The 54270-nt window shown below is 66.5% G+C and carries 50 protein-coding genes and 5 pseudogenes; 33 read left to right on the forward strand and 22 right to left on the reverse strand.

What is annotated here, in order from left to right:
* From BST40_RS11450 to BST40_RS11480, 6 genes and pseudogenes are all read left to right on the forward strand, one after another.
* Positions 1-691 (forward strand): annotated as a pseudogene (locus tag BST40_RS11450) (type VII secretion protein EccE); the annotation flags it as partial.
* A gap of 66 nt (positions 692-757) precedes the next feature.
* Entirely contained in the window at positions 758-2617 is a 1860-nt protein-coding gene (eccA, locus tag BST40_RS11455) for a type VII secretion AAA-ATPase EccA (RefSeq protein WP_089025101.1), read from the forward strand.
* Positions 2618-2760: 143 nt separating this feature from the next.
* Entirely contained in the window at positions 2761-4083 is a 1323-nt protein-coding gene (mycP, locus tag BST40_RS11460; RefSeq protein WP_371686639.1) for a type VII secretion-associated serine protease mycosin, read from the forward strand.
* Entirely contained in the window at positions 4080-5477 is a 1398-nt protein-coding gene (gene eccE / locus BST40_RS11465) for a type VII secretion protein EccE (RefSeq protein ID WP_075549687.1), read from the forward strand. Before mycP ends, eccE begins: the two co-directional genes overlap by 4 nt.
* A 99-nt stretch (positions 5478-5576) precedes the next feature.
* Positions 5577-8096 (forward strand): EspB family ESX-1 secretion system-associated protein, encoded by a 2520-nt coding sequence (gene espB / locus BST40_RS32510; protein ID WP_158084010.1) that lies wholly within the window; start codon positions 5577-5579, stop codon positions 8094-8096.
* Positions 8097-8120: 24 nt separating this feature from the next.
* Positions 8121-8924, forward strand: a complete 804-nt coding sequence (locus tag BST40_RS11480; RefSeq protein ID WP_083154294.1) for an IclR family transcriptional regulator — start codon at positions 8121-8123, stop codon at positions 8922-8924.
* Here BST40_RS11480 and phtC read toward each other — a convergent pair.
* The 5 genes from phtC to BST40_RS11505 are packed head-to-tail and all read right to left on the reverse strand — an operon-like array spanning position 8912 to position 12535.
* Positions 8912-9634, reverse strand: coding sequence for a 3,4-dihydroxyphthalate decarboxylase (gene phtC, locus BST40_RS11485; RefSeq protein WP_075547605.1), 723 nt, complete (start codon positions 9632-9634; stop codon positions 8912-8914). The genes BST40_RS11480 and phtC overlap by 13 nt on opposite strands.
* Positions 9627-10424 (reverse strand): 3-(cis-5,6-dihydroxycyclohexa-1,3-dien-1-yl)propanoate dehydrogenase, encoded by a 798-nt coding sequence (gene hcaB / locus BST40_RS11490; protein ID WP_083154296.1) that lies wholly within the window; start codon positions 10422-10424, stop codon positions 9627-9629. Before hcaB ends, phtC begins: the two co-directional genes overlap by 8 nt.
* A complete protein-coding gene (locus BST40_RS11495; protein ID WP_075547599.1) occupies positions 10408-10659 on the reverse strand; it encodes a dihydrodiol dehydrogenase in 252 nt (83 codons plus the stop codon). Before BST40_RS11495 ends, hcaB begins: the two co-directional genes overlap by 17 nt.
* Positions 10656-11183, reverse strand: coding sequence for a 3-phenylpropionate/cinnamic acid dioxygenase subunit beta (locus tag BST40_RS11500; RefSeq protein WP_075547598.1), 528 nt, complete (start codon positions 11181-11183; stop codon positions 10656-10658). Before BST40_RS11500 ends, BST40_RS11495 begins: the two co-directional genes overlap by 4 nt.
* On the reverse strand, positions 11180-12535 hold the full coding sequence (locus BST40_RS11505) for an aromatic ring-hydroxylating dioxygenase subunit alpha (RefSeq protein WP_083154298.1): 1356 nt from the start codon (positions 12533-12535) through the stop codon (positions 11180-11182). The genes BST40_RS11500 and BST40_RS11505 overlap by 4 nt, the downstream gene beginning before the upstream one ends.
* 263 nt (positions 12536-12798) lie before the next feature.
* Here BST40_RS11505 and BST40_RS11510 point away from each other — a divergent pair, with 263 nt between their 5' ends.
* A complete protein-coding gene (locus BST40_RS11510) occupies positions 12799-13758 on the forward strand; it encodes a Rieske (2Fe-2S) protein (protein WP_083154300.1) in 960 nt (319 codons plus the stop codon).
* A complete protein-coding gene (locus BST40_RS11515) occupies positions 13755-14240 on the forward strand; it encodes a hemerythrin domain-containing protein (RefSeq protein WP_075547595.1) in 486 nt (161 codons plus the stop codon). Before BST40_RS11510 ends, BST40_RS11515 begins: the two co-directional genes overlap by 4 nt.
* 12 nt (positions 14241-14252) lie before the next feature.
* On the opposite strand, the gene BST40_RS11520 is transcribed toward BST40_RS11515, so the two are convergent.
* The gene (locus BST40_RS11520) at positions 14253-15014 is read right to left on the reverse strand and encodes a class I SAM-dependent methyltransferase (RefSeq protein ID WP_083154302.1); all 762 of its coding nucleotides are present in this window, start codon (positions 15012-15014) and stop codon (positions 14253-14255) included.
* A 51-nt stretch (positions 15015-15065) separates the two neighbouring features.
* Between BST40_RS11520 and pcaH the strand changes: the two genes are divergently transcribed.
* From pcaH to BST40_RS11535, 3 genes are read left to right on the forward strand one after another with little or no spacing between them, the layout of a single operon-like run.
* Entirely contained in the window at positions 15066-15830 is a 765-nt protein-coding gene (pcaH, locus tag BST40_RS11525; RefSeq protein WP_075547593.1) for a protocatechuate 3,4-dioxygenase subunit beta, read from the forward strand.
* A 2-nt stretch (positions 15831-15832) separates the two neighbouring features.
* Positions 15833-16408, forward strand: a complete 576-nt coding sequence (gene pcaG / locus BST40_RS11530) for a protocatechuate 3,4-dioxygenase subunit alpha (RefSeq protein WP_075547592.1) — start codon at positions 15833-15835, stop codon at positions 16406-16408.
* Positions 16405-17634, forward strand: a complete 1230-nt coding sequence (locus tag BST40_RS11535) for a lyase family protein (RefSeq protein ID WP_075547591.1) — start codon at positions 16405-16407, stop codon at positions 17632-17634. Before pcaG ends, BST40_RS11535 begins: the two co-directional genes overlap by 4 nt.
* A 367-nt stretch (positions 17635-18001) precedes the next feature.
* Here BST40_RS11535 and BST40_RS33215 read toward each other — a convergent pair whose 3' ends face one another.
* A complete protein-coding gene (locus BST40_RS33215; protein ID WP_082275454.1) occupies positions 18002-18295 on the reverse strand; it encodes a colicin immunity domain-containing protein in 294 nt (97 codons plus the stop codon).
* On the reverse strand, positions 18295-18576 hold the full coding sequence (locus tag BST40_RS11545; RefSeq protein ID WP_158084011.1) for a colicin D domain-containing protein: 282 nt from the start codon (positions 18574-18576) through the stop codon (positions 18295-18297). Before BST40_RS11545 ends, BST40_RS33215 begins: the two co-directional genes overlap by 1 nt.
* Before the next feature lie 148 nt (positions 18577-18724).
* Between BST40_RS11545 and BST40_RS11550 the strand changes: the two genes are divergently transcribed.
* From BST40_RS11550 to BST40_RS11560, 3 genes and pseudogenes are all read left to right on the forward strand, one after another.
* Positions 18725-18952 carry a type II toxin-antitoxin system VapB family antitoxin gene (locus BST40_RS11550; RefSeq protein WP_075542359.1) on the forward strand — a complete coding sequence of 76 codons (228 nt, stop codon included), beginning with the start codon at positions 18725-18727 and terminating at the stop codon, positions 18950-18952.
* Positions 18943-19345 (forward strand): annotated as a pseudogene (locus BST40_RS11555) (PIN domain-containing protein). The gene BST40_RS11550 and the pseudogene BST40_RS11555 overlap by 10 nt, the downstream one beginning before the upstream one ends.
* Positions 19346-19495: 150 nt before the next feature.
* The gene (locus BST40_RS11560) at positions 19496-19777 is read left to right on the forward strand and encodes a DUF1876 domain-containing protein (RefSeq protein WP_075547589.1); all 282 of its coding nucleotides are present in this window, start codon (positions 19496-19498) and stop codon (positions 19775-19777) included.
* Positions 19778-19810: 33 nt separating this feature from the next.
* Here BST40_RS11560 and BST40_RS11565 read toward each other — a convergent pair whose 3' ends face one another.
* Complete coding sequence (locus tag BST40_RS11565; protein ID WP_083154305.1) at positions 19811-21127, reverse strand: phosphoribosyltransferase; 1317 nt, start codon at positions 21125-21127, stop codon at positions 19811-19813.
* 204 nt (positions 21128-21331) lie between these two features.
* Between BST40_RS11565 and BST40_RS11570 the strand changes: the two are divergent.
* A pseudogene (locus tag BST40_RS11570) lies at positions 21332-23943 on the forward strand (flavin-containing monooxygenase).
* Here the strand turns inward: BST40_RS11570 and BST40_RS11575 are convergent.
* The 4 genes from BST40_RS11575 to BST40_RS11590 all read right to left on the reverse strand — a co-directional run bounded on the left by BST40_RS11575 (position 23944) and on the right by BST40_RS11590 (position 28616).
* Positions 23944-25044, reverse strand: a complete 1101-nt coding sequence (locus BST40_RS11575) for a ferritin-like domain-containing protein (RefSeq protein ID WP_075547587.1) — start codon at positions 25042-25044, stop codon at positions 23944-23946.
* A gap of 120 nt (positions 25045-25164) precedes the next feature.
* Positions 25165-26289: an Rv2629 family ribosome hibernation factor gene (locus tag BST40_RS11580; protein ID WP_075547586.1), complete on the reverse strand. Its 1125-nt coding sequence runs from the start codon at positions 26287-26289 to the stop codon at positions 25165-25167.
* 57 nt (positions 26290-26346) lie between these two features.
* Positions 26347-28188: an AMP-dependent synthetase/ligase gene (locus BST40_RS11585; RefSeq protein WP_083154307.1), complete on the reverse strand. Its 1842-nt coding sequence runs from the start codon at positions 28186-28188 to the stop codon at positions 26347-26349.
* A 179-nt stretch (positions 28189-28367) separates the two neighbouring features.
* Positions 28368-28616, reverse strand: a complete 249-nt coding sequence (locus BST40_RS11590; protein ID WP_240316627.1) for a hypothetical protein — start codon at positions 28614-28616, stop codon at positions 28368-28370.
* A gap of 313 nt (positions 28617-28929) precedes the next feature.
* On the opposite strand from BST40_RS11590, the gene BST40_RS11595 reads away from it, so the two are divergent.
* The 5 genes from BST40_RS11595 (at position 28930) to BST40_RS11615 (ending at position 36286) form a co-directional block, all read left to right on the forward strand.
* Complete coding sequence (locus BST40_RS11595; RefSeq protein WP_075547583.1) at positions 28930-29916, forward strand: GNAT family N-acetyltransferase; 987 nt, start codon at positions 28930-28932, stop codon at positions 29914-29916.
* A gap of 106 nt (positions 29917-30022) precedes the next feature.
* Positions 30023-30505 carry a flavodoxin family protein gene (locus tag BST40_RS11600; RefSeq protein ID WP_075547604.1) on the forward strand — a complete coding sequence of 161 codons (483 nt, stop codon included), beginning with the start codon at positions 30023-30025 and terminating at the stop codon, positions 30503-30505.
* Positions 30506-30508: 3 nt separating this feature from the next.
* Positions 30509-33295 (forward strand): AMP-binding protein, encoded by a 2787-nt coding sequence (locus BST40_RS11605; protein ID WP_083154309.1) that lies wholly within the window; start codon positions 30509-30511, stop codon positions 33293-33295.
* A 316-nt stretch (positions 33296-33611) separates the two neighbouring features.
* Complete coding sequence (locus BST40_RS11610; RefSeq protein ID WP_083154310.1) at positions 33612-34865, forward strand: alpha/beta hydrolase family protein; 1254 nt, start codon at positions 33612-33614, stop codon at positions 34863-34865.
* 14 nt (positions 34866-34879) lie between these two features.
* Positions 34880-36286: a wax ester/triacylglycerol synthase family O-acyltransferase gene (locus BST40_RS11615; protein WP_075547580.1), complete on the forward strand. Its 1407-nt coding sequence runs from the start codon at positions 34880-34882 to the stop codon at positions 36284-36286.
* Positions 36287-36720: 434 nt separating this feature from the next.
* Here BST40_RS11615 and BST40_RS11620 read toward each other — a convergent pair whose 3' ends face one another.
* From BST40_RS11620 to BST40_RS11630, 3 genes are all read right to left on the reverse strand, one after another.
* Positions 36721-38112, reverse strand: coding sequence for a YhgE/Pip domain-containing protein (locus tag BST40_RS11620; protein ID WP_373420108.1), 1392 nt, complete (start codon positions 38110-38112; stop codon positions 36721-36723).
* Between the two features lie 100 nt (positions 38113-38212).
* A complete protein-coding gene (locus BST40_RS11625; protein ID WP_176357807.1) occupies positions 38213-39628 on the reverse strand; it encodes a WS/DGAT/MGAT family O-acyltransferase in 1416 nt (471 codons plus the stop codon).
* A gap of 144 nt (positions 39629-39772) precedes the next feature.
* Entirely contained in the window at positions 39773-40039 is a 267-nt protein-coding gene (locus tag BST40_RS11630; protein ID WP_075547577.1) for a hypothetical protein, read from the reverse strand.
* Between the two features lie 176 nt (positions 40040-40215).
* On the opposite strand from BST40_RS11630, the gene BST40_RS11635 reads away from it, so the two are divergent.
* The gene (locus tag BST40_RS11635; protein ID WP_075547576.1) at positions 40216-40878 is read left to right on the forward strand and encodes a hypothetical protein; all 663 of its coding nucleotides are present in this window, start codon (positions 40216-40218) and stop codon (positions 40876-40878) included.
* Positions 40879-40953: 75 nt separating this feature from the next.
* Here BST40_RS11635 and BST40_RS11640 read toward each other — a convergent pair.
* Positions 40954-41118: pseudogene (locus BST40_RS11640) on the reverse strand (Hsp20 family protein); the annotation flags it as partial.
* Between the two features lie 153 nt (positions 41119-41271).
* Here BST40_RS11640 and BST40_RS11645 point away from each other — a divergent pair.
* The 4 genes and pseudogenes from BST40_RS11645 (at position 41272) to BST40_RS32520 (ending at position 45067) form a co-directional block, all read left to right on the forward strand.
* Positions 41272-41703: a CBS domain-containing protein gene (locus BST40_RS11645; protein ID WP_083154316.1), complete on the forward strand. Its 432-nt coding sequence runs from the start codon at positions 41272-41274 to the stop codon at positions 41701-41703.
* 48 nt (positions 41704-41751) lie between these two features.
* A complete protein-coding gene (locus BST40_RS11650) occupies positions 41752-42906 on the forward strand; it encodes a site-2 protease family protein (RefSeq protein WP_083154318.1) in 1155 nt (384 codons plus the stop codon).
* Positions 42907-42970: 64 nt separating this feature from the next.
* Entirely contained in the window at positions 42971-43765 is a 795-nt protein-coding gene (locus tag BST40_RS11655; protein WP_083154320.1) for a universal stress protein, read from the forward strand.
* A gap of 19 nt (positions 43766-43784) precedes the next feature.
* Positions 43785-45067, forward strand: a pseudogene (locus tag BST40_RS32520) (PE family protein).
* Between the two features lie 14 nt (positions 45068-45081).
* Here BST40_RS32520 and BST40_RS11665 read toward each other — a convergent pair.
* The 3 genes from BST40_RS11665 to BST40_RS11675 form a co-directional block, all read right to left on the reverse strand.
* Positions 45082-45975 (reverse strand): universal stress protein, encoded by an 894-nt coding sequence (locus BST40_RS11665; RefSeq protein ID WP_075547571.1) that lies wholly within the window; start codon positions 45973-45975, stop codon positions 45082-45084.
* Between the two features lie 83 nt (positions 45976-46058).
* Positions 46059-46892, reverse strand: a complete 834-nt coding sequence (locus tag BST40_RS11670) for a class I SAM-dependent methyltransferase (protein WP_083154322.1) — start codon at positions 46890-46892, stop codon at positions 46059-46061.
* Entirely contained in the window at positions 46892-47488 is a 597-nt protein-coding gene (locus BST40_RS11675; protein ID WP_083154324.1) for a DUF2249 domain-containing protein, read from the reverse strand. Before BST40_RS11675 ends, BST40_RS11670 begins: the two co-directional genes overlap by 1 nt.
* A gap of 53 nt (positions 47489-47541) precedes the next feature.
* Between BST40_RS11675 and fdxA the strand changes: the two genes are divergently transcribed.
* Genes fdxA through BST40_RS11700 form a run of 5 tightly spaced genes read left to right on the forward strand, consistent with a single transcriptional unit; the run spans position 47542 to position 50285 of the window.
* Positions 47542-47898: a ferredoxin gene (gene fdxA, locus BST40_RS11680; protein ID WP_083154326.1), complete on the forward strand. Its 357-nt coding sequence runs from the start codon at positions 47542-47544 to the stop codon at positions 47896-47898.
* On the forward strand, positions 47891-48556 hold the full coding sequence (locus BST40_RS11685) for a helix-turn-helix transcriptional regulator (protein ID WP_083154328.1): 666 nt from the start codon (positions 47891-47893) through the stop codon (positions 48554-48556). Before fdxA ends, BST40_RS11685 begins: the two co-directional genes overlap by 8 nt.
* Positions 48553-48978, forward strand: coding sequence for a hypothetical protein (locus BST40_RS11690; protein WP_075547566.1), 426 nt, complete (start codon positions 48553-48555; stop codon positions 48976-48978). The genes BST40_RS11685 and BST40_RS11690 overlap by 4 nt, the downstream gene beginning before the upstream one ends.
* A gap of 12 nt (positions 48979-48990) precedes the next feature.
* Positions 48991-49335, forward strand: a complete 345-nt coding sequence (locus BST40_RS11695) for a cupin domain-containing protein (RefSeq protein ID WP_075547565.1) — start codon at positions 48991-48993, stop codon at positions 49333-49335.
* A 2-nt stretch (positions 49336-49337) separates the two neighbouring features.
* Entirely contained in the window at positions 49338-50285 is a 948-nt protein-coding gene (locus BST40_RS11700) for an NAD(P)H-dependent flavin oxidoreductase (protein WP_083154330.1), read from the forward strand.
* Here BST40_RS11700 and BST40_RS11705 read toward each other — a convergent pair.
* Positions 50280-50975, reverse strand: a complete 696-nt coding sequence (locus tag BST40_RS11705) for a helix-turn-helix transcriptional regulator (RefSeq protein ID WP_075547563.1) — start codon at positions 50973-50975, stop codon at positions 50280-50282. The genes BST40_RS11700 and BST40_RS11705 overlap by 6 nt on opposite strands.
* A gap of 87 nt (positions 50976-51062) precedes the next feature.
* On the opposite strand from BST40_RS11705, the gene BST40_RS11710 reads away from it, so the two are divergent.
* Positions 51063-51518 carry an Rv2617c family stress response/phage resistance protein gene (locus tag BST40_RS11710; protein WP_075547562.1) on the forward strand — a complete coding sequence of 152 codons (456 nt, stop codon included), beginning with the start codon at positions 51063-51065 and terminating at the stop codon, positions 51516-51518.
* Positions 51519-51526: 8 nt separating this feature from the next.
* Here BST40_RS11710 and BST40_RS11715 read toward each other — a convergent pair whose 3' ends face one another.
* The gene (locus BST40_RS11715) at positions 51527-52030 is read right to left on the reverse strand and encodes a DUF1990 family protein (protein ID WP_083154332.1); all 504 of its coding nucleotides are present in this window, start codon (positions 52028-52030) and stop codon (positions 51527-51529) included.
* Between the two features lie 54 nt (positions 52031-52084).
* On the opposite strand from BST40_RS11715, the gene BST40_RS11720 reads away from it, so the two are divergent.
* Together BST40_RS11720 and BST40_RS11725 are read left to right on the forward strand one after the other, a co-directional pair.
* Complete coding sequence (locus BST40_RS11720; protein ID WP_083154334.1) at positions 52085-52969, forward strand: aldo/keto reductase; 885 nt, start codon at positions 52085-52087, stop codon at positions 52967-52969.
* 164 nt (positions 52970-53133) lie between these two features.
* Positions 53134-54270: PE family protein (locus tag BST40_RS11725; RefSeq protein ID WP_142276726.1), on the forward strand; the 1137-nt coding region annotated here is incomplete at its 3' end.

Consider the following 54270-nt stretch of genomic DNA (forward strand, 5'->3'; position numbering starts at 1 on the left):
CAGCGTGATCCTGCGCCGCCTCAACGGAGAACAGGCCGCGGCCGCGGCAGCCAACATGTGCGGCCCGCGCCCGTACCTGCGCGGGCTGCGTCACAGCGCGTTGCCCGCGCAGCTGGTCAGCGAGATCGGCCCGTCTGGTGTGCTGGTGGGCAAGTTGCCCAACGGCGACCGGCTGATGATCCCGGTTACCGATGCCGGTGAGCTGTCGCGGGTGTTCGTGGCCGCTGACGACTCCATCGCCAAGCGGATCGTGATTCGTACGGCCGGTGCCGGCGAGCGGGTCTGTGTACACACGCGCGACCACGAGCGGTGGGCCAGCGTTCGGATGCCAGAAGTCAGCATCGTCGGAACGTCACGGCCGGCGCCGCGCACCACAGTCAGCGTCGTGGAATACGTGGGACGGCGGAAGAGGTACGGCGACAGCACATCCGAAGTCGCTGGCAACGATATCGGCGATGTCGCAATTGCGCCCACACCGCGGCCGGCCAGTGTGATCACCGTCGCGCCGGCCGGGACCGCGCTGCCCGAGGGGCATCGACACGGATTCGAGGTCACCATCGAGCAAGTCGACCGCGCCATGGTCAAAGTCACTGCGGCAGATCAGAATTGGCTGGTGGAGATGGAGATGTTCCGCGCCGAAAATCGTTACGTCAGTCTCGAGCCGGTCACCATGTCGATTGCTACGAAGTGACTCGATCAACGTTGCGCCACAACGTGATGAGGCAGACTTCCCCGTTGCGGAACGATTACCGCCACGCTGTCCAGGATGGTGGATACAATGGCTGATTTGCTCACTGCCCGTAGGCATTTCGATCGAGCGATGGCGATCAAGAGCAGCCAGGGACCAGAACCCGCGTTACCCGAGTTCGTCGCCGCCACCGACGCCGACCCGTCGATGGCTGACGCATGGCTGGGCCGCATCGCCTGTGGCGACCATGACCTGACGTCGCTCAGACAGCTCCACGCCAACAGCGAATGGCTGCACCGCGAAACCACGCGGATCGGCCGGACGCTTTCGGCCGACATCCAGCTGGGTCCCTACGTAGGGATCACGGTGACCGACGCGTCGCAGGTGGGGCTTGCCCTGTCGTCCGCACTGACCATCGCCGGGGAGTACGCCGAGGCCGACGCGCTGTTGGCCAACCGCGAGCTCTTGGATTCGTGGCGCAACTATCAGTGGCATCAGCTGGCCCGCGCGTTCCTGATGTTCGTCACGCAGCGTTGGCCCGATGTGTTGTTGACCGCCGCCGAGGATTTGCCCCCGCAGGCGATCGTCATGTCGGCGGTAACGGCATCGATTTGTGCGCTGGCCGCTCACGCCGCAGCCCACTTGGGGCAGGGCCACGTCGCCCTGGACTGGTTGGACCGTGTCGATGTGATCGGGCACAACAAGTCGTCGGCCCGCTTCGATTCCCATGTGCTGACCGCTTCGATTGGCCCGGCCGACATTCCGCTGCTGGTCGCGGATCTGGCCTATGTGCGCGGAATGGTGTACCGCCAGCTGCACGAGGACGAAAAAGCGCGGATCTGGCTGTCCAAAGCGACCATCAACGGTGTGCTGACCGAACCAGCCAAGGAAGCGCTGGCGGACCCGAAGCTCCGCCTGGTCGTCACCGACGAGCAGACCATCGCCAGCCGCACCGACAAGTGGGATCCGGCTACGGCGAAAAGCCGCGACCAACTCGACGACGACGACGCGGCCGAGCGTAGGGCCGAGTTGCTGGCCGAGGGCCGCGAACTGCTGGCCAGGCAGGTCGGTCTGGCCGCGGTGAAGCAGGCGGTGGCGGCGCTGGAAGACCAGCTTGAAGTGCGCACGATGCGGCTGGAACACGGCCTGCCCGTCGAGGGGCAGACCAACCATATGTTGCTGGTCGGGCCGCCGGGCACCGGTAAGACCACCACCGCTGAAGCGTTGGGAAAGATTTATGCCGGCATGGGAATCGTGCGGCACCCCGAAATTCGGGAGGTCCGCCGCTCGGACTTCTGTGGCCACTACATCGGTGAGTCCGGGCCGAAAACCAACGAACTGATCGAAAAGTCGCTTGGCCGAATAATTTTCATGGACGAGTTTTACTCCTTGGTGGAACGCCACCAGGACGGCACCCCGGACATGATCGGCATGGAGGCCGTCAACCAACTGCTGGTGGCGTTGGAAGCGCACCGTTTCGACTTCTGTTTCATCGGGGCCGGCTACGAGGACCAAGTCGACGAATTCCTGTCCGTCAACCCGGGTTTGGCCGGCCGGTTCAACCGCAAGCTGCGGTTCGAGTCCTATTCGCCGGCCGAGATCGTCGAGATCGGGCAGCGCTACGCCACACCGCGGGCCAGCCTGCTCGACGACGCCGCGCGCCAGACATTTCTGGACGCGGCCACCACCATCCGCAACTACACCACTCCCGGTGGACAGCAGGGTATCGACGCCATGCAAAACGGCCGGTTTGCCCGCAACGTCATCGAACGGGCCGAAGGGCTCCGCGACACTCGAGTGGTCGCCCAAAAACGGGCTGGCCAACCGGTGTCGGTTGAGGATCTGCAGGTCATCACCGCCGCCGACATCCAGGCCGCGGTGCGCAGCGTGTGTTCGGACAACCGCGACATGTCCGCCATCGTCTGGTAGCAAACCGTGACCCGGCCCCGGCGGGAAAAGCGTTGTTTACGCAGCCGTTACGTCTAAAATGCACGCAGACCTGACACGCAGATGCCAGGTCGGCAACGCGGCTCAATGAACGGAGTGATTCCGGGGTGCACCGGATCTTGCTGATGGCGATGGTGCTGGCGTTGCTCAACGCGCCGCCCGCGTTGGCAATCAATCCACCGTCGATCGACCCGGGCGCAGTACCGCCCGACGTGACCGGTCCCGACCAGCCCACCGAACAGCGCGTCCTGTGTTCGAGTCCTACCACCTTGCCGGATTCGAGCTTCCACGATCCACCGTGGAGCAACGCCTATCTCGGCGTCTCGGAGGCGCACAAGTTCGCAACCGGAGCCGGGGTGACGGTGGCCGTGATCGACACCGGTGTCGACGCCTCGCCACGAGTGCCGGCGGAACCGGGCGGCGACTTCGTCGACCAGGCCGGCGACGGCCTGTCCGACTGCGACGCGCACGGGACGCTGACCGCCTCCATCATCGCCGGCCGGCCGGCGCCGACCGACGGGTTCGTCGGCGTCGCACCCGATGCCCGGCTGCTTTCGTTGCGCCAGACGTCCGAGGCCTTCGAACCAGTTGGCACCCAACCCAATCCCAATGATCCCAACGCCACCCCGGCGGCGGGGTCCATCCGCAGCCTGGCTCGCGCGGTAGTGCACGCGGCCAATCTGGGCGCCGGTGTGATCAACATCAGTGAGGCGGCCTGTTACAAGGTGACCCGGCCCATCGACGAGATCAGCCTGGGCGCGGCAATCAATTACGCGGTCAACGTCAAGAACGCCGTGGTGGTCGTCGCGGCCGGCAACACCGGTGGCGACTGCGCGCAGAACCCGCTGCCGGACGCGTCGACCCCCGGCGACGCACGGGGCTGGAGCAAGGTGCAGACGGTCGTCACGCCCGCGTGGTACGCGCCCTTGGTGCTGACCGTCGGCGGTATCGGCGAAAGCGGTGTGCCCAGCTCCTTCTCGATGCATGGACCGTGGGTGGGCGTGGCGGCCCCAGCGGAGAACATCGTCGCCCTCGGCGACCGTGGCGAGCCGGTGAATGCCCTACCGGGCCGGGAGGGGCCGGTCCCGATCGCCGGCACCTCGTTTGCCGCGGCGTACGTCTCGGGTCTGGCGGCGCTGGTGCGGCAGCGGTTCCCGGAGCTCACCCCGGTACAGGTGATCAACCGGATCACCGCCACCGCGCGACATCCGGGAGGCGGAGTCGACAACCTCGTCGGCGCCGGCGTGATCAACGCGGTGGCGGCGTTGACGTGGGACATCCCGCCGGGACCCGCATCGGCCCCTTTCAATGTCAGACGAATTCCGCCGCCCGTGGTGGAACCCGGCCCCGATCGCCGGCCGATCACCATCGTGGCGCTGTCGGTTCTGGGCCTGACGCTGGCGCTGGCACTCGGCGGACTGAGCGCGCGGGCGCTGAGGCGCCGATGAGGAATCCATTCAGTCCGATACGGTTACGATTCAGCACCGGTCACACCTTGGTCGTCGCGGTGCTGGGCCCGCCCTGCATCATGCTGTTCCTGCATACGCGCTACTGGTGGGCGGGCATAGCGATAGTCGCGGTGGCCACCATCGTGGCCACGGTCACCTTCTTCGGGCGTCGGGTAACCGGTTGGGTAGCAACGGTCTTCGCGTGGCTGCGCCGGCGCCGCAAGCCGCCGGACGTTCCTTCCGAGCCGGTCGTCGGTGCGACCGTCAAGCCCGGGGACCACGTCGCGGTGCGGTGGCGACGTGAGTGCTTGATCGCGGTCATCGAACTCAAGCCGCGACCGTTCACCCCAACGGTGATCGTCGACGGGCAAGCCCACACCGACGACGTCTTGGACACCCGACTGTTGGAGGAGCTGCTATCGGTGCACTGCCCCGACTTGGAAGCAGACGTCGTGTCGGCAGGTTACCGCGTCGGCAACACCGCCTCGCCGGATGTGGTGAACCTCTACCAGCAGGTGATCGGCGCCGACCCGGCGCCGGCGAACCGCCGGACGTGGATCATGTTGCGCGCCAACCCCGAACGTACCCACAAGTCGGCGCAGCGGCGTGACACCGGGGTCGCCGGACTGGCCCGGTATCTGGTGGCATCGGCCACTCGCATCGCCGACAGCCTGGCCAGCAATGGTGTCGACGCGGTGTGCGGACGCAGTTTCGACGATTACGACCACGCCATCGACATCGGCTATGTCCGGGAGAAGTGGTCGATGATCAAAGGCCGCGACGCCTACACCGCCGCCTACACCGCACCGGGTGGCCCGGACCTATGGTGGTCGGCACGCGCCGACCACACCGTCACCCGGGTCCGCATCGCTCCGGGGATGCCGCCGCAGTCCACGGTGCTGCTGACTACGGTGGGCAAGCCGAAGACGCCGCGCGGCTTCTCCCGCCTCTACGGCGGCCAGCGGCCTGCGTTGCAGGGGCAGAACCTCGTTCCCAACCATCACTGTCAGCTGCCGATCGGATCGGCCGGTGTGCTGGTCGGCCAAACCGTGAACAGGTACCCGGTATATATGCCGTTCGACGACGTGGACGTGAGTATCAACCTCGGCGACGCTCAAACCTTCACGCAATTCGCGGTGCGCTCGGCCGCCGCCGGCGGAATCGTGACGGTTGGCCCGCACTTCGAACAGTTCGCCAGCCTGATCGGTGCGCACGTCGGTCCGGTGGCCAAGATCGCGTGGCCGAACGCGACAACCTACCTCGGCCCGCATTCCGGCGTCGACAAGGTGATCCTGCGGCACAACCTCATCAGCACCCCGCGGCATCGGGAGTTGCCGATCCGGCGGGTTGCCCCGCCGGAGGAGAGTCGCTACCAGATGGCCCTGCCGAGGTAGAACAGTGTCGGCAAGCCCGGGGACGGCCGAAATTTTTGGTGCAGTAACCGCTCGCTTCAGCGACGATAATGGCTGTAGCACTAAGGAGGATGATCCGAGATGAGCCAGCCGCAAACCGTGACGGTGGATCAACAAGAAATTCTGATCAGGGCCAACGAGGTGGAGGCCCCATTGCCCCCGGGCAAGGTTCCGCCGACCGATGTGCCCAATCCACCATGTGCGCTGACGGCGGCCAAGAATGCGGCCCAACAGCTCGCGTTATCGGCGGAGAACATGCGGGAGTTCCTGGCGGCTGGTGCCAAGGAGCGGCAGAAGCTGGCGACCTCGCTGCGCAACGCGGCCAAGGCGTATGGCGAAGTCGATAGCGAGTCAGCGACCGCCCTGAACAGCGATGGCAGCGGAACTGTGGAGGCCCAGTCGGCCGGCGGCGCCGGCGGGGACAGCTCGGCTGGGCTGCAAGACACACCGACGGTCGCGGCCGCTGGAGATCCCGACTTCACCGATCTTAAGACTGCGGCAGTAAAGCTCGAATCCGGAGATCAAGGCCGATCGCTCATCGATTTCGCGAACGCGTGGAACGATTACAACTTTGCGTTGCAAGGGGATGTCAAACGATTCCGTGCGTTTGACAATTGGGAAGGTGACGCGGCTACGGCATGTGAGGCCTCGCTGGATCAACAACGGGAGTGGATACTCCACATGGCCAAATTGAGTGCTGCGCTGGCCAAGCAAGCTCAGTACGTCGCGCAGCTGCAAGTGTGGGCGATTCGGTCCCACCCTTCGTCAGCGGACATCGCAAAGCTCGAGGAGTTGTCCAAAGACCCCGCGTATAAGGATCAAGCCATCAAGCTGTACGCCGAATATCAGCAAAAGTCGGAGCAGGTGCTTTCCGAGTACAACACCAAGGCGACCCTGGAACCGGTGAATCCGCCCAAGCCTCCAGCCGCCATCAAGATTGATCCACCGCCCCCCGCTCAGCCGCAGGGATTGATCCCCAGCTTCTTGATGCCGCCCAGCGACGGCTCGGGCGGAACACCCTTGACCGGGATGCCGATGGCGCCGATGGCCCCGGCCGGCGGGGCTGGTGGCGGGATGCCGGCCGGGACCAGTGCAGAACTGACATCTGCCGCTCACCAGGCGGCAGCCAACCTGTCGAAGGACCCGGGGATGAAGCCGATGTCGCTGGGCGGCGGCGGAGGCGGCGGCGGAATCGGCGGCACCGGCGGTGGTGGCGGTTCCGCCACTAACGGCAATCCCGGTGGCGGCGTCGACGGCGGCGCCGGCGGCCCACGCGGTTCCGGCGGCAACGGCGGGCAGGGCGGCACCGGTCTGACCGGAGCGAATGGGGTCAACCCACCGCCGAGCGGCACGGCCGGCCCCGGTTCCAGCCCGGGTCCACTGTCGATCACGAATTCCGGCACCATCAGTGCTCACGTCATTTTCAACGGCATGAACGGCGGTCCCGGAGACCCCGGCGGTGCCGGCCAGACCGGCGGCACCGGCGGTACCGGCGGTGCCACGTCGGTGACGAACACCAATACCGGCTCGATCACGGGCGTCATCGACATGACCGCCGGCGGCGGCGGTGGCGGCGGCACTGCCGGTGCCGGCGGGAACGGCGGCGCGGGCGGGGCCGGCGGGAACGCCACGGTCACGAACAACGGCTCGATCACGGGATCCGTCAATGCCACCGGCGGGGCCGGAGGCGGTGGCAACACCGGCAGTGCCAGCGGTGGTGACGGTGGTTCCGGCGGCATGGGCGGCCTGGGTCAAACCGCGGGCAATGGTGTCGCACAGGGCGGCGCCGGCGGCAACGGCGGTGCCGCGAGCGTGGCATTGGGCGCAACCGGCGGCAACGGCGGTGCCGGCGGCATGGGCGGCAACGGCGGACATGGCGGGATGTTCATCGGCAACGGCGGTGCCGGAGGCGCGGGAGGGACCGGTGGTACCGGTGGAATCGGCGCAGCCGGCTTTGCCGGCGGTGACGGAGGCGCCGGCGGCCAGGGCCTCAACAACGGCACGGGCACAGCGACCGGCGGCAACGGCGGTCTCGGCGGCGCCGGCGGCGTTGGCGGCTCCGGCGGGACGGGTGGTGCCGGGGGTGTCGGCGGCAATGGCGGCGGCGCCGGGTTCATCGGTATCGGCGGCGCCGGCGGCACCGGCGGCGCGGGTGGTTTCGGCGGTATCGGCGGGATCGGCGGTGCCGGTGGTGAAGGTGGTTTCGGCGGGGCAGGCATCGCCACCAGCACCGCAGTGGCGTTTGGCGGTACCGGTAACAACGGTGCTCTCGGCGGCGACGGCGGCACCGGCGGCGCGGGAGGGGCCGGCGGTACGACCGGCGGCAGCGGGGGAGCCGGCGGCGTGATCGGTTGGGCCGGTGCCAACGGCGGTACGGGTGTCGGCGGCACCGGTGGCAACGGCGGTCAGGGCGGCGCCGGCGGCAATGGCGGCAACGGTGGAAATGCGTCGACGGGCGGCACCGTCGGCCAGGGCGGCAATCTGGCGCTCGGCGGGCAGGGCGGTACTGGTGGCGCTGCCGGTGGTCCGGGCGGCAACTCCGGGTTCACCGGCAACTTGGGTGTGCCCGGCAGCAACGGTTTGCCCGGGACGATTGTGTGACGGTGCGCTGATACCGTCACAGTCATGCCGAAGGAAAGGCAGCGTGCGACGGGCATGCCGGCCGCCGATTCGCTTGTGCCGCAATACCCGATCGAATCGGTCGACAATGCGCTGAAGCTGCTGTTGCTGCTCGGTGAACGTCCCGAGATCCGGTTGAGTGAGGCGACCCGGTATCTGGGTGTGGCGTCGTCCACCGCGCACCGGCTGCTGGCGATGCTGACCTATCGGGGCTTCGTGCGCCAAGACCCGGTGTCCAAGGCGTATCTACCCGGACCGGCGTTGACCAGCGTGGCGTTCTCGATCTTCAGCCGTATCGATATCCAGGGAGCCGCCATGCCCGTCATGCGCGGTCTCAGTGAGCGTCTGCGGGAAACGATTCACGTCGGCATGCTGGACGGCGCCAGCGTTCGGTTCGTGGCCGCGGTCGAGGGTCCGGCGGCGGTAAGAGTGGCTTCCCGGCTGGGCCGCACCATGCCGGCGCATTGCACGTCGACGGGCAAGGTGCTGCTGGCCCAACTCCCGGAACCTGAACTGCGACAACTACTTCCGCATGAGGTGCTGGAGCGCGTCACCGACCATTCGATCGGCAGCCGCACCGAGCTGGAGGCCGAGCTTTCCCGCGTCCGCGAGTCCGGTTATGCCGTCAACCGCGAGGAGAGTGAGGAGGGCGTGGCGTCGGTTGCGGTACCGATTCCCACCAAGGCGCCAGGTCTGCGGCTTGCGCTCAACGCCGCGGCTCCACACCATCGGCTGGACAAGACCCAGTACTCCTCGTTCGCCGCAGTACTTGCCCAAGCAGCCAAGGAGATTGGCGATCAGCTTGGTTGAACACCCAATCGCGCCACCTCATGTCGCCAGGCCGCCTCGACGTTGAAGTCAGATCCCAAGTCCGGCAAGTCATCCCAGTCGGCATCGGCGATGTCGCGCAGCGTTCCGCCGGCAGCACTGACCTGCAACGACATTCGGGCCAGCGCGTCGAGGCTGATCGCCTGTAAGACGGCCTGCTCGACACTGGCTGCCGCGCTGGTGATTCCGTGTCCGCGGCAGATCACCACCGGCTGACCGCGCATGGCGGCCACCATCTCCTTGCCCAGCTGTGCGGAGCGGATCAGGACGGCGCGTTCGTAGACGGGCACGCCGCCGCGCGCGAGCCGCGCTCCGGGAATGTCGTAGGCGCCGTAGATCGGCCGCAACGTGATGTCGGCAAAATCCGCGGCGACGACCGCCGGAGGGTGTAAGTGCGCGACTGCCCGATATGCCGGGTTGGCCAGCATGGTCTCGACGTGGATGGGTAGTTCGTTGGGGACCCGGTATCCGTCGAGTTCCCCTGCGGCACCGGCGGTTCCGTCTAATCGGACAAGCCGGATGTCGTTGGGCCGGGTGAATGCCGTCCCGGTATCGGTATCGCTGCGGCACCGGATCAGCAACCTATCGTCGTCGATTCGCAAACTCAGATGGCCGAGGATGCCGTCAGCCAGGCCGCGCGCCGCGGCCACCCGGCAGCCCAGGGCCAGCAGAGTGCGCTGCGGGTCAAGCATCATGGCCACCCCCCAGGCCAAATCCGCCGTCGGGGTGGACGGTTTCACCGGTGATGCCGCGGGAGCGGTCGGAGGCCAGGAACACGAAACTCCACGCATGGTCGTGACCGGTGAGTGCGACGTTGAGCGGCACTCGCGCGGCCAAATCGGTTGCCCTGTTGGGGGAGTCGAGGCGCACGCCATCCAGCCCCAGGCTGGCAGGACCGCGCAGGTCGGTGTCCAGCGTGCCGCCCGGCGCCACCCCGTTGACCCGGATCCGCGGTGCTAATTCGTGTGCCAGCGAGGCAACCAGCCCGCGCACGGCGAACTTCGACGACACGTACAGCACGCCGCCGCGTCCGGGGTAGAACGACGATGTCGACTCGGTCAGCACAATCGAGGACCCCGTTTGGGCCCGCAATGCCGACACCGCGGCCTTCACCGACTGCAGCTGGCTCAGCACATTGGTGCGAAACATCTCGTCGAAGGCCGCCGCAAGGACGTCGGCGTCGAGATCGTCGACACCCCGGTAGAAGTCGAAGACGCCGACGCAGTTGACCAGAGTGTCGAGACCGCCGAACGCGTCCACGGCCGTCGTCACCGCACGGTCATTGGCCGCCCGGGTGGTGGCGTCACCCTCGACCACCGGCACGTCCGGCAGTTCCTGACGTAACCTCGCGCACTTACTGCTATCGAGTTCCAGCACAGCGACTTTCGCGCCTTCGCTACAAAACGCGTCGACGACGGCGCGGCCGATTCCCGAGCCGGCGCCCACCACGAGCGCGCGCTTGCCGTCAAGCCAGCCCGTCATCGCGTCCCTCCGGCTCGTCGGGCAGCAGCGGAGCGCGGGAATTGCCGACCATGGCCGCCAGCGTACGGGGGTTCTGCCAGGTGAGCGCCTCTACTTCGAGCGCGTCCAGGCTGATCGACCGCCCGGTTCTGGGTGCGGTGATCAGCAGTCGGGAGCCGTTGCGCGTGTCGACGCGCTGCACCACAACCTCGGTGAATTCGTTTGCCACAGTGATGGGCTCACCGACGGGATTCACAGGAACACCGCCAGGTTCTGCATCCGCAACACCGACTCGTCGGCAATAATGGTGCGACGGGCCAACTTCCACCTGTTCTCCGGATCGCCGCACCAGCGCAGCACATCCTGCCGGCCGCAGGACAACAACGCGCTTTCGTTGACATCGCCGCGACTGCGGAATAGCAACTCGGCCGATTCGACGATGACATGCTCAGAGTCCGCGCCGGCGAAGGTGCGCACGTTGGTGATGAAATGCCGCAGCCGCGACGGGGGATCCTCGGTCCAGGCGTGCTCGGTGGCAAAACGTGCCACCCGTTGGCGCAGCGAGTACTTGTCCTCGTCGAAATGAGCCATCCCCGGTGACGTGTCGAATCCTGCGCCACGAGCAGTGGTGACGCGCACCGGCATGACGTAACGAATGTCGTCGGTCATGGTGTCCAGCCATTCCTGATACCGCTGGGCGTCCAGCAGGTAGGCCTCGTCCACCAGAAACCGGTGCGCCTGCAGATGACGAATATCGTTGAACGGCAGGGAGTTTCTCATGATAGGTACGCGGCCCAAAGCTTGAGCAGCTCGCGCTGGTTGTACTCGTTGTAGCCGACCTGAGCGCGTCCCGGCCCGTGAAAAGCCTCGGCCGGCAGCGCCTCGACGACGGGCCGGTCGTCGGACAGCAGGCCCATCCGGCTGTTCAGCAGCAGCCGCCGTGCCATCGTCCCGCCGGCGGTGGTGGTCAGCGAGACCCAGTTCTCCACGTCGTCCTGCTCGAACATGCCCGTCGACCCGAAGCACATCAAGTAGGCCCGGTAGGACCGCTTCTTGAATTCCGCGGGTGCGCCCGCGTCCACCGCGAACCATGAGCAGACCTCGGTTTCGTTCTCGCTGATGGGCTGCCACTGGCGGATCGAGATGAACGGCAGCGCCTCTTCATTTTCGGGATCGCCGCCGGGCAGCTTGGGCCAGTTGTGTACGAAACTCAGGTTGGGAAAGCAGGTGGCGGCCGAGAACATGAAGCCGTCGTCGCCGATGACCCGCTGTTGCCGGTCGGTCCAGGCGCCTTTCATCCGGTCGATCATGTCGTCGGGGTAGCCGACATGGCGCATGCGTTCCGCGAAGCTGCCGGGCGGGAGTTTGTAGGTGGTTCCGCCGCCGCGATGTGCCCAGTAGGTGGCGCCGTCCTTGCGCTGGTGCGCCTTGGGTTCGCGGAACAACCCGATCTCGACGATCGAGGCATGGGTGTGCGGGGTGTGGTACATGTCGCCGGCGAAATTCTCGGCGCCGATCTTCCAGTTGGCCTTGATCCGCCAGCGCTGCGGTCCGCGCACCTCCAACCCGCCGGCGCTCTGCTTGGTGTAGTAGTCCAGGTAGAACCGGAAGTCGCCGAGGTAGTCCTCGAGCGGTTCGGCGCGCGCGTCCAGGCTGACGAAGATCAAACCGTTGTAGCTGGCCAAATTCGGTGCGGGCAAAAGGGTTTGGCCCTTCGGGAACCCCGCGTCGCCGCCGTATGCCTCCCGATGGAACGGCAGTCCGGTGAGCCGGCCGTCGTTGCGGTATGTCCAGCCGTGGTAGGGGCAGCGGAAATTGGAGGCATTGCCCATCTCCGCACGGCACAGCTGCATGCCGCGGTGCAGGCACATATTGAACATCGCGCGCACCGCGCCATCGGAGTCGCGGGCGATGATGAACGAATCGTCGAGCACCCGGCGCACGACGTAGTCGCCTTCATGCGGGATCTCCGATTCATGGGCCATGAACATCCACGCCCGGCCGAACAGCCGCTCTTTTTCCACGTCGAACAGCTCTTTGTCGTTGTAGATGTGGGCGGGAATCATCCCCCGGCGTACGGCGCCGGTAACACCGTCGAGGGCAGCACCGTGAGCGGCCAAACCCAGCCCCATTCTCGCTTGCTCTGTATTGCAGAAATATATTCTGCTTATCAGAATCCCTGAGAATGCTGTGTCGGTCAATCGGTTTCGACGGCGTCAGCGACCGCACAGGCGCCCCGAGGCTGATTCACAGCCACTTCACATTTGCCTAAGCGTTGTGGAGATGTGCCGCGTGGATACGTTGGTAGCTGGTGTGTGCGGGGGCGGGTTCACTTGATGCGCGTCACCGCCTGGCTGAGTCTGTCTGAGTCTCTCAAAGGGGAAGGACTGGTGTCATGGTGGAGCGGCCTCGAGATCGGCAGCCGCATAAATTCGGATCGCGGGCGCTGGCCGCAATTGGGCGCCAAGCATGGCTGGATCGGCCCAGCTACCGGCTAGAGCACCTGATCAGCTTCGGTTTCAACGCGCTGGGCGGGGCACGCGACCGCGTCACCAACGCCTTGAACGGCGTATGGCTGGGGCACCCGGTGCATCCGCCACTGACCTCGTTTGCCAGTGGAGCGCTCGGCACCACGGTGGCCCTGGACGCCCTCAGCCTGCTGCCCGGTCGGCCTGCCTCGGAGGTGCTGGACGCATCACGGTTTGCTAGCCGCGCTCTGGGGTTGGGTATTGCGGCGAGCGTCGGCTCGGCTGTCACCGGGATTGCCGACTGGCAGCACACCCACGAAGAGGACCGCCGGGTGGGGCTGGTGCACGGTTTGGTCAACACAGCGGCGACCGCGCTGTACGTGATGTCGTGGGTGGACCGTCGCCGCGGCCACCACCTCCGCGGGATCGCAGCCAGCGCGCTGGGCTACGCCATCACCGTCGGCGGCGCCTACCTCGGCGGGGCGCTGGTGTTCGAGTCCGGCATCGGGATCGACCAGTCGGGCGGACGACTGCGCACCAAAGAATGGACACCGGTATTGCCCGCGAGCTCGTTGAACGGCAAGCCGGTTCGCGTCGAGGTCGACGGAGTGGGCCTGGTGGTCTGCCAAACCAAGCCGGGCGAGGTGTCGGCGTTCGGTGAGTTCTGCCCGCACCTGGCCGCACCGATGGCCGACGGCTGGATCGATCGCGGCCGGCTGGTGTGCCCATGGCACGGGTCGCGGTTCGCGCTGGAGTCAGGTGAGGTGTTGCGCGGGCCGTCGGCAGCTCCGCTGCCCTGTTATGAGGCCCGGCTGGTCGACGGAATGGTGGAAGTGCGTGGCGACGGCCATGAAGGTCTCCCCGCGTCGGAAGGGATCGCAAAGTGAACGCTTACGAAGTGCTCAAAGAACACCACGTGGTGATCAAGGGGCTCGGCCGCAAGATCAGCGAAGCGCCGGTGAACAGCGAAGAGCGCCATGCGCTGTTCGACGAGTTGCTGATCGAGCTGGACATTCACTTCCGCATCGAGGACGACCTCTATTACCCGGCGCTGTCCGCGGCCACCAAGCTGATCGCGGTGGCTCACGCCGAGCATCGTCAGGTGATCGACCAACTTTCGGTGCTGTTGCGCACGCCGCAACGCGCACCCGGGTACGAAGACGAATGGAACTCCTTCAAGACCGTCCTCGAAGCGCACGCCGACGAAGAGGAACGCGACATGATCCCCGCTCCTCCCGAGGTGAAGCTCACCGACGCCGAACTCGAGGAACTGGGGGAGAAGATGGCCGCACGTATGGAGCAATACCGCGGATCTGCGGTGTACAAGCTCCGTACCAAGGGCAGGGCTGCGCTGGTCCGAAGCCTGTAGCGTCCCAGCCGATTACCGGCGGCCGATTCCGGCCATCATGATCGGGGTGAAGACGCGGATGTCCCCGCCGAAGCGCGCCGCGGCCGCATCGGCGTCCTCGGAGGAAATGAGCCCCGCATCGACGACGGCGTTCCGCAGGCTCTCGAAAGACAACCTGAAGAAGTCGAAACCCGGTGTGGCGGAATCGATTATCCGAGCGCGGCCGTCACCGCGGACCTCGGTGAGACCGGCGGCGGCCAGGTCGGCGACGACCTTGCGGCCGTAATGCGGTTCGAAGCCGGAGCGCTGCATGAAGGACAGGATCGCCTCGGTTACCCGGTCGAGTTCTGCGCCAGCCCCCTCGAAGCCGAAGGCTGTCCAGTCGTAGTCCTCGATGACCATCCACCCGCCGGGCCGGAGCGCCGCGGCCAGCCGGTCGATGATCTGCCGGCGGTCCGGCAGGTGCTCCAGCACCAGCCGGCAGTGCACCAAGTCGAACTCACCCCGGGGAAGCTCGTCGGTTCTGATGTCGAGGCGGCGGACGTCGATGGTGTCGCCGGCCAGCGGTTCGATGAAGCGGGTATCGATGTCGACGGCCACCACCGCGGCACCGCGGCCGCTCATCCATTCCAATAGCGAGCCGCCGCCGGCGCCGACCTCCAGGCACCGCCAGCCGGGGCAGATACCGAGCTCGTCCAGCAAGGCCTGGGTGCCGGGGTCCCACAGGTTCTCGATGCCGGCCAACCGGGTGCGTTCCTGTGCAAAGCCCTGGTCGTAGACGTAGTCCTGGGGCATGCCGGTAACGCTAGCCCCACAGGTTGCCGACCGCGAGTAGCGTCACGGTTCGTGAATGCCGCACCGCAGCGCATCGCGTCCCAAGCCGACATCACGTCGGAAATCAATGCCATCGCAGCCGAATACCAGCGCGGCGGCAGGGCAGCGACCCAGCCCCGCCTCGACTATCCGCCGTATCGCAGCAGTGTGCTGCGCCATCCCGAACGTGCCCTGCTGGCCGTCGACCCCGAGGTGGTCGAGCGCTGGGCCCCGTGCTTCGGCGAGCGGGATGTCGGGCCGCTCGATGCCGACCTCACGTCCGGCCAACCGGGCGAGCCGATCGGGGAGCGCTGCATCGTGGCCGGCCGGGTGCTCGACGGAGCCGGCCGGCCGGTGGCGGGCCAGCTGGTGGAGATCTGGCAGGCCAACGCCGCCGGCCGCTACCGCCACCCGGGCGACCAGCATCCCGCGCCGCTGGACCCCAACTTCACCGGCGTGGGCCGCTGCCTGACCGGTCCCGACGGCTCGTACCGATTTGTCACCATCAAGCCCGGCCCCTATCCGTGGCGCAACCATCACAACGCCTGGCGACCCGCGCACATTCACTTCTCGGTCTTCGGGACGGCGTTCACCCAGCGTCTGGTCACTCAGATGTATTTCCCGGGCGATCCGTTCCTGGGATTGGATCCGATCTTCCAGTCGATCATGGAACCCGTTGCCCGCCAACGGTTGCTAGCCAGCTTTGACCACGGTCTCACCGAGCCCGAGTACGCGACCGGTTACCGGTGGGACATCGTGGTGTCGGGCAGCTGCCGGACCTGGACCGAGGACCGCTAGCGATGGCTGAATTGGCCTGCACCCCAGGACAAACCGTCGGGCCGTTCTTCGGCATCGCGTTGTCGTATCCCGGCGACAGCCAGCTGGTCGCCGACGAGCATCCCGGCGCTGTCAGGTTACACGGCACGGTCTACGACGGCGCCGGCGCCGGTGTGCCCGACGCCCTCCTCGAACTCTGGCAGGCCGACGGTGACGGTCGCATTCCTCGACAGGCCGGCTCGCTACGGCGGGCGGGCGCCGGGTCGGCTGAGTTCACCGGATTCGGCCGGGCCGCGACCGACGCGCACGGACGTTACCGGTTCACCACCGTGGCACCCGGCTCGGTCGACGGTCGGGTGCCGTTTTTCGCGATCGCCGTCTTCGCTCGGGGCCTGTTGCACCGGCTGTTCACCCGCGCCTACCTGCCCTCTCCTGAGGTGGATGCCGATCCGGTGCTGGCGCGCGTCGAGCCCCGACGGCGTGCCACGCTGCTGTGCGTCGACGAAAATTATTCGGGCCGTGTCGGATACCGTTTCGACATCCACCTGCAGGGCCCTTCCGAAACCGTGTTCTTGACGTACCGAGACGATATGCGATGACCAACCTGTTGTGGCCCGGCGACCAGCGGGCCGGCGAGCATCTGAGCGACGAGTCGCTGCTGCGGTCGATGGTGGCGGTGGAATCCGCCTGGCTGGGGGCACTGGCCGACGCCGGACTGGCGCCCATCGACCGGGCCGGGGCGGACCTGCGGCATCTGGTGGGCGAGCATGACTGCGAACTGCTCGCGGTCACCGCCGAGGACGGCGGGAACCCGGTCATCGGGTTGGTGTCGCTGCTACGAGATCGCGCGTTGCCGGCCGTGGCGCCGTGGATCCACCGCGGACTGACCAGCCAGGATGTCCTCGACACCGCCCTGATGCTGGGGGTGCGTTCGGTCGCCGACCATGTGACAAAGCAATTGGCGCAACAGATTACGACGCTGTCGGCGCTGGCCAGGGCGCATCGGGGCACACCGATGGTGGCCCGCACCCTGACTCAGCACGCGGCGCCCACCACGTTCGGTGCCAAGGCCGCGGTCTGGCTCAACGGTGTTGTCGACGCCTATCGGCGGCTCGGCGCGCTGGTCACCCCGGCTCAGTTCGGCGGCGCTGTCGGAACTTGGTCGGCCACGACCGAATTGGCCTCTCTGCTCACCGCCACGACGGAGCCGACGGAATTAGCGGAGCGTGTGGTACGCAGTGCCGCAACCACTTTGGGACTTCGGGTGCGGCTGCCGTGGCACACCACGCGGACGCCGGTCACTACCGCCGGTGACGCTCTGGTCGGGTGCACCGACTGCTGGGGCCGGATCGCCGCTGACGTCGTCACTTTGGTGCGCCCCGAGATCGCCGAACTGGGGGAGCCGGTCAGTGGACCGCGCGGCGGATCGTCGTCGATGCCGCACAAACGTAATCCGGTGCTGTCCATCCTGATCCGCCGGGCCGCCGCGGGCGCGCCGCAAATGGCCGCGACGCTGCACACCGCCGCGGCACTGGCCAACGACGAACGTCCCGATGGCTCCTGGCATGTCGAATGGGACACCCTGCGCACCCTGGCCAGGCGTACCGTGGTCGCAGGCTCCCAATGCGGCGAATTGCTCGCCGGACTTGACGTGCATACCGCGCAGATGGCCCAAAACCTCAGTGCGGCAGATGTTCTGGGGGAGCAGCGGACGATCGCCGAGTTGGCCGGAACGGAAGCCTCGGCTACCTACCTCGGAGCCGTCGACCGGTTGATCGACCAGAGCCTGCAGCGGGCCGAGCGGGCGTTGAGCGAATACTCGTGAGGCCGGCCCCGAGTCCCCCGGCGCACCGCCCAATTGGTGGTTCTTGCAGATGGTCGCCTCAATGCGCTGGCGATCAGGGTGGTCGGTACCCCCGAGTGTCGCGGAGTGCTGCCCAGGCTTTCGCGTGGGTCGGCACCGAGACTAGAACCTCCGGGCGAGTCGGGTTATCGGATTACCGCTCAGGTCGGACCTTTTGGGCGGGCGGGTGGTCCCGCCTCCCGTTCAGCCCGCCACCAGGAACCCTGGAGTTGTTGCCGACACGGGATTGGACGCGCGAAACGTGTTGCGTTGCCACACAATCTGCGTCATTTGCGAAAAAAGCATGGAAGAACGTCCCGATCTGGCGCGTGAAACCTTTCAGGTGGTGCTAGACCTCGTACAGCTTTCGGTAGGCTTCACGCGCACAAGTTCGCAATTGTTCATCATCTAAACCGCCCGCCCTCTCCCGTAACCCGGGATCCGCGGCGTAGTCATCGACATCGGCGAATAATCTGTCGAGTATGTTGAATTCCGTGCCAGGAACTTGATCTCCGTCGTTCTTGAATACCATAAAATACAATGATTGAAACTCTGGTGCTGTGATCTCACGATTGATGAATCTAACTATCAGGTCTCGATATTTTGCAATCATACGCTCAACCGATGCACTATCGCGAAACATCAATCGCCGCCCAACTTCCCCTCGTTCAGCACATATGCAGCTTGTTCATAATTTAATCTCCAGCCCGATATAAATCTTCCATCCGGAGTCTGAATGACACACAATCCGGACTTCGGATTATAGTCTATTATAGCAGGCTGACCACGGTAGGTGCCCTGGATGTGCATGGTAGCAGGATCATTTACTACTTGTTTCACAGCTCGGTCGAACGCGTCGAATCCGGCGCGCCCGCGGGAATCTGTCACGCCAAAATCTTTTGCATGATAATACTTGCGTTCCATTTGACCAAGGTCGGTCTGCAATGGGATTCGCGTCGCTTGCAGCGACGGCGGGCAAGCAATTGCGCCCGACCCTGGTTGTGCAATTGCACGCGGGGACAAGCAAATGGCGTCTAGGGATATGTACATATCGGATTGATAGTATGTACGCATGCGGAAACGGACGACGATCGAGATCGACGAGGACCTCCTGACGCGGGCCAAGCGCGCCCTGGGCTGCGCGACGACTCGGGCGACCGTCGAAGAGGCCCTGCGGAGAGCCGCCGCCGAAGCAGAACATGCGCAGGACGAGCGAGCGGCTCAGCAACGGCGTTACTTCACCCGGCTCGCCAGCCACGTCGACGAGAAGGTGCTCGGCTCGGAGGAGATGTGGCGCTAGCAAATTGGATCCTCGACAAGAGCGCGGCGGCGCGTGCGTCCGATCCCGTCATCGGCAGCCAGCTCGCGGAACTGGCCGGGGCGGTTGTTCATCTGCCTCGTCGGGGAGCTCGAGCAGCTCTACTCCGCCCGCTCGGCCCGCCATTACGACCAGCTGCAGGCCGAGCTGAGCGCTAGCTTCGACATTGTGGCGGCGCCACCTGACGTCCTGGAGCGAGCGATGGCGCTCCAGCGTGACCTCGCTCATCACCACGGAATGTGGCACCGCACCCCGATCCCGGACCTGATGATTGCTGAGACGGCTGTCTATCACGGCCTCGGCGTGGTGCACGTTGACCGTGACTACGCGCGGATCGCCGAAGTCCGGCCACTGACCGTCCGCCGCCTCGGCTAGAGGCCGTCGAACGACGGTGGTGAGGTTTCGGCGCCGCCGTTGTCGTGCGATCGCAGGCTACGCCCCGCCGACTCGTGACTTTTGCCTCTACTGGTCATAGGTTCGGCGGTGATCGCATCAATAGTGACTGCAGACACTAAGGAGACGGCGATGACCGACAACGCCAACTGCGCCAAGTCCTGCCATGTCGATGTGTTGATCGAGGAGCGCGACGAGCGAACCCGGGCCAAGGCGCGACTGGTCTGGGGCGATCACACACTGGTCGGTGTCGGCTTGGCCCGACTCGACCCGGCCGACGAGCCGGTGGCCGAGATCGGCGACGAACTCGCGATCGCGCGGGCCTTGACGGATCTGGCGAACCAGCTGTTCGCGGTGACGTCGGCCGACATCCAGGCCAGCACGCACCAGCCGGTCACGGGTCTGCACCACTGAGTTGCCGGCGACTCACGTTCCGGAGCAACCGCCTCAGGGCCCGCTGACGGCGAGGTGCTCGAGGAACCAGTCGCGCGCCAGGGTCGCCGCACGTTCCAGTGTGCCCGGTTCTTCGAAGAGGTGAGTGGCGCCGGGAACCACCGCCAGTTCGCACACGGCCGGGATCGCCGCCTGAGCCTGCCGATTCAGTTCGAGGACCAGTTCGTCGCGGCCACCGACAATCAACAGGGTGGGCGTGTGTACGTCGCGGAGCGCATCGCCCGCCAGATCGGGCCGCCCGCCACGGGACACCACCGCCGCGACCTTGACCCCGGGATGTGCGGCGGCAACCAGAGCCGCGCCGGCCCCGGTGCTGGCCCCGAAAAAACCGACCGGCAGTGAAGCGGTGTCGGGCTGGCCGGCCAGCCAGCCGGTGACGTCGACCAGTCGCCGGGCGAGCAGGCCGATGTCAAAAACGTTGGCGCGGTGGCGTTCTTCCTCGGGCGTCAGCAAGTCGAGCAGCAGGGTGGCCAGCCCGGCCCGGTTGAGGACCTCGGCGACGTATCGATTGCGCGGGCTGTGTCGGCTGCTTCCGCTGCCGTGAGCGAAAACGACGACGCCGCCGGGGTGTTCGGGAATGGTCAGCCGCCCGGCCACCGATACCGGTCCGGCAGTCACCCGGACCTCCTCGTCGCGCGGCGGCGGGTCACCGGCTTCGCTGACGGCGCCGAATTCGGCGCGGGCGCGATGCAGCAGCGCCACCACCTCGTCGTCGGAGGTCTGGGTGAAGTTGCGGTATCCCTGGCCGACCGCGAAGTAGGGCACCGGTGTTTCCAGGCACACCACCTCGTCGGCGTACCCGGCAAAACGTTGGGCGATGTCCGTCGCTCCGATGGGAACGGCCAGAATCACCCGGCTCGCCCGCTGCGCACGGGCTACCTGGCAGGCGGCCTGCGCGGTGGCTCCGGTCGCGACGCCGTCGTCGACGATCACCGCGATGCGCCCGTCGAGCGCGACCGGGACGTGGTCGCCGCGGAAGCGTTCCGCTCGGCGTTGCAGTTCGGCCCGCTGGGTGGTCTCCACCGCGGCCATTTCCCGGTCGGTGAGGTGTGCCTCGCGCACCACGTCGTCGTTGATGACCCGCACATCGCCTTCCCCGATGGCGCCGAACGCGAGCTCGGAGTGCGCCGGCACGCCGAGCTTGCGCACTAGGAGCACGTCGAGGGGAGCGTGCAGCGCCCGGGCAACTTCGAAGGCCACCGGAACACCGCCTCGCGGCAGACCCAGCACCACCACGTGGTGACCTCGTAAGAATTCCAGACGGCGCGACAATTGCCGGCCGGCGTCGGCGCGATCCGCGAACTGCCTCATATTTTGAGTGTCCATTGCCTGACGGGTTGCCGGTACGGCCACAGGTCCCTAATTGTCGGGTTTCTTCCGCAGTCCTCGGCGCCGCAGCCGGCAGGTGGGATCGTTCGTCGTGGTCGGGCCCCGTCACGGTCCTCACCGCGCACATACGAAATTGGGGGATCCAGCGACTAACCAAAATGCGCTCGGATAGTCATGATGATTCACATGGCTGATGAGCAGATCTCCACCGTGTCCAACGTGGATGTTGTTGTGGTGGGCGCCGGCTTCGCCGGTCTGTACGCCGCGTACCGTCTGCGACTCGCGGGTCAATCGATGCGCATCTTCGAGGCGGGTGACGACCTCGGCGGCACCTGGTACTGGAACCGCTATCCGGGCGCGCGGGTCGACATCCCGAGTGTCGACTACATGTTCAGCTTCGACGCGGACTGGTCGAAAGACTGGCAGTGGTCGGAGAAGTACGCCACCCAGCCCGAGATCCTGCGCTATCTGAACCACGTCGCCGACAAGCACGACCTTCGTCGCGACATGCAGTTCGGAACCCGGGTCACGCGGGCGCATTGGGACGACACGTTGTCCGGCTACCGCGTGCGGACGGATCGCGGCGACGAGATCTTTGCCGCTGCCTGGTGATGGCGACGGGCTGTCTGTCGGTACCCAAGGACCTCGACATCCCAGGTGTCGAAAACTTCACCGGCGAGGTGTATTTCACCAGTCGCTGGCCGCATGAGCCCGTCGACCTCACCGGTAAGCGCGTCGGTGTCGTCGGCACCGGGTCATCGGGAATCCAATCGATCCCGTTGATCGCGGCCCAGGCAGCGCAGCTGGTGGTCTTCCAGCGCACCCCCTGCTTTTCGATCCCCGCGCACAATGGGCCGATCGCCCCGGACAAACTCGCCCAGTTGGCCGACGATTCGGCCTACCGGCAGGCGGCGAAATACTCCTTCGGAGGAGTGCCGTTGGAGCGCACCATCACCCCGGCGTTCTCGGTGTCCGCCGACGAACGCCGGCAACGCTACGAACGCGCCTGGCAGCGCGGCGAGCTGTTGGAAGTACTGAACCTCTATACCGATGTCATGAGTAATCCATTGGCCAACAACGACTTTGCCGAGTTCATCCGAGGCAAGATTCGCGGTATCGTGCGTGACCCCACGACGGCCGAGGCACTGTGCCCCACGACCTATCCCATCGGCGCGAAACGGCTCTGCCTGGACACCAACTACTACGCCACGTTCAACCTGCCCCAGGTGCGGTTGGTGAACCTGCAAGACCAGCCGTTGGTAAGCGTCACTGAGACCGGAATCGCCACGGCCGGTGAAGCTTTCGAATTCGACGCGATCGTGTTCGCCACCGGATTCGACGCAATAACGGGCGCGGTGACGGCGGTCGACATCCTCGGCCGGGACGGACTCGCACTAAAGGACAAATGGCGCCACGGTCCCTCCACTTACCTCGGCCTGATGACCGAGCGGTTCCCCAACCTCTTTCTCATCGCGGGCCCGCACAGCCCCTCGGTGCTGTCGAACATGGCCGTGTCGATCGAGCAACACCTCGATTTCGTCGCTGACGCTGTGACGTATCTGCGTGCCCACGGCTTCGACCAGATCGAACCCACCGAGCTCGCCGAGGCCGGCTGGATGCGACACGTCGACGATGCGGCATCGATAACCCTTTTCCCGCAAGCCAATTCGTGGTATGTCGGAGCCAACATACCCGGCAAGCCGCGCACCTTCATGGCCTATGCCGCCGGCGTCGACTTCTACCGGGTGGCGTGCGAGGAGGTGGTGGCCCGCGACTACCTGGGGTTCAGGTTATCCGGGCCTGACGGTGCGCACTGCAACGACGGGGTGATTCGCCGCCTGCAACCCGACGTGCAGATGGTCCTCGAGCAGCTGGCGCTGCTGGGCCTGCCGCCTATGGAGTCATTGCCACCCGAACAGGAGCGCGCGCTGATGAACGACATGAACATGGCACGTCCACCGGGTCCGGACGTCGGCGAAATCGTGGACGGATCCCTGCCCGGTGCTGCCGGCGATTTGGCCTACCGCCTGTATCGGCCGGCGAGTCCGGGGCCGCACTCGCTTGTCGTCTACTTCCATGGCGGCGGTTGGGTTCTCGGCGACCAGACTTCCGATGATCCGCTGTGCCGTGATCTTTGCGTGCGCGGCGACACACTCATCGTCTCGGTGAACTACCGGCACGCGCCCGAGCACCGCTTCCCCGCCGCGCTGGACGACGGCTGGGCGGCCGTGCGATGGGTTGCCGAGCATGCCGAGGAGTTCGGCGGCATCCCGGGACGACTGGCGGTGTGCGGGTGGAGCGCCGGTGCCGGCATCGCCGCCGCGGTCTGCCAGTTGGCCAAGGACACGGGCCGGCCGACGATTGTCGGCCAAGCGTTGATCACGCCGGTCGTGGATACCGATCAGGCCCGACGCTCATATGTCGACAATGCCGATGGCTACGGGCTTACCGCCCCGTTGATGCGTTGGTTCTTCGACCACTATGCCGATCCGGGCCTACGGGATGACCCGAGGATCGCCCCGCTGCGTGCGCCGGATCTGTCGGGCCTGCCACCGGCGATCGTCGTCTCGGCAGAGTTCGACCCGCTGCGCGATGAAGGCGACGCGTACGCCGAAGCGCTTGCGGCGGCAGGGGTTCCCACTCGGCGTGTGCGGGCCCGAGGACACACGCACCTGTCGTTGTCCATGGTGGATGTGGTGGTCTCCGGAGCTCCGATTCGTGCCCAGATCGCCGACGCGTTACGGGGGTTCTTCGCGACCGACGCCGCGACGACGGCACCGGCTCAGACGGCGAGCTGACTAGCCGGCGCCCGCCGCGATCACCTGGTCCACCTCGCGGGCACGGTCGGCCATCTCGGCGTGTGCCTTGTCCAGCGCGTCGGCCTGATCCTCATCGGCCTTCATCAGCGCTTCGATGTTGAAGCCGGCCATGTCGAGTACACCCATGTCCCGGAAGGCCTGCTGCACCTTGTCGCCCCACAGCCCAATGTCCTTGACTATCGGCACGATTCGGCTGAACAGGTGCGAGCGGAATTGGATCATCAGCGGCGACGTGTCAACCCACTCGGCGCACGTCTGGACGTCCATGCCGAGAGTCTCGAAAACCTCCTCGCCGCGGAACCGGTCGCGCATCAGGTAGCAGGCGTCCACGACGAACTCTTCGCGCTCGCCTCGCTCGGCCTCGGTCAGCGCGGAGTAGTAGTCCTTCAGCGAGATCCGTCCGAAGGCGACATGCCGGGCCTCGTCCTGCATGACGTAGGCCAGCAACTGCTTGGCCAGCGAGTCCGGCGCCGCCATGTCACGCAGCACCCCGAACGCGGCGAGCGCGAGCCCTTCGATCAAGACCTGCATCCCGAGGTAGGGCATGTCCCAGCGAGAGTCGCGCAGGGTGTCCTCCAGCAGCGCGGTCAGGTGCTTGTTGATCGGGTAGACCAGGTCTACCTTGTCCTGCAGGAACCGCGAGAAGGCCTCGACGTGCCGGGCCTCGTCCATGGTCTGGGTGGCCGCATAGAACTTTGCGTCCAGGTCCGGGACGACCTCGACGATCTTGGCGGCGCACACCATCGCGCCCTGCTCGCCGTGCAAGAACTGCGAGAACTGCCACGCCTGGAAGTGGTGGCGCATCTCGGCGCGACGTGCGTCGTCTGCGGCGTCCCACATCGGGCTGCCGAACAGCGGATGGAACTCGTCGGGCAGTCCCACTGGGTTGTGCGGGTCGACGTCTTGCGCCCAGTCGATGCGCGACTGGGCATCCCACTGCTTGTCCTTTCCCTTCTGGTACAGGGAAAGCAGCCGGGCCCGTCCTTCGTCGTACTCCCAGGTGAAGCGTGCGTCGCCGACGCTGGGGACCTCCCAGGAGTACGGCGCGGGCACGTCTGTGTACTTGTCTCTCGTGCTCATGAGTTTGCCGCCTTTCCGGCCCGGCGTGACCAGTGGTCATATGACGAGTATCACATTGCACCTGCGTTCGGCGGCGCGTCAAGCCTGCCGGGCGGTTTAACGGACCGCGGCCGGCGCCCGCTACGAACTCTGCCCGGCCAGCCTTTCGGTCGCGGCATATCGAAGCAGCGCGCCCACACCGTCGGCGGGCGTCAGCCGGTCGTCGGCGCGCACCAGCGACGCGTCAACCGCGATCGCGGCAAACGGCAATGCTTCGTCCGCCCGAACCACCCGTGCCACCGGCTCACCCAGTTCGGACAACGCGTCGGCATCGGGAGCGACCGTCGTCCGCGCCGCGCCGGTGACCACCGTGGTGTCGCCAAGCTCGCCGATGATCAGGGTGTCGACGTCGCCGTCACGCAGCGCCGCGCACACCGCGGCCACCCCTTCGGCGGCCAGCCCCGAACCACGTCCCAGCTGCGCCTGGAAACGCTCCGCGACCTCGGTCAGCTCGGCGGATCGCCGGCGGGCGAACTCCGCTGCCGTCAAGTCGCGGATCTCGTCCTCGCTGATGCCGCTGGTGCGGGCTCCGGCATGCAATTGCGACACCCGCCGCGCCACCCGCTGCGGCAATGCCGAAACCAGGTCGGAGCGCGAACGGACCTCGCCGCAGACGAACACCACCTCGGGGTCGGTTTCGTCGACGAGCCGGGTGAGGTGGTCGGCGACGGCGCGGCAGTTCATCCGGATGGCTTCCTCGGTCGTGTGCTGCAGATCTCCGTAGCCGTTCCAGCCCGCCGTGACCGGCTTGTGGACCGGGTAGCCGCCGCCGTCGATGCTGGTGGAACTGAAGGTGTCGCCGCGGTACAGCCGGACGTCGGCCCCGGTGTGGTCCACTGCAGCGAAAACATATGTGGGCCGCAGCATTTCGCGGTCGATCAACGGCACCAGATAGGGGTAATCGGACAGCCGGACCACGGTCATCGGGGGCGGGCTGAGGAGTTGCTCGTTGACCAGCACCTGGTCGCTGGTCGCGATGACCGCGCGGCCGCGACGGCCCACGGCCGGTCGATGGTGCAGCACCGCGTCTTCGAGCTTGCCGACGAGTTCCGCGGCTGCCCGCAGCTCCTCGAGATGCCGACGGATATCCCGCCATTTCGCCTCGAGTTGCCCGGCGGCATCGGCGGTGTCGTGGGAATCGTCGAAATACACCGAGGCAACCGGACCTTCGGCCGTTACCAGCCATCGGAGGCGTTCTGATCGCATGCCCACCTTCTTCGTTATGTCGTCGTGATACCTACCCGCGGTTTGCCTATGCGGCGATCAGTCTTGGTACAGAGCCGCTATCTGGTCGGCGGACTTGCCGACGACCACCTTGCGGCGCAGCTTCATGCTCGGCGTCAGGTCACCGGATTCGATGGAGAGCTCGCGATCGAGGATGGTGAATTTCTTGATCTGCTCCCAGCGATTCAGTTCCGCGTTGAGCATGTCGATGTATCCCGCGATCAGGGTGCGCGTCCGATCGTCGCCGGCGATTTCGGCGAATGATCGGCCGGCCAACCCGTGTTTGGCCGCACAATCGGTGATCGCCTCGCGGTCCAGGCTGACCAGTGCCACGCAGTAGGGCTTGGCTTCGCCGATGACGATGAGTTCGCCCACATACGGACACAGACCCTTGAACCGCACTTCGATCGCCGAAGGTGCCACGTATTTGCCCTGGGAGGTCTTGAACATGTCCTTCTTGCGGTCGGTGATCCGCAAGTAGCCGTCGGCGTCGACCTCACCGATGTCGCCGGTGTGGAACCACCCGTCCTGGTCGAGTGCCTCGGCGGTCGCCTCGGGAAGATCGTGGTAGGAGGTCATCAAACCCGGTCCCCTGAGCAGGATTTCGCCGTCACCGGCGATCCTGACCTCGGTAGCGGGGAACGGCCAGCCGACCGTGCCGAACCGATATGCGTGCGGGCGGTTGATGAACGACGCGGCAGCGGTCTCGGTCAGCCCGTATCCCTCGAGCACGGTGATGCCGATCGCGTCGAACCACTGCGCGACGTTGCGGTCCAGGGCGGCGGCCGCGGACACAAAAAACCGGATCCGGCCGCCGAAGCGCTCACGGATGGTGGCGAACACCAGCCGGTCGGCCAGCTTGTATGCCAATAGGGCGGCTCGCGACGGTTTGCGGCCCGCTTGCCTGGCCGCCGAGACCTTCAACCCGACCCCCATCGACCACCCGAAAACCGTTCTCTTGAACCGGCTTTGCTCGGCCACCAGTTGCTCGATGCGGGCATGGGCCTTTTCGAAGATCCGGGGTGCGGCGCCCATGACGGTGGGATGCAGCACGGCGAGATTGTCGACGATCTTTTCGACGCGCCCGTCGATGGCGGTGGTGAAGCCGATCGATAGCGGCAGCGCCAGCATCACCTTGCCGAAGGCGTGGGCCAGCGGCAGCCACAGGAAGTTCAGGTCGTCGGGGCCCAGCACGTTGAGGGCGTCGATGGCCGCGGCGGTGTATGTCCAGGCCCCGTGGGTCAGCCGCACCCCCTTGGGCCGCCCGGTGGTGCCCGAGGTGTAGATCAGGCTGGCAAGCTGGTCGGAACCGACGGCCGCCACCCGCTCCTCGACGGCGTTGGGGGAGTCGGCCAGCAGTTGCTTACCCAGCTGCTCCAGGTCGGCGAAGGTGATCACCCAGTCGCCGTCACCGTTGCCGTCGATGATCACGACCTTGCTCACCGCAGGCAGTTCGGCGCGATGCGCGAGCAACTTGTCGACCTGTTTCTGGTCCTCGGCGACCACGATCCGGCTGCCGGAGTTGGCGACGATGTAGGCGACGTCGGGGGCGATGGTCGTCGGGTAGACGGTGGTGGTCGCGGCGCCGGCACACATCACCGCGAAGTCGGTGAGCACCCACTCGTATCGCGTCGAGCTGGCAAGCGCTACCCGGTCCTCGGCGGCGATCCCGAGCGAGATCAGCCCCGCGGCGAGGTGGCGCACCCGCTCACCGACCTGCTCCCAGGTGACGCTCTCCCAGCCGTGATTGTGTGGATAGCGGAAGGCCTCCGCGTGGGGGGTGGCGGCCACCCGGTCGAGGAACATCCTCGCCACCGACGGCGGCCGGCTCTCGATCTTGGAGAAATCGGGCCTCTCCAGCGAGGCGAGTGCGGTGTTCATGACGAAAATCCCTTCTCGCCCAAAGGAATCAACTCTGATTGGTTAGCGAAGTGGTGCATGACGATCTCTTCTGTTGCGCCTTGAATACATCCGATGCTGGTGCGGTTGCCCGGGCAGGTATAGGGACCAAAGTCATCCAGCCGGCGGCAATCGTCCCTTCAGCAGTCAGCGGCCCGGGTTCAGGCCGCGATGCTCACCTGAATGGACAGGCATTCGCCGATGGCATAGGCCGTCGGCCAGTCGCCGGTACGCACCGCGCACGCCAGGTCGTCGACCAACGACGTTTGGACGCCCAATTCCGACAGCCAGCCGGCCACCGTGGCCGTGATCTCGTTCGCGGTTACCCGGGCAGTACGTCCGTCGTGCAGGCGGTCGGTCACCTGATAGATCGTCGTGACCTTGTGATGCCGCCAGATCGCTGCGTTCATCATGGTCTCCCGGTTCTCCCGAGTTGGTCAGCTCGTCACCATCGATCTGACCACCGGCGCCTCCCCGGTCCTAGAGGCCAAGAGCACCGTTGCCGGTGTGCTTTGGTCGGTGTCCGGACCCGCCGAAGTCCCCGGCGGAAGGGACTTTCGGCCCAGGCCGTCGCCGGACCGGGCGAGTAGCGTTCTTCGATGTTGAGATGTTGGGGATGTCGGGAATGTTGGCCATGTCGTGTAACCGAGAAATGAGCGAGATGACTGCTCTAGCAACCGATTACCGCGCAGCTACGCCGGCCGCGTTGGTGGGCGGGCCGCGGTGAGACCGGTCCGGGCGCAGGATCTGGCAGCGGTGGAGGTGTTCGCCGACATCGCGACAGAGCAGCTCACAGCGTTGGCTGAGCACCTGAAGCCGTTGCATGCGGGGGCGGGCAAGGTTTTGATGCGCCAGGGTGACCGGGCGGAGTCGTTTGCCATCATCACCGACGGCCGGGTGGAGGTCAGCCACGTCGACCGGGACGGCCAGATATCGGTGACCGAGCTGTCGGCGGGGCTGATCGTCGGCGAAATCGCGTTGTTGCGGCACACGATGAGGACGGCGACGGTGATCGCCAAAGACGACGTGAACGGCTATCTGGGATACAACGACGCCTTCGAGGCCATGCTGGCCATCCCGGCGGTCGCCGAGCGAATGGTCCGCACCGCGCGACAACGGTTGGCGGCCTACATCGCCCCGATCCCGGTGTCCGTCGAAGACCATCCCGATCTGCTGTTGCGCCCGGTCCTGCCCGGCGATGCCGAACGGTTCCAGAGCAGCGGGACGTTCTCCCGAGAAACCCTGTATCGGCGCTTCATGTCGTCATACCAGCTCAACGATGCGCGGCTGGCCTACCTGTTCGAGGTCGACTATGTCGATCATTTCGTCTGGATCATGACCAATGGCGCCGACGGGCCGGTGGTCGCGGTCGGCCGGTTCGTTCGGGACCAGGACGACCCCGGCCTGGCCGAGGTCGCGCTCACCGTCGGCGACGCGTATCAGCGCCGGGGGCTCGGGACGATGCTGCTGACCGCCCTGGCGATCGCGGCACGCACCGACGGGATCGACCGCTTCTGTGCCCAGGTGCTAGCCGACAACGAAGCCGTTCATGCGTTGGTGCGCAAGCTGCATCCCTGTTGGGAGCGGGAGGATCCCGGTGTGGTCACCACGACGGTGCAGATCCCAGCCCTGCGGGACCTGCCCCTCGATGAGGTCCTGCGCAAGCAGATCCTGAATGTGGCCTACCAGGTGATCCACGCATTCGACTAAGGCGGGAATAACGCCCCTGCCATCTAGGGCCTTTGCGCCCTACCCGACGGCGCGGTGGCTGCGCAGCATGGACCTGTCCGGCTTCGGTATCGGAAGGAGTTGGTCGATGAAAACACTCATCGTGTGCGTGTCGACGTCGCACGGCAACACCCGCCGCGTCGCCGACCGGATGGCTGAGGTGTTGCGCGCGAAGGTCGTCGAACCCGAGCAGGTCGATCCGCACACACTCGGCGACTACGATCTCGTCGGCTTCGGATCAGGCATCTACTTCATGGCGGTGCACCCGAGGTTACGGAGCCTTTTGCGTCGCCTGCCCCAGGTCGACGGCGTTGCGGCGTTCACCTTCTTCACCAGCGGCGCCCGCGAGATCCCGCTGACGAGTTATCACAAGCCGATGGGAAAACAGCTTGCTGCCAAGGGTTTTGAGGTGATCGGATTGTTCTCCTGCCGGGGGCTGGACACCGTGGGTCCGTTCGGGTACATCGGCGGGATCAACAAGGGCCGGCCAGACCACCACGACCTGGATCGGGCCGCGGCCTTCGCGGAACGGATTCGCGAACGGGTCGCGGGGTCCAGAGCGGCGTCCTGACAGATGGCTGGCGAGGAGCGCGACGTCCTGGCGCTGGTGCGCGGCCTGGTCACCGAGGTCCGCCCGCATGCCTTGCCGCCCTCGGTGACCCTCGACAGCACTTTCGACGACCTCGGTATCGGCAGCCTGGAACTGGCCGAACTGCTGTTGCGGGTCCAGGGCAAGTACGGGGTGGCGCTGCCGTCGGACCTGCTGGCCCACGCGGAGACACCGCGTGACCTGGTGGTGGCGGTCGCTCACGGCCGTCCCGACCTGGCCCCGGAGCGCGGCGCCATGGTGTCTCTGCCCACCACAGAACCGGGAGGGCTGGCGCCCGAAGCTGCGTCGACCCTCAACGATGTCCTCGACTGGCACGTCGGCGCGACCCCGCAGCGTATGCACATCCGGCTGCTCGACGATTCCGGCGCCGGCACTGACCTGACGTATGCGACGCTGCACCGGGAGGCGGCCGCCGTCGCGGCCGGGTTGATCGCACACGACGTCATGCCGGGCGAGACGGTCGCTATCATGTTGCCCACCTGCCGGGCCTACTTCACCACGTTCGCCGGGGTGGTGCTCGCCGGCGCGGTGCCCGTTCCCGTCTACCCGCCGGCGCGGCCGTCCCAGTTGGCCGATCATCTGCGCCGCACCACCGGCATCCTCACCAACGCCGGGACCACGCTGCTGGTCACCGTCCCGGAGGCGGTGACCCTCGGGCACCTGTTGCGCTCCAACGTCGAAAGCCTGCGTCATGTCGTCGTACCCGAAACCCTCACGGGCGCAGGCGAAGACCCAGGGCCGGGCCGGCCCGCACTGCCAAGGCCGAGAACCGACGATCTCGCCCTGGTGCAGTACACCTCGGGCAGCACCGGCCAGCCCAAAGGAGTCGCGCTCGCGCACCGCAACCTGCTTGCCAACATCCGGGCCATGGGCCAGGCCGCCGGGGCGTCGGGGACGGACACGTTCGTCAGCTGGCTGCCGCTCTACCACGACATGGGTTTGATCGGCGCGTGGTTGGGGTGCATGTATTTCGGTGTCCCGCTGGTGGTCATGAGTCCCCAGGCGTTCCTCATCCGTCCGTCCCGATGGCTGTGGGCCATCCACACAAACCGGGCGACCATGTCGGCCGGCCCCAACTTTGCCTACGAGCTGTGCCTGGCCAAGGTCCGCGACGACGAGATCGAGGGACTCGACCTGAGCTCGTGGCGCTTGGCCTACAACGGCGCCGAGCCGGTGAGCCCCACGACGATCGAGCGGTTCGCCGACCGCTTCGCCGCGTACGGCTTCCGGCGAGACGCGATGACCCCGGTGTACGGCCTGGCCGAATCCTCGGTGGGCCTGGCCTTCCCGCCGCTGGGCCGCGGTCCGCTGATCGACCGGATCCGCCGCGACGAGTTCGTGCGTTCCGGACGGGCCGAGCCGGCCGGGCCCGACGAGCGTGACGCCCTGCGCTTCGTGGCCTGCGGCCAGCCGCTGCCCGGCCACGAAATCCGCATCGTCGACACCGCCGGCACCGAACTGGGCGATCGCCGCGAAGGACGCATCGAGTTCCGTGGTCCGTCGGCGACCGCCGGATATTTCAACAACCCGACGCCCACCCGTTCGCTGTTCCACGGCGACTGGCTCGATACCGGCGACCTGGGCTACATGGCTGACGCCGACCTCTACGTCACCGGCCGGGTCAAGGATCTGATCATCCGGGCCGGCCGTAACCTGCATCCGGCCGAGCTGGAAGAGGCCGTCGGCAACCTCACCGGGGTCCGTAAGGGTTGTGTGGCGGTGTTCGCCTCCGCCGATCGGTCGGGAGGCGCCGAACGACTGGTCGTGGTGGCCGAGACCCGGCTGACCGAGGACGCCGCCCGCGCCGCGCTGCGCTCTGAAATAGCTTCCACCACAGTTGATTTGCTAGGCGTACCGCCGGACGACGTGGTGCTGGCGCCGCCGCGCGCGGTGTTGAAGACCTCGAGCGGCAAGATCCGGCGGGCCGCCAGCCGGCAACTCTACGAGGCGGGAAGAATCGGCGCCCGGCCACATGCGGTGTGGTGGGAGTTGGTGCGGCTGCGGCTGCGCGGCGCGGCCCCGTCGATGCGCCGCACCGGCCGCGCGGCGTACGCCGTCGCGTTCGCCGCCTACACCTGGGCGGTGTACCTGGTCCTGGGGCTGGTGTTGGTGGTTTTGCTGATGCTGTTGCCGCGGGAGCGATGGCGCTGGTGGGCGGTCCGGCGATCGATCCGGCTGCTGGCCCGCCTTACCGGAACGGCCATCACCGTGCACGGCCGCGATCACCTGCCGGCCCAGACCTGCATCGCGGTGGCCAACCATCCGAGCTGGATCGACGGAATCGTGCTCGCCTCGGTGCTGCCGCCGTCGTTCCACTTCGTCGTCGCCGAGCAGTTGCAGCAGGGGCTCTACGGATTTGCGCTGCGGCGGCTGGGCACGACGTTCGTCGAACGTCACCGGCGGGAGCAGGGTGTGGCCGACACCGACCAGCTCGTCGGGTGTGCCCGAGCGGGGCAGTCGCTGGTCATCTTCCCCGAAGGCCGGCTGGCCCGCGCCCCGGGTTTGCGGCCGTTCCACATCGGCGCATTCGTCGTCGCGGCCGAGGCCGGGGTGCCGGCCCTTCCGATCGCCATCCGGGGGACCCGGTCGGTCATGAGACCAGGCCACCACTTCCCGCGCCGCGGCGCGGTCGACGTCGTCATCGGAACACCGATCCGGCCGGCGGGCCCGGACTGGGTTGCGGCCATTGACGTGCAACGCAAGGCCCGCGAGGCGGTGCTGCGGATGTCGGGTGAGCCGGACGTCGAATGACCCGGTTGTCAGGGGGATCACCGTGCCGGAGAAGACAATCCGAAGCAAAACCCGCAATGCGGGTCGATGGTGCTGCGGTTCAGCTCACCGTGTTTTGCTGGCCGCCTGGCCGCCTGGCCGCCTGGCCGCCTGGCCGCCTGGCCGCCTGGCCGGCGCTTCGCACCACGCTTGCCGACGCTGATGAAGTTACGATTGTCGAGTCACCGGCACGAGTGACTAAAGTCCTTTCCTGGTATGAGGATTTGTCCCATCCGGTGACCTTCGGCGGGACGTAAGACCCTAACGCACCACATCGTGGGCTGTTAGCTTTGCCGCCATGGCAACATCGGCCGGTGATGACGTCCGGGATCGCCCGGGTCCGCGGCAGCTGAACCCACCCGGCATCGGCGGGTTGGGCAACGTGGTCAAACCGTTCCTGCACACCGGCCGGTACTTCGCCCAGTCATGGCGCGACTATCTCGACCACACTCCCGACGAGCTGCCGATCGCCCGACCCACCATTGCGTTGGCGGCCCAGGCATTTCGTGACGAGATCGTCCTGATGGGCCTGAAGGCGCGCCGCCCGGTCAGCGCTGGGCACGTGTTCGAGCGAATCCGAGACGAAGTGGCCGCCGGCGTGGAGTTCTACGGAAACCGGGGATGGCTGGCGTGGCCCCGAGGATTCTTTGGTGATCCGCCGTCGCTTCCAGACGTCACGGTCCGCAAGGTCAAGAACCGGCGCCGCACCTTTTATCGCCTGCACTTCGACAGCGGCTATGCGCCGCACGCGGGCGAACCGGGCGCCGAACGATGGCTGGGATACACCGCGAACAACCGCGAATACGCATTGTTGCTGCGCCATCCCGAACCGCGCCCCTGGCTGGTATGTGTACACGGGACCGAAATGGGGCGCGCCCCACTGGATCTGGCGCTGTTTCGGTCCTGGAAACTGCACGACGAGCTCGGCCTGAACATCGTCATGCCGGTCCTTCCGATGCACGGCCCGCGGGCGCGCGGCCTGCCGAAGGGCGCGGTGTTTCCCGGCGAGGACGTGCTCGACAACGTCCACGCGACGGCTCAGGGCGTGTGGGACATCCGGAGGCTGCTGTCCTGGATACGGTTGCAGGAGCCGGAATCACTGATCGGGCTGAACGGTCTATCGCTGGGCGGCTACATTGCGTCGTTGGTTGCCAGCCTCGAAGAGGACCTCACCTGCGCGATTCTCGGAGTACCGGTTGCTGATCTGGTCGAGTTGCTCGGCCATCACTCCGGTCTGCGCCATGACGACCCGCGCCGCGACACGGTGAAGATGGCCGAACCCATCGGCCGAATGATTTCACCTCTTTCGCTTACCCCGCTGGTGCCCATGGCAGGCCGGTTCATCTACGCCGGTGTCGCCGACCAGCTTGTCCATCCGCGCGAGCAGGTTACCCGGCTGTGGGAGCACTGGGGTAAGCCCGAAATCGTTTGGTACCCAGGTGGTCACACGGGATTCTTCCGGTCCCGGCCGGTGCAGCGGTTTGTCGAGGAGGCGCTGCGGCAATCAGGGCTCCTGGACCGGCCGACGGCACAGCGCGACCGCCCGGCCTAGTTGCGGAGGACGAGATGAATCCACTGGATCCGCTGGACGCGGCGATGATGACCGCGGAAATGTTATCCAACCCAATGCATGTCGGCGCTGTGCTGATCCTGTCACCACCGCCGGGTGCGGGTCCCGAATACGTCGACGAGCTGTATCGAGTAACGCAGGCGGGAAACGATCCGATCGACCCGCGGCTGCGGCGATACCCGCATCAGGGTGTGGACACCGGCGGCATCTGGGTCTGGCGTGACGCCGACGCCGTTGACATTGGGCAGCACTGTCAGCGGCGCACGACCTCCGGTGACGGTTCCGGATTCTGGCGGCTGATCGCCGAACTGGATGCCGAGCGCCTAGATCGGTCCCGCCCGATGTGGATGTCGTATCTGATCGATGGCCTCGAGGATGGCCGATTTGCCTTCTATATCAAGGTGCATCACACCGTCATCGACGGTGTGGCCGGGTTCAAGATGATCGCCGATGCGCTGAGCACCGATGCGGACCGGCGGTCGATGCCGCCCTTCTACGCAGAGCACCACCGGGAGCGCGCCACGGCGGCGACGTCGACTGGTCTGCTACCTCGTCTGGTGTCGCCGTTGCGGTCGCTGGTCGGGACGGCCGCGTCCGGGGTCGGGCTGGTGAATCATGTTGTCACCGGCGAGATATCGACGATACTCGACAGCTTGATCGGGCATACGACGGTGTTGCCGTTCGGAGCTCCCTATACGCGATTCAACGGTCGTCTCGGGCCCGAGCGAGCCGTTGCGGCGGGCAGCTGGCCGAAGACCCGCATTCAGGCGGTGCGACATGCCGCCCGGGTGACCGGCAACGACGTGGTGACCGCCATGGTGGCCGGTGCGCTACGCCGCTGGTTGCTCGACCGCGGCGAGTTGCCCAAGCAGTCGCTGGTGGCCGCCTGCCCGATCACGGTGCGTGGTCACGAGCACGCCGGGGCAGATGACGAGCACGGCAACATGTTCGGTCTTTGGTTGTGCCGCTTGGGTACCGACATCGATGACCCGGTGGCGCGGTTGGAACTCATCCACCGGTCGATGTCGGAAGGAAAACAGTGGGTGGGCAAGCGCGGAGCGGCGGCATCGTTGCTGACCGTCGCGGGAAGCATTGCCGCCACGGTAGTTTTTCCGCTGCTGCCGTTTTCGCCGAAGATCCGCACCGGATACAACGTCCCGATTTCACACGTTCCGGGTCCCCGTGCCGAAAGATATTGGAACGGCGCGCATGTCGACGAGATATATCCGGTGTCCACCGTCTACGACGGTCAGGCGCTCAACGTGACGACGTGCTCCTATGCCGACCACATCGGGTTCGGTTACGTCGCGGGCCTCGAAATCGTGCCCGATATCGAGACGTTGATCCCACTGACCGAGCAGTGTCTGACCGAACTGGAAACCGCTCTAGGTGTCGAGATCTGATCAGGCGGCGCGCGGCAGAACCTTAGCTGGGCGTCGATGGGGTCGCTGGCTCAGCCCAAATGGGTTTGGGAAAGCGCTTAGCGTGACCGACGAGAGTGAGGCCCGCGACCAGCGGGCGCTCAGGGCAATCACCCTCGATGCGCAGCAACGATACGCCGACGCCGAGTCTTCTGAACCCGACTTACGGGAATTGCCAGACCTATCGTGGCAAGCATCGGGCAAACTTGGTCGCTGGTAGCCGCTGCCGGGTGGGTACTCCTCCTGACGGGTGTGTTCGAAGCCCTGAGGGATGGCCAGCATCGCTCGAATTCGGTGACCTCGTCGGCCGGTTCCCCGCCGAGTCTCGCCCAGCCGACAACTCGAATGTCATCTCGAACGACAAAGGGGTAGTGGGCCCCTCTGTCTGAGACACCACACCCCCTGACCGAATTGTGTCATGGCGCTTCGTGTTTGCCACGCTCCTCGGCTGATCCAGGCGCGGCATCCGATGGTGCGCCGGACATGGAATGAGCCGGTTCCGGGGAGCTGGATTCAGGAGCCGGCGTTGCCGCGGGGGCCGTTGTGGGTACCGCCGCGATACGGTGGATGCCCTTACGGTCGTAGATCCAGGTCAGCACGGCGCCGAACACCACACCGATCACCAGCCCGATCGCCGTCAGCGTCAGCGAGCGGCCCAGGCCGGCGTCAAGGCGGCCATCGAAGTACAGCAGCGCCCGGGTGCCGATGAAAACCTGACGCATCGGCTCGAAATTGGCCAGCCAGCTGAAGATCTTCGGCTCCGCCTCGAGCGGAATCGTGGCGCCGGTGGACGGCAGGCCCAGGAAGTTGAAGATGAACAGGGCGGTCAGAATGCCGAGCGTGCCCAATGCCGTGATGAGGCTGGTGGAGGCGACCCCCACGGTCAACATGATGAAGACACCGAAAAGCCACAGCGCCCACGGGTGGGGCACCGGCATCCCGAATGCCTTTGCCACCCACAGGTAGACCGCCGAGGAGAACAACGACACCACCGCCACCAACATCCACTTGAGCAGTAGCGTGCGGAACCAGGACACCCGGACCCGATCCGCCAACCGGTACATCGGTCCGAATTCGGCCGGCGAATAGCCGAGCATCGCCTCGACCAGCATGCTCACCACCAGGGCGCCGGTGACGCCGCCGATCAGCAACATCAGGGTGTAGAAGTAACTGGACAGTCCGATCCCGGTGCCGTCAGGCAATTCATTGCGCTGTTCGACCCGAACGTCGAGGGGATTGGCGAGCACCCATGCGGCACTGGCGCTCAGCTGGTCGCCACCGCCCGCAGCCGCCGCATCCGTGAGTTTCTTGCCGGCCTTGGTGTTGTAGTCGACCATCGCCTTTCTCAGCACACTTTCGGCGATGCCCGCGCCCATCGCGCTGGCCCGGGGGTTGGTTTCGATGGTGATGACCGGCTTGGTCAGCTCGCCCGGCTTCGACACGGTTTGCAACAACCCCAGCAGCTTGTCGGAGAAGTCCGGCGGTATCACCAGCGCGCCGTAGATCTTGCCGGTGTCGAACTGATGGTTCGCCTGCTCGGGGGTCAGCAGCCGGATGTCGAACTTATGCCCTTCCTCGAGTTTGGCTTTGAGTGCGTCGGTGATCTTTGCGCCCGCCTTGGCGCTTCCCGTGTCCTCGTTGACGATCGCGATCGGGAAGTTGTGGAAGTTTTTCTTCGGGTTCAAGCTGCTGCCGAAGAACAGCCACGACAGTCCCGCTAATACGGCGAGCGTGACGACGATCGGGGCCAACCAGAACCGTACGGTGCGCAACGGGTGCGGCAGCGGATACGGCGTGGTTTGACGCAAGAGTTGCTGATCGGACATGAGGGGCTCCTTCCTCGGCTAAGCGGGACCCGCATACGGGCTAGATATCGGACGCGAAATCACGTGCGGCAGTTTCCGGAACTCAGGTGGCCAACCGGGAAGGCCGCCGGTTTTGCTTCGCGCGGGTCTGTTTGCGTGCCAGGGCGCGGGCCAGCAGCCGGGCGACGCCGAGTTCGATGCCGCGGGCGAGTTCGTCGACGTCGGGCGTGGCGTCGTAATCGGCGGTAATGCCGAACACCAGGGTGTCGACATAGGTGAGCATGCCGATGACCGTGCGCAGGTGCATCGCGATCGGCGGTACCGGCAGCAGCTCTTCCACCGGGCGGCCCAGGACCTGCAGCCGCTGGCGGGGGCCCGGCACATTGGTCGCCAGCGTGACCACGCTGCGCTGCGGCAGCCGCGCCAGTAGCCGAACCGTCCACGCGCTCAACACGAACGGCACGACGTTGGCCAGCGCGACAAAGGCGCTCGCCGCCTGGCGCTCGCCGCTGCCTTTCAGCCTGTCCAAGCGGGTGTGCACCGACCGTAACCGCTTCACCGGGTCTTCCTGCTCCACCGGTAACGACGGCAGCATCGCCGACACGCGAATATCGGTGCGGTCCATGGCATCCGGCGTGCGCACCGATACCGGGATCAGCGTACGTAGCGAGTTGCGCCGCGGCTTCTCACCGCGACGCAGCAGGACCGCCCGATAGCTATCGGTGATGGCGGCCAGTGCCACGTCGTTGAGTGTGACGCCGAAGACCTCGCACACCGTTTCGACATCTTTGAGCGACACTCGCGCCGCGCTGTAACGGCGCATGTTCGTCACCGAGCCGCGCAGCGACGAGTTTGCGGCGGGAGCGAGTAGGCCGGCAACGAATTCGGCAGCGCCTTTGGCGGTGTGCGCGGCCGCGCCGGTGGTGGCCACCGATGCGCGCCACAGTCCGCCGGCCCAGCTCAGTGGGTTGAGGCTGAGCCCGGCCGGGTTGCCGATCGACGTCGGCGGTTCTTTGGCGGCGCGGATGTCGGTCGCGAACGTCGCGGCCGGACCCGTATCGGCGATGTTGGCCAACATCCGCATGGCGGCAATCCCGTCGGCGATGCAATGGTGGATCTTGATCAGCGCCGCCCACCGCCGTTCCGGCAGGCCTTCGATGATCCAGCACTCCCACAAGGGGTGGTCGCGATCGAGCCGGCGCTCCATGAGATCGGCGATGGTCCGGAACAAGGCGGCATCGTCACCGGGCCGCGGCAATGCCGCCCACCGCACATGGTGGGTGATGTCGAAGTTGGCGTCGTCGACCCATTCCGGCGCCGCGAGTTCCAACGGATGCTTGTGTACCAACTGCGTCAACCGGGGGATGGTTCGCATCCGCTCCGACAGTGTCTCGACGAGTTCGTCTCGCCCGGGGCTGGGTCCGTCGATGACGGCCAGCGCGCCGATGGCCAGGCTTACGTGCCTGTCGGCGTCCTCTGCCTCCAGGAAACTGGCCTCCATGGTCGTCAGCTGTTCCACCGCCAGCCACCTCCGATCCCCATCGATCGGCATCACTATCCGCGGGACGGCACCGAGGGCAATAGTGCCGTTAGTCCCCAAGGACTAGTGCCGGACTTCCCAACCTGGTCGAATCATCGCCACTCGCTCCGGCGAACGGCGCGTTCAGTGGATCGGGACCGGTGACTCGTCCGCCACGTCGGACAACTCACGAGGCGCGATGCCCACGTACCTCATGATGCGATCCAGAACGATGTTGGACAGATCGCCGTCGTCGGCAACCCGGCCGAGGCCGCGCCGTCGCAGGAAAGTGTCCAGGCGCCGATCGGGCGACCAGCCGGCGTAGATGGTGTCGACGTAGCGTGAGCGCAAGAATTCCCAGGCGAGACCATCGACGTCGGAATCGGTCAATAATGGTGGTTCGCCACGCATAGCCGTCCTAATCCTTGCTGAGCCACGACCGCAGCCAAGTTACGTGGACCAAGTCATCATTTCGTCACACTCATGTTGCGGAATAGGGTCTAAAGTCACCTGTCCGGTATGTCGGCTTGTGCGCCAAGGACCATAGACCCTGGTGAACGACCCCTGGCGGGCCGCAGACTGGCGCTATGGCCAAGACGATGAAACGGATTGCCGGGGTGGGGGCCTCGCTGGCAGTGTTGTACGCCGCGCGCCGGTACTACCGCAACTGGGGTACCACCAAGCAGGAAGCCCGGATGCTGCTGCCCGGCGACAGCTTGGTCAGCGACCCGGCCACCCAAACGACCGAAGCGCTCAACATCGACGCCCCGGCCGCTGCCGTGTGGCCGTGGTTGGTGCAAATGGGTCAGGACCGCGGTGGCTTCTACGGTGGTGAAGGGCTGAAAAATCTAGCCGGGCTTGGCCACAACGACGCCGATCGAGTTCACCCGGAATGGCAACAGCTCGGGGTGGGCGATGTGGTGCGGCTGGCTCCCGAAGGCTGGATGGGCCTGCCCGACGGGGTGACTTTGCGTGTCGCCGAAATCGTGCCCGACAAATACCTCGTGCTCAATGCGACCCGACCGGACCTGCGCTGGAATGCGGTGTGGTCTTTTCACCTGCAGCCGCATTGGGAGGATCGCGTGCGGCTCCTCACCCGCGCCCGGATTGCGCTGCGCCGCCCCGGCGAAGTGTTCGCCCTGGAACTGGCCAGGCCGTTGATCTCGCTGGGCACCCGAGGACTGCTGCTCGGTGTCAAGCACCGGGTTGAGCGGCTGCCGCTGCCGCAACCCACCGCGCCCGGTTGCTGAGATTCGCTGCGGATACCCGGTGTGACAGCGCGATGTTGCGGGTCCGAGCACAGTGCCCGGGCCCGCAACGCTTGGCTAATTGGTCGCAACCTGGATGTGCTTTGCGGGCTTGGCGGGCTCCGAAACCCGAACGGAGACGGTCAGGATGCCCTCGTCGTAAGTGGCCTTGATGTCGTCCTCGTCGGCACCCTCCGGTAGTGAGACCGTGCGAACGAACGAGCCGTAGGAGAACTCCGACCGAGCCCGAAGTCCCCACTCGACGCGTCGACCGAGCTTCTCGCGTCGCCACGCGGGGCCATTGATCCGCGACCAGAAGGTCAAACGACCCTAGTGTCCGCCGCAGCGTCGGCTTACGTTCGGTAGTAGGCGAATCGAACTCGAGGAGAGGATGCGATGACCACCGCCCGCGACATCATCAACGCCGGCGTGACATGCATCGGTGAGCACGAGACGTTGACTGCCGCTGCCCAACACATGCGTGAGCGCGACGTCGGCGCGCTGCCAATCTGCGGAGACGCCGACCGGCTCCATGGAATCCTCACCGATCGTGACATCGTGATCAAAGGCATTGCGACGGGGCTCGATCCGAACACCTCTACCGCTGGTCAGCTGGTGCACGATCACATTCACCACGTCGGCGTCAACCCAACCATCCCGGCGACGCTCAACGTCATGGAAGAGCATCAGGTCCGCCGTCTTCCGGTCGTAGAAGAGCACCGCCTGGTGGGCATCGTCACCGCAGCGGACATCGCCCGGCACCTGCCCGAGCACTCCATCGCCCAGTTCGTCAAGGCGATCTGCGCGCCGATGGCCATCACCAGCTAGCGACGTCGGCGGCCCGGGCCTGGTCCGCCAGTTTCGGAGGTTATCGACGTGCACGACGAGATCCCACTGGGACGGATCGCCGGGTTTTCGGTGAAGGTCCACTGGAGCGTGCTGGTCATCCTGTGGTTGTTCACCTGGAGCTTGGCCACCACATTGCCCGGTACGGTCAAAGGTTATGCGCCCGTGGCATATTGGCTCGCCGGCGCGGGTGGAGCAGCGGTTCTGCTGGCGTCGCTGCTGGCCCATGAACTCGCGCACGCCATCGTCGCTCGCCGTTGCGGGGTACCCGTCGAGAACGTGACCCTGTGGCTGTTCGGCGGAGTGACCACGCTGGGCGGTGAAGCCAAGACACCCAGGGCCGCGTTCCGGATCGCGTTCGCCGGCCCGGCCACCAGCCTGGCGCTGTCCGCGACATTCGGCACCCTGGCCGTCGCGCTCACCGTCATACGGACCCCGTCGATCGCGATCAGCGTCGCCTGGTGGCTGGCGGGGGTCAATCTGCTGCTGGGTCTGTTCAATCTGTTGCCGGGCGCGCCGCTGGACGGCGGCCGGCTGGTCCGGGCCTATCTCTGGCGCCGTCACGGTGACATCGTGCGCGCCGGAATCGGGGCGGCGCGCGCCGGACGCGTCGTCGCGCTCGTCTTGATCGCGTTGGGCCTGGCCGAGTTTGTGGCCGGCGGCCTGGTCGGCGGCGTCTGGTTGGCCTTCATCGGCTGGTTCATCTTCGCCGCCGCTCGGGAGGAGGAAACCCGGATTTCGACCCGGCAGCTGTTCGCCGGCGTCACGGTCGCGGACGCGATGACCCCCCGGCCGCATACCGCGCCCGGGTGGATCACCGTCGAGGAATTCATCCAGCGTTATGTGCTCGGCGACCGCCACTCGGCCTACCCGGTTGCCGAGCAGGACGGATCGATCATGGGTTTGGTCACGCTACGGCAGTTGCGGGAGCTGCCACCCGCCCGCCGCGGCACCACCAGCGTGCGCGACATCGCCGTGCCACTGCAGGAGGTGCCGACCGCGGCACCCCGGGAGCCGCTGAGCGCGCTGCTCGAGCAGATGGCGCCGGCCGGCCCCCGTAGCCGCGCCCTGGTCGTCGACGCCGGCGCGGTGGTCGGCATCGTCACGGCCAGCGACATCGCGCGGCTTGTCGACGTCTACCGGCTCGCCCAGCCCCAGCCGGCCAGCCAGTGGGACCAGAAGTGACGAGAAGTAGTGCCGCGCAGGGTTATTCGACAGGGTGCCGGGATAAAGACAGAGGAGAACGGACATGAAACCGGTCGTTGTCGGGGTCGACGGTTCGCCGGCGGCGATCACGGCCGCCTTATGGGGTGCCGACGAGGCCCTCAGCGCAGCCGTGCCGCTACGCCTGATCTCGGTCATCAAGACCACGCATCCCTCCCCGGAAGACTACGAAGGTGACCTGCGGCATGCCGAAACGTCTTTGCTGACAGCGCAAGTCGCGGTGGCGGCCACTGGCAAGCAGGTCAAGGTCGAGACCGACACCCCTCGCGGCCCGGCCGCGGCGGTTCTCGTCGAGGCCTCCCGCGATGCCGAACTGGTCTGTGTCGGATCCACCGGGATGCGGCGCTACGCTCGCTCGATTCTGGGTTCGACGGCAACCGAGCTCGCCGAAAAAGCGCACTGCCCGGTCGCGGTGATCCGATCGGATGCGGATCAGCCGCCGCCGGATATCAACTGGATTGTGGTGCGCATGACCGACGCGCCTGACAACGACGCCGTCGTCGAGCAGGCGGCCCGGGAAGCGCTGCTGCGGCAAGCACCCATACTCGCGCTGGGCGGGCGGCCGGAGGAACTCACCGAAACCCCGGACGGCGACTTCGAACGCCGGGTGCACGATTGGCACCAGCGCCATCCCGACGTGCGGGTCTACCCGGTCACCACCCAAGCGGGCATCGCGCGCTTCCTGGCCGAGCACCGCGAGCGGGTACTGCTCGCCGTGATCGGAGCGGCCGAGGCCGGTCAGCTGGCGCGGCTGGTTGGCCCGTCGGGACATCCCGTTTTCCGGCACCCGGAATGCTCGGTGCTGGTGGTCCGCGACTGAGCCCGCGGGCCGATCTGGCTTGGCCGCACACGCCGGGCGCTGCGGGACAGGGGAATTACGGGCCTGGGCGGGCCCGATAACCCATGTGTTGCCGGCGGCGGGTGACGAGGTATCGGCGGCTGTCGCGCAACTCGTTGGCGCATATGGCCAGGAATACCAGGCCGTCGTCGCGCAGGCCGCCGCGTTTCACAACCAATTCGTCCAGGCGCTGGCCGGTGCGAGCAGCGTTTACGCGCAAGCGGACGCCGCCAACGCGGCCCTGCTGTTTCGGCCGTCGAACGCGCTAACGCAATCAGCGCCGATCCCGAGTCAACGCCGCCTACATCCAGCCCAGCTTCTCGGGGGCCATCGACCAACCCTTGTACACACCCGAGCAATTCTGGCCGTGGGACAAACTCACCTTCGGCCAATCAGTCGCCGAGGGTGTGACGCTGCTGAACAACGCGATCAATACGACATTGAGCAACCCGGAAAATAGCGCCTCGTTTTCGGTTACTCGCAGAGCTCCACGGTGGCCACCAATGAAACAAGCGCTCTGATGGCGATGGGTTCGCCCGATCAAGACCGGCTGTCCTTCATGCTGATGGCTAACCCCAATAACCCCAACCGCGGGATCCTGGCGCGTCTGCCGGGCTTCTACATCCCCATTCTGGATGTGCCTTTCAACGGTGCGACACCACCGAATTCACCTTACCCGACAACCATTTACACGGCCCAATACGACGGCATCGGGAATGCTCCGCAGTACCCACTCAATGCCATGTCGACCCTCAACGGCTTCATGGGCCCGTTTTACATCCACGGCCAATATCCTGACTTCACGTCCCCACAGGTTGCTAACGCAGTTCGCTTGCCGACGTCTCCGGGCTATACCGGCAACACCGAGTACTACATGATCCTGACTCAGATCTGCCGCTGCTGCAGCCGATTCGTGACATTCCCTTTATCGGTCCTCCGATCGCCGACATATTCCAGCCCAATGTGCGGGTGCTCGTCGATTTGGGCTATTCGTCCTACGGGCCCGGGCTCAGCTATGCGGATATTCCGACTCCTGCCGCGTTTGTTATCGGTACCCAACCCCTTCACCGTCATTCCCTATCTGGCGTCAGGGGCCGTGCAAGGACCCCAAGCCCGTCGGTGGATATTGGTTTGTTGCCACAGTCCTATACGCCGAACGCCTACCGGTATCTTCCGTCCATCAACCCGGGAGTGAATTTCTTCCTGGGTCAGCCGACGGTGACAGTGCTATCTGTGCTGGGTGGTGCGGTCGGGGACGTGCTGGAGCTGATTCCGCCGGCGTGAATTGACCAACCGACTTAATCGGGCGATTCGCGTGCCACGATCACCGGTACCTGTGCCAGCTGCGCGACCGCTTCCCCGACGGAGCCCACCGACATGCCGGCGAACCCGCCGCGGCCCCGGCTGCCGACGACCACCAGCTGGGCTTGTCCGGACTTGTCGACGAGCTGGCGCGCCGGCTGATCCTGCACGACGATCCGGGTTACCGCCACATCCGGATACTGTTCCTGCCAACCCGCCAAGCGCTCGGCCAGCACCTGTTCGGCCATCGATTGTGTTGCCGGCCAATCGATTCCGGGCCACTCCGAGATGTCGATATCGCTCCATGCATGCAGGCCCACCAACCCGACGCGCCGGCGTGTGGCCTCGTCGAATGCGAACGCGGTAGCCAGTTCGGAGGCCGACGAGCCGTCGATGCCCACCAGTACCGGCGCTTGACCGCGGTGCGCCGCCGACGGGTCGTCGTCGTGGACGATCACGACCGGACAGTGCGCGTAGCGCAACACGGCGGAGCTGACCGAGCCCAGCAGCCGGCCGGGCCATCGTCGGCCGCCCAGGCAACCCGTGACCACCATTTCCGCGTCTTTGGACAGGTCGACCAACGCGGGAACGGCAGCCGACCCCAGGATTTCGGTGTGTACGCCGGCGGGACCTCCACCCTGAGTCGCTTCGTCGACGACTTTGAGCGCCTCGTCGACCAGTCGGCGTCCACGATCCTGTTGCCATTGCGCCAGACCCGCCGGCATGGGCATCTTCAGCCGGGTCGACACTTCGGGGGACACTGCGTGCACCAATGTGAGTGGAATATTTCGTAGCTCGGCATCGCGGGCCGCCCACTGCACCGCCAGCCGGGCGGATGGTGACTCGTCGATGCCGACGACAATTCCCAGAGGTGCGTTGCGCGATGACATGACCCGACGCTATCGGCGGCCTCCCGGCCGGGTCAGAGCCGTTTGTCACCAGCGTGCGGGCATAAGTCCCGGACCTTCAGCGATCAGATGCTCGATGTGGCGGGTTTAGAGGCGATGATCGCCACGGCGGCCAACCGCTCCCGATGCTTGCGGAATGTGTTGCGCATCACCAGCACTCGCTTACGCGCGGCCGGTTGGGTGAGGACGTTCTTGGCAAAGCGCAGCGCACCGAACAGGCCTTCGTCGGCGATCAGCCGGCGCGGCTGCAACAGTGCCATCGGGGCGGTCGCGACGTGCTCGACAACCAGGCCGTGTCCGGCCAGCAGCTGGGACCATTCGGCAATGGTGAGCGGACGCGCGTTGACCTTGATCGCCCGTGCCAGCGACTGCCTGACCTCGGTGCTGACGTCGTCGGGCACGTCGTCGGGCGTCAGGGCCAGCTCGTGGATGGCGTAGCGGCCCCGCGGGCGCAGCACCCGCGCCGCTTCGGCGACGATCGCATGCTTGGCGGCATCCCCCTGCATGGTCAACATCGCCTCGCCGATCACCACATCGACGCTGGCGTCGGGCAATCCGGTATCGGAGGCGTCGGTGACCCGCACGTCGCCCGGGTTTCCGTGATCGTGTAGCACCCCGCGAACTAGGTTGGCGGCATCGGGGTCGCCTTCGGCGCCGACGTACGACCGCGGGTGCCGGACCAGTATTTCGGCGGCGGTCCGGCCCAGGCCCGGAGCCAGCTCGAGCACGTCGGCGTCACTGACGTTGGCGCGGGCCAGCAGGGTGCGGGTCAGCTCCACGCCACCAGGCCGTAGCACTCGTTTGCCCAGCCGGGCCAGCAGCCAGTGCCCCTGCAGATGATCCTCGTCGCGATTCGACTGGGGCAGTGGCCGCTCGCAGCCTTCTGGTTCGTCCGCCATCAGCTGCCTTGGGGCGCAGCGGGTTCCAAGGCCAGCGCCTGGCGCCGCTGATGCACGGTGAGATATCGCAAGCCCTCTGGGCCGGCAGTGAACTGCCGGCGCGAGCGTCGTGGCAGCCAGAGCAGTGCGCCCGGATGCAGGTTGATGGTGCCCTCCTCGGTGTTCAGCCGGCCGCTGCCAGACACTACATGGACCAAGACGTCGAGATCGGGTCCAGTATGCATGCCGATTCCGCCGTCGGGCGGCAGCGCGACGAAGTTGGAGTCCAGATCACGCTCCCGGATCTCCAACTTCCATGCTGCTCCGGTCACGTCGGCGTGGTCGGCGTAATCGTTGGTGTCGGCCAGGATCCGAGGCAGTGGCGTGGTGGTCAGCTTGCTGATCCGGATGCGCCACACCTCGGGACCTTTTTCGAGGTATTCCCAGCCGTAGCTGCCGGGGTGTTCGGTGTCGAACTCGGCGCGCAGATGCTTGGGGTCGTGGTTGTTGACCAGAACGAACGAACCGCCGGTGGGCAGTGCGGCGTAGCTGGCGAAAATCCTCGGATGCTTGTCTGGTTTACGTAGTTGTCTCACGTCAAGTTCGTTGTCGGCCATAGGTTTCCCATCATCCATAGTTTTTACAAATACATTTGTGTAAACTCTAGCGCATGACGTACGTGATCGGAAAGCCATGCATCGACGTGATGGACCGCGCCTGCGTGGAGGAGTGCCCGGTCGATTGCATCTACGAGGGCGGCCGCGCGCTCTATATCCACCCGGACGAATGTGTGGACTGCGGCGCCTGTGAACCGGTATGCCCGGTGGAGGCCATTTATTACGAGGACGACCTGCCGGCCGAGCTGCAACCCTACCGGGCCGACAATGCGGCGTTCTTCACCGAAACCCTGCCGGGTCGGGACGAACCGCTGGGTTCGCCGGGCGGGGCTGCCAAGATTGGGCCCCTAGGGGTTGATACTCCCCTGGTGGCCGCCGAGCCCAGAGTCGACGATTCCGGAGGTGAGTAATATCGCCAGATCAGTCCAGGAGCCGACCGGACGCCGTCGCGCGGTGCTGCGGATATTGCGGGCATCGCGCGTCCCGCTGAGCATCGTCGCCATTGCCGACGCGCTGGAAGTACATCCCAACACCGTGCGATTCCACCTCGACGCCCTGGTCGCCGACGGCCAGGTGCAGCGCGTCGAGTCCGGCCCGCGCGGTCCGGGACGGCCGCCGCAGATGTTCTCCGCGGTCCAGCAGATGGATCGCGGCGGCACCCGGCATTATCGGCTGCTCGCCGAGATCCTCTCCAACGGGCTTGCCGCCGAGCCTGATTCACGTACCAAGGCGCTCGCGGCCGGACGCGCCTGGGGGCAGCGGCTGCAGGCGCCGCCGGCGGGCAGCAGCGCCGAGAAGTCGATCGACCACCTGGTCGGGGTGCTCGATCAGCTGGGGTTCGCTCCCGAGCGCCGGATTTCCGACGGGAAACAACAGCTGGGCCTGCGCCACTGCCCATTTCTGGAACTCGCCGAAACCCGATCCGGCGTCGTCTGCCCGATCCACCTCGGGCTGATGCAGGGAGCTCTGGAAACATGGGCGGCACCGGTCAGTGTCGAGCGGCTGGACGCGTTCGCCGAACCGGACCTGTGTCTGGCCCACCTCTCGCTGAAAGGAGCCGCCAGGTGAGCAGCGGACCGGCGATCGAGGTTGCCATTACCTTCGTGTGGCTCGGCATGGTGCTGGCCATCTCGTTCCTGGAAGCCCCGCTGAAGTTCCGGGCGCCCAATGTGACGCTGCAGATCGGCCTCGGTATCGGCCGTCTGGTCTTTCGTGCCCTCAACACCGTCGAGGTCGGATTCGCGCTGGTCCTGCTGGCACTGGTGGTGGCCGGGCCGACGCCGGTGGGCATCAGCGTCGCCCTCGGGGTCGCGCTGGCCGCGCTGGCCCTGCAACTGATCGCCGTGCGTCCCCGCCTGACCCGCCGCTCCGACCGGGTGCTGGCCGGCCAGGAGGGGCCTCGCTCCCGGGCCCACTACGTCTACGTCGGTTTTGAGGTGGTCAAGGTGGTCGCCCTGGTGGTGGCGGGGATACTGCTACTGAACGGCTGAAAGGACTCATCGATGGAATCCATTTCGCTGACCGAGCTGGCCGCCGAAAAGCTGGCCGAGGCGAAACAGTCCCACAGTGGACGGGCTGCGCACACCATCCACGGCGGGCACACCCACGAACTGCGGCAGACCGTGCTGGCCCTGCTTGCCGACCATGACCTGTCCGAACACGACAGCCCCGGCGAGGCGACGCTGCAGGTGCTGCAGGGACACGTGCGCCTCACCACCGCCGACGACGCCTGGGACGGCAAGAGCGGCGATTACGTCGCGATTCCGCGCACCCGGCACGCCCTGCATGCGGTGCAGGATTCGGTGGTCATGCTGACCGTGCTGAAAGACCAGCCCGGCGCCCACTAAGCGTGCTCTTTACGCCCTGGTCCCGGGGCTTCGGCCTGCGGGTGCCCATCGTCAACGCGCCCATGGGCGGGGTGGCCGGCGGTCGTTTGGCCGCCGCGGTCACCGCTGCCGGCGGTCTGGGCATGATCGGCATGGGTAGCACAGCGACCAGGGCGTCGCTGGCCGAACAGCTGCGGCAGGGGACCGGCAGGTTCGGGATCGGGCTGGTCGACTGGGTGATGCGTGCCGAGGTTGGCCTTCTGGATGACGCGCTGGCCGCGCGGCCGGCGCTGTTGTCGGTCAGCTTCGGTACCGACTGGTCCTGGGTGGGCAAGGCGCACGACGTCGGAATCGTCACGGCCACACAGGTTTACGACGCTGCTGGAGCACGTCGCGCGGTTGACGCCGGGGTTGACATCGTGGTCGCGCGCGGGGCCGAGGGGGGCGGCCACGGCGAGGTACGGCTGGGCACGCTGCCGTTGCTGGACGCCGTTCTGGAAGCCGTGTCGGTGCCGGTGCTGGCCGGCGGCGGCATTGCCTCGGCCCGGAGCCTGGCCGCGGTGCTGGCCGCCGGTGCCAGCGGGGCCTGGGTGGGCACCCGGCTGGCGGCGTGCCCCGAGGCGCTGACCGGTGAGGGCAGCCGTCGGGCCCTGATCGCGGCACGCGAAACCGACACCCGGGTCAGCCGGGTCTTCGACGTTGCCGCCGGCCTGCCCTGGCCGGAGCGGTACCCCTCGCGGGTGTTGGCCAACGACTTCGTCGCGCAGTGGACGGGCCGGGAGGATGAGCTGGCCGCTGACCCGGATGCCCGGGCGCGGTTAGCCGCCGCGGTCGCTGCCGAAGACCCGCGGGTGGCGCCCGTCGATGCGGGGCAGGGCGTCGGGATGATCGGTGACGGCGCGTCGGTGGCCGAGGTTATCGGACCGATGTGCTTGGCGGCGGAGAGTTTGCTCGTTCGCTGGGGCTCATAGGTTCGACCGGCGCTTGAGCACGACGCAACACCTTTGCGGCCCGGGATCCAGCCGGGCGTCGGGGCCGTACGGCGCCAGGGCGTCGGACACCCCGGTGATCAGCGCGTGGTTCATGGTGCAGGCCAGCTCCGTCTGCTCCTGGGCCAGCGCATGGAACGGGCAGTTCGCCAGCTCGACTTCGCCATCGGTGCGGCGGGGCTCGTAGCCGTGCCGGCGCAGCACCCGCAACGCCACCTCGAGCGCCGCCGCGGCGTCCGCGGGCTTGGCGACGCCGTCGCCGATCGTCTGGCCGTAGTCGTGGGCGACCTGGTTGAGCACCTCGGCGGCGGATTCGCCGGTGGCGGCCGACCGGGCGATGGCCGCGGCCATCAGCCGTCCCGCGAGCTCGTACTCCCGCTGTGGAAGGCTGACCGCGATATCGCGCGGAGCCCTGCGGTACAGCTTGGCGGTCCGTCCCGCACCCGGGCCGGAGCGGCCCGTCACACGTGCGTAGTCGGTCTCCAGCAGGCCCTCGGCGGTGAGTCGGTCGAGGTGGAATTTGGCCTGGTGGTGGGCGATTCCCAGGGCGTCGGCCGCCTGGTCGCGGCTCACCGGTCCCGGTTGTGAGCACACGTACTCGTACAGCCGATGGCGCACCGGGTCGGCCAGTGCGCCGATCCCGGCGGCGTTGCGTTCGAGTGAGTCCGTCATCGGTCTGTTTCTAAGAGACAAAACACTTGACGGTACAGCTTACACGCTCTAACGTACAAAATACTGTCCTATAGAAATGGAGGGGTCATGAGTACCAGACAAGCCACCCAACCAGGAGCCGGCGCGCCCGCCCTGGCCGACCAGTTGAAGGACCCGGCGTATTCGGCGTACTTGCTGCTTCGAACCGTGTTCACGGTGGCGCCCATCGTGTTCGGGTTGGACAAGTTCTTCAACCTGCTGACCCACCCGCATCACTGGAGCATGTACCTGGCCGGTTGGATCGACAACCTGGTGCCCGGTACCCCCGACCAGTGCATGTACCTGGTGGGCGTGATCGAGATCGCCGCCGGTGTGCTGGTTGCGGTGGTGCCGCGCTTCGGTGCCTGGGTGGTGGCGGCCTGGCTGGCCGGGATCATCCTCGACCTGGTCACCGGTCCCGGGTTCTACGACGTAGCACTGCGGGACTTCGGTTTGCTGGCCGGCGCTGTCGCCCTGGCCCGGCTGGCCCAGGGTGTGCACCGGGGTAGCATCGGGCGCCGTTGACCGACCCGTCACACCCCGCGCAGGTAGCGTTTGGCGATGATGCGCTGGACCACCGAAACGACCGGCCCGCCGAGCTTGCTCCACCAGGTCCCGGGCCGGGAGAACGCCGACACCTCCGCGTATACCGCGGAGGTGTTCGCGTCGTAGCGCACGGCGAACCGTTCCTCACCGGACTCCGGGTGACCCGGCAGCGTGCCGTAGGCGAATCCGCGGGTGTCGGGTTCGTCGATGACGTACACGACGCGGCAGGGCGCGCGCAGCAGACCCATCATCTTGACCACCACGATCGCCGAAACCACCGCGACGTCGGAACTCGCCGCAACGCCCAGGCCGGCTCCGCGCTGCATGCCCCAGCGCATGACGGCATCGGCGGCCTGCTCGAAACGCGCACGGCCAGAACCGATCTGGGCCGACATGCTGAGGTGATCGTAGCCCGGCGGCAACTGCGCGGCCGCGGTCGCGCCCACTTCGGGATAGGTCAGCTGAAGGTCGGCGAGCGCATCCAGGTCCACACACCCAGCTTGCCACGACGGATTGCGGCGCCGGGTTGGCGGCGTACGGTCGGAATGGTGACCACACAAACCTCGAAACCTTTGGCAGCAGCATCCGGAACATTCACCCTCGGCGGTGACTTGACGGTCAACCGGCTCGGGTTCGGTGCGATGCGCCTGACCGGTGAGGGCGTGTGGGGGCCACCAGCCGACCGGGCCGAATGCGTCCGGGTGTTGCGGCGCGCCGTCGAACTGGGCGTGAATTTCATCGACACCGCCGATTCCTACGGCCCTTACGTGTCCGAGGAGATCATCCGCGAGGCGCTGCATCCCTACTCCGGCCTGGTGATCGCCACCAAGGCCGGGTTGCTGCGGACCGGGCCGGGGGTGTGGATTCCGTTGGGTAACCCGAGCTATCTGCGCCAGGAGTGTGAGATGAGCCTGCGGCGTCTGGGCGTCGACACCATTGACCTGTTCCAGCTGCATCGCATCGACCGCCACGTTCCCCTGGAAGATCAAGTCGGCGAACTGCTCGCGCTGAAGAACGAAGGCAAGATCCGTCATATCGGCCTGTCCGAGGTCGATGTGGACCAACTCAAGGCGGCCCGGCAGATCACCGAAATCGTGTCGGTGCAGAACATGTATAACCTGGCCTCGCGGGGCGCCGAACCACTCGTGGATTTCGCCACCCGGCACGGCGTCGGCTTCATTCCATGGTTTCCGCTGGCGTCGGGTCCGCTGGCCGCCGCTGATGGCCCGCTGCGGCAGATCGCGGCCGAGCATCATGCGACACCGTCGCAGCTGGCGCTGGCCTGGCTGCTGAAACGGTCACCGGTGATGTTGCCGATTCCGGGCACCTCGAGCGTGGCGCATCTGGAGGAGAACGTCGCCGCGGCCCAAACCCCGCTGAGCGACGACGAATTCGAGCTGCTGGCGGCCATCGGCGAGCAGAACGCCTGACTCGGGCTGTGCACCGTATTCCGCGGTAGGCGGGCGAAATCGAGACCGAAGTCGACCGCCGAATTCTGTTCAATCTGTTTGGAACGTTTAAGAAATCGAGTCGTCGTCAGGACTTTCGGCGTAGCATCCTCAGGCCAAATTGTGCCGATTCAGCGGAGGCTGGGATGTCGTATGTCATAGCAACACCGGAAACCGTTGCCGCGGCGGCAACGGAGCTGGGCGGTATCAGCGCGGCACTTCGAACGGCCAACGTGGCCGCGGCCGCCCCGACGACCGCGTTGCTGGCCGCGGGGGCCGATGAGGTGTCGGCGGCCATCGCGGCGTTGTTCTCAGGGCACGCTGAGGCTTATCAGGCCGCTAGTGCCGAGGCGGTCGCGTTTCATACCCGGTTGGTGCAGGCCTTGAGTGCCGCAGCTGGTGCGTATGCCAACGCAGAGGCTGCCAACGCATCTCCGTTGCAGAGCCTGCAGCAGGGTGTTCTGGGCGCCGTCAACACGCCGACCCAAGCGCTGCTGGGCCGGCCGCTCATCGGTGACGGCGCCAATGGCGGGCCTGGTCAGGCAGGCGGCCCGGGAGGCTTGTTGTACGGCAACGGCGGCAATGGCGGGAACGGTCTGCCGGGACAGGCCGGCGGCAACGGCGGCAGCGCGGGGCTGATCGGCAACGGTGGCGCCGGCGGAAAGGGTGGGGCCGGAGCGGGTGGCGGCAACGGCGGCATGGGCGGGTGGTTGGTCGGGAACGGCGGCGCTGGCGGGATGGGCGGCGCCGCGGCGCCAAACATCAACGGCGGCACCCCCGGCCAGGGCGGCATGGGCGGCCATGCCACCCTATTCGGCGACGGCGGCGCCGGCGGGCAGGGCGGCACCGGCCTCACCGGGGCTAACGGCCTCAATCCGGCTGTCAACGGCATAGCCGGGCAAGGCACCGACGGCACCCCGGACTTCCTGTTCAACGCCAGCGGTGATGTGACCGGTGGTAGCGGTCAATCGGGCGCGGATGGCGCGTTTGCGGCCGTCGGTGGCACGGGCGGGAGTGGCGGACTCGCGTTCGTCTTTGGCGGCACCGGAAACGCCATCGGCGGCAACGGTGGCACCGGGGGTGTCGGTGGAATCGGCGGCGCCGGCGGCTTGGGGGGGAACGCCATCACCACCTCCGGTGCCGCGGTGGGGGGAGACGGCGGCAACGGGACCATTGGCATTGCCGCCGGCGGCGCCGGTGGCGCCGGCGGCGAAGGCGGATTGGGTAGAAGCTTTGCGGACGGAGCCGGCAGCGGCGGTAGGGGTGGCTTGGCCGGTGGCGGG

The organism is Mycobacterium persicum, from assembly GCF_002086675.1.
GTDB lineage: Bacteria > Actinomycetota > Actinomycetes > Mycobacteriales > Mycobacteriaceae > Mycobacterium > Mycobacterium persicum.

Excerpts from the sequence above, each read along its gene's own strand:
- BST40_RS11510 (WP_083154300.1), top strand. The coding sequence starts at position 12,799 with ATGGTGGAGCGGCCTCGAGATCGGCAGCCGCATAAATTCGGATCGCGG.
- BST40_RS11500 (WP_075547598.1), bottom strand. The coding sequence starts at position 11,183 with ATGAGAAACTCCCTGCCGTTCAACGATATTCGTCATCTGCAGGCGCAC.
- BST40_RS11520 (WP_083154302.1), bottom strand. The coding sequence starts at position 15,014 with ATGCCCCAGGACTACGTCTACGACCAGGGCTTTGCACAGGAACGCACC.
- BST40_RS11480 (WP_083154294.1), top strand. The coding sequence starts at position 8,121 with ATGCCGAAGGAAAGGCAGCGTGCGACGGGCATGCCGGCCGCCGATTCG.
- fdxA (WP_083154326.1), top strand. The coding sequence starts at position 47,542 with ATGACGTACGTGATCGGAAAGCCATGCATCGACGTGATGGACCGCGCC.
- BST40_RS11550 (WP_075542359.1), top strand. The coding sequence starts at position 18,725 with ATGCGGAAACGGACGACGATCGAGATCGACGAGGACCTCCTGACGCGG.
- phtC (WP_075547605.1), bottom strand. The coding sequence starts at position 9,634 with ATGCTTGACCCGCAGCGCACTCTGCTGGCCCTGGGCTGCCGGGTGGCC.
- BST40_RS11605 (WP_083154309.1), top strand. The coding sequence starts at position 30,509 with ATGGCTGGCGAGGAGCGCGACGTCCTGGCGCTGGTGCGCGGCCTGGTC.
- BST40_RS11505 (WP_083154298.1), bottom strand. The coding sequence starts at position 12,535 with ATGGGGCTGGGTTTGGCCGCTCACGGTGCTGCCCTCGACGGTGTTACC.
- hcaB (WP_083154296.1), bottom strand. The coding sequence starts at position 10,424 with ATGACGGGCTGGCTTGACGGCAAGCGCGCGCTCGTGGTGGGCGCCGGC.
- BST40_RS11710 (WP_075547562.1), top strand. The coding sequence starts at position 51,063 with ATGAGTACCAGACAAGCCACCCAACCAGGAGCCGGCGCGCCCGCCCTG.
- BST40_RS11565 (WP_083154305.1), bottom strand. The coding sequence starts at position 21,127 with ATGAGGCAGTTCGCGGATCGCGCCGACGCCGGCCGGCAATTGTCGCGC.
- espB (WP_158084010.1), top strand. The coding sequence starts at position 5,577 with ATGAGCCAGCCGCAAACCGTGACGGTGGATCAACAAGAAATTCTGATC.
- BST40_RS33215 (WP_082275454.1), bottom strand. The coding sequence starts at position 18,295 with ATGTTTCGCGATAGTGCATCGGTTGAGCGTATGATTGCAAAATATCGA.
- mycP (WP_371686639.1), top strand. The coding sequence starts at position 2,761 with ATGGCGATGGTGCTGGCGTTGCTCAACGCGCCGCCCGCGTTGGCAATC.
- BST40_RS11720 (WP_083154334.1), top strand. The coding sequence starts at position 52,085 with ATGGTGACCACACAAACCTCGAAACCTTTGGCAGCAGCATCCGGAACA.
- BST40_RS11675 (WP_083154324.1), bottom strand. The coding sequence starts at position 47,488 with ATGGCCGACAACGAACTTGACGTGAGACAACTACGTAAACCAGACAAG.
- BST40_RS11630 (WP_075547577.1), bottom strand. The coding sequence starts at position 40,039 with ATGCGTGGCGAACCACCATTATTGACCGATTCCGACGTCGATGGTCTC.
- BST40_RS11635 (WP_075547576.1), top strand. The coding sequence starts at position 40,216 with ATGGCCAAGACGATGAAACGGATTGCCGGGGTGGGGGCCTCGCTGGCA.
- BST40_RS11615 (WP_075547580.1), top strand. The coding sequence starts at position 34,880 with ATGAATCCACTGGATCCGCTGGACGCGGCGATGATGACCGCGGAAATG.
- BST40_RS11535 (WP_075547591.1), top strand. The coding sequence starts at position 16,405 with ATGACCAACCTGTTGTGGCCCGGCGACCAGCGGGCCGGCGAGCATCTG.
- BST40_RS11655 (WP_083154320.1), top strand. The coding sequence starts at position 42,971 with ATGAAACCGGTCGTTGTCGGGGTCGACGGTTCGCCGGCGGCGATCACG.
- BST40_RS11665 (WP_075547571.1), bottom strand. The coding sequence starts at position 45,975 with ATGTCATCGCGCAACGCACCTCTGGGAATTGTCGTCGGCATCGACGAG.
- eccE (WP_075549687.1), top strand. The coding sequence starts at position 4,080 with ATGAGGAATCCATTCAGTCCGATACGGTTACGATTCAGCACCGGTCAC.
- BST40_RS11600 (WP_075547604.1), top strand. The coding sequence starts at position 30,023 with ATGAAAACACTCATCGTGTGCGTGTCGACGTCGCACGGCAACACCCGC.
- BST40_RS11670 (WP_083154322.1), bottom strand. The coding sequence starts at position 46,892 with ATGGCGGACGAACCAGAAGGCTGCGAGCGGCCACTGCCCCAGTCGAAT.
- BST40_RS11705 (WP_075547563.1), bottom strand. The coding sequence starts at position 50,975 with ATGACGGACTCACTCGAACGCAACGCCGCCGGGATCGGCGCACTGGCC.
- BST40_RS11545 (WP_158084011.1), bottom strand. The coding sequence starts at position 18,576 with ATGGAACGCAAGTATTATCATGCAAAAGATTTTGGCGTGACAGATTCC.
- BST40_RS11560 (WP_075547589.1), top strand. The coding sequence starts at position 19,496 with ATGACCGACAACGCCAACTGCGCCAAGTCCTGCCATGTCGATGTGTTG.
- BST40_RS11695 (WP_075547565.1), top strand. The coding sequence starts at position 48,991 with ATGGAATCCATTTCGCTGACCGAGCTGGCCGCCGAAAAGCTGGCCGAG.
- BST40_RS11585 (WP_083154307.1), bottom strand. The coding sequence starts at position 28,188 with ATGAACACCGCACTCGCCTCGCTGGAGAGGCCCGATTTCTCCAAGATC.
- BST40_RS11580 (WP_075547586.1), bottom strand. The coding sequence starts at position 26,289 with ATGCGATCAGAACGCCTCCGATGGCTGGTAACGGCCGAAGGTCCGGTT.
- BST40_RS11645 (WP_083154316.1), top strand. The coding sequence starts at position 41,272 with ATGACCACCGCCCGCGACATCATCAACGCCGGCGTGACATGCATCGGT.
- pcaG (WP_075547592.1), top strand. The coding sequence starts at position 15,833 with ATGGCTGAATTGGCCTGCACCCCAGGACAAACCGTCGGGCCGTTCTTC.
- BST40_RS11575 (WP_075547587.1), bottom strand. The coding sequence starts at position 25,044 with ATGAGCACGAGAGACAAGTACACAGACGTGCCCGCGCCGTACTCCTGG.
- BST40_RS11610 (WP_083154310.1), top strand. The coding sequence starts at position 33,612 with ATGGCAACATCGGCCGGTGATGACGTCCGGGATCGCCCGGGTCCGCGG.
- BST40_RS11590 (WP_240316627.1), bottom strand. The coding sequence starts at position 28,616 with ATGAACGCAGCGATCTGGCGGCATCACAAGGTCACGACGATCTATCAG.